At 36.3% G+C, this 57,671-nt stretch carries 47 protein-coding genes (2 of these 47 running past the window's edge); 9 read left to right on the top strand and 38 right to left on the bottom strand.

Going from position 1 to position 57,671, the window contains the following annotated elements; all coding sequences use genetic code 11:
- Window positions 1–308: the 5' portion of an aldo/keto reductase gene (locus tag JHL15_RS12835; protein ID WP_200246281.1), read on the bottom strand. It extends 637 nt beyond the left edge of the window; 308 of the gene's 945 nt are visible here — the first part of the coding sequence; the start codon lies at window positions 306–308; its stop codon lies off the left edge, out of view.
- Between the two features lie 918 nt (window positions 309–1,226).
- Window positions 1,227–3,035, bottom strand: a complete 1,809-nt coding sequence (locus JHL15_RS12830; RefSeq protein ID WP_200246279.1) for a hypothetical protein — start codon at window positions 3,033–3,035, stop codon at window positions 1,227–1,229.
- A gap of 217 nt (window positions 3,036–3,252) precedes the next feature.
- Here JHL15_RS12830 and JHL15_RS12825 point away from each other — a divergent pair, with 217 nt between their 5' ends.
- Complete coding sequence (locus JHL15_RS12825) at window positions 3,253–3,717, top strand: SRPBCC family protein (RefSeq protein WP_200246278.1); 465 nt, start codon at window positions 3,253–3,255, stop codon at window positions 3,715–3,717.
- 45 nt (window positions 3,718–3,762) lie between these two features.
- Here the strand turns inward: JHL15_RS12825 and JHL15_RS12820 are convergent, their stop codons facing one another.
- The 5 genes from JHL15_RS12820 to JHL15_RS12800 form a co-directional block, all read right to left on the bottom strand.
- A complete protein-coding gene (locus JHL15_RS12820; RefSeq protein ID WP_200246276.1) occupies window positions 3,763–5,178 on the bottom strand; it encodes an efflux transporter outer membrane subunit in 1,416 nt (471 codons plus the stop codon).
- Window positions 5,179–5,195: 17 nt separating this feature from the next.
- Entirely contained in the window at window positions 5,196–8,324 is a 3,129-nt protein-coding gene (locus tag JHL15_RS12815) for an efflux RND transporter permease subunit (RefSeq protein WP_200246275.1), read from the bottom strand.
- A gap of 30 nt (window positions 8,325–8,354) precedes the next feature.
- Complete coding sequence (locus JHL15_RS12810) at window positions 8,355–9,482, bottom strand: efflux RND transporter periplasmic adaptor subunit (protein WP_200246273.1); 1,128 nt, start codon at window positions 9,480–9,482, stop codon at window positions 8,355–8,357.
- A 576-nt stretch (window positions 9,483–10,058) separates the two neighbouring features.
- Window positions 10,059–10,823 carry a LytR/AlgR family response regulator transcription factor gene (locus JHL15_RS12805; RefSeq protein WP_200246271.1) on the bottom strand — a complete coding sequence of 255 codons (765 nt, stop codon included), beginning with the start codon at window positions 10,821–10,823 and terminating at the stop codon, window positions 10,059–10,061.
- Complete coding sequence (locus JHL15_RS12800; protein WP_200246270.1) at window positions 10,820–11,923, bottom strand: sensor histidine kinase; 1,104 nt, start codon at window positions 11,921–11,923, stop codon at window positions 10,820–10,822. Before JHL15_RS12800 ends, JHL15_RS12805 begins: the two co-directional genes overlap by 4 nt.
- Window positions 11,924–12,152: 229 nt before the next feature.
- Between JHL15_RS12800 and JHL15_RS12795 the strand changes: the two genes are divergently transcribed.
- Together JHL15_RS12795 and JHL15_RS12790 are read left to right on the top strand one after the other, a co-directional pair.
- Entirely contained in the window at window positions 12,153–13,001 is an 849-nt protein-coding gene (locus JHL15_RS12795; protein WP_200246267.1) for a helix-turn-helix domain-containing protein, read from the top strand.
- A 79-nt stretch (window positions 13,002–13,080) separates the two neighbouring features.
- Entirely contained in the window at window positions 13,081–14,301 is a 1,221-nt protein-coding gene (locus JHL15_RS12790) for an MFS transporter (RefSeq protein WP_200246265.1), read from the top strand.
- Window positions 14,302–14,404: 103 nt separating this feature from the next.
- Here JHL15_RS12790 and JHL15_RS12785 read toward each other — a convergent pair whose 3' ends face one another.
- Window positions 14,405–15,328 (bottom strand): DUF3078 domain-containing protein, encoded by a 924-nt coding sequence (locus tag JHL15_RS12785; RefSeq protein ID WP_200246263.1) that lies wholly within the window; start codon window positions 15,326–15,328, stop codon window positions 14,405–14,407.
- Window positions 15,329–15,635: 307 nt separating this feature from the next.
- On the opposite strand from JHL15_RS12785, the gene JHL15_RS12780 reads away from it, so the two are divergent.
- Together JHL15_RS12780 and JHL15_RS12775 are read left to right on the top strand one after the other, a co-directional pair.
- Window positions 15,636–17,048 carry an aminotransferase-like domain-containing protein gene (locus JHL15_RS12780; protein ID WP_200246261.1) on the top strand — a complete coding sequence of 471 codons (1,413 nt, stop codon included), beginning with the start codon at window positions 15,636–15,638 and terminating at the stop codon, window positions 17,046–17,048.
- A gap of 394 nt (window positions 17,049–17,442) precedes the next feature.
- Entirely contained in the window at window positions 17,443–17,787 is a 345-nt protein-coding gene (locus JHL15_RS12775) for a mannan-binding lectin (protein ID WP_200246259.1), read from the top strand.
- 283 nt (window positions 17,788–18,070) lie between these two features.
- Here JHL15_RS12775 and JHL15_RS12770 read toward each other — a convergent pair whose 3' ends face one another.
- A complete protein-coding gene (locus tag JHL15_RS12770) occupies window positions 18,071–18,928 on the bottom strand; it encodes a helix-turn-helix domain-containing protein (protein WP_200246257.1) in 858 nt (285 codons plus the stop codon).
- A 154-nt stretch (window positions 18,929–19,082) separates the two neighbouring features.
- On the opposite strand from JHL15_RS12770, the gene JHL15_RS12765 reads away from it, so the two are divergent.
- Complete coding sequence (locus JHL15_RS12765; RefSeq protein ID WP_200246255.1) at window positions 19,083–19,616, top strand: carboxymuconolactone decarboxylase family protein; 534 nt, start codon at window positions 19,083–19,085, stop codon at window positions 19,614–19,616.
- A 54-nt stretch (window positions 19,617–19,670) separates the two neighbouring features.
- Here JHL15_RS12765 and JHL15_RS12760 read toward each other — a convergent pair whose 3' ends face one another.
- The gene (locus JHL15_RS12760) at window positions 19,671–20,537 is read right to left on the bottom strand and encodes a LysR family transcriptional regulator (protein WP_200246253.1); all 867 of its coding nucleotides are present in this window, start codon (window positions 20,535–20,537) and stop codon (window positions 19,671–19,673) included.
- Between the two features lie 94 nt (window positions 20,538–20,631).
- Between JHL15_RS12760 and JHL15_RS12755 the strand changes: the two genes are divergently transcribed.
- Window positions 20,632–21,498 carry an alpha/beta fold hydrolase gene (locus tag JHL15_RS12755; RefSeq protein WP_200246251.1) on the top strand — a complete coding sequence of 289 codons (867 nt, stop codon included), beginning with the start codon at window positions 20,632–20,634 and terminating at the stop codon, window positions 21,496–21,498.
- An 88-nt stretch (window positions 21,499–21,586) separates the two neighbouring features.
- On the opposite strand, the gene JHL15_RS12750 is transcribed toward JHL15_RS12755, so the two are convergent.
- The 13 genes from JHL15_RS12750 to JHL15_RS12690 all read right to left on the bottom strand — a co-directional run bounded on the left by JHL15_RS12750 (window position 21,587) and on the right by JHL15_RS12690 (window position 37,115).
- On the bottom strand, window positions 21,587–22,765 hold the full coding sequence (locus tag JHL15_RS12750) for an acetyl-CoA C-acyltransferase (protein ID WP_200246249.1): 1,179 nt from the start codon (window positions 22,763–22,765) through the stop codon (window positions 21,587–21,589).
- 35 nt (window positions 22,766–22,800) lie between these two features.
- Window positions 22,801–24,342: a DHA2 family efflux MFS transporter permease subunit gene (locus JHL15_RS12745; RefSeq protein ID WP_200246247.1), complete on the bottom strand. Its 1,542-nt coding sequence runs from the start codon at window positions 24,340–24,342 to the stop codon at window positions 22,801–22,803.
- Window positions 24,343–24,556: 214 nt separating this feature from the next.
- Window positions 24,557–25,705, bottom strand: a complete 1,149-nt coding sequence (locus JHL15_RS12740) for an efflux RND transporter periplasmic adaptor subunit (protein ID WP_200246245.1) — start codon at window positions 25,703–25,705, stop codon at window positions 24,557–24,559.
- A 7-nt stretch (window positions 25,706–25,712) separates the two neighbouring features.
- On the bottom strand, window positions 25,713–30,050 hold the full coding sequence (locus JHL15_RS12735) for a CusA/CzcA family heavy metal efflux RND transporter (RefSeq protein WP_200246243.1): 4,338 nt from the start codon (window positions 30,048–30,050) through the stop codon (window positions 25,713–25,715).
- A gap of 83 nt (window positions 30,051–30,133) precedes the next feature.
- The gene (locus JHL15_RS12730) at window positions 30,134–30,496 is read right to left on the bottom strand and encodes a hypothetical protein (RefSeq protein WP_200246242.1); all 363 of its coding nucleotides are present in this window, start codon (window positions 30,494–30,496) and stop codon (window positions 30,134–30,136) included.
- A 443-nt stretch (window positions 30,497–30,939) separates the two neighbouring features.
- Window positions 30,940–32,016, bottom strand: a complete 1,077-nt coding sequence (locus tag JHL15_RS12725; RefSeq protein ID WP_200246240.1) for an NAD(P)H-dependent flavin oxidoreductase — start codon at window positions 32,014–32,016, stop codon at window positions 30,940–30,942.
- Between the two features lie 30 nt (window positions 32,017–32,046).
- Window positions 32,047–32,493 (bottom strand): nuclear transport factor 2 family protein, encoded by a 447-nt coding sequence (locus JHL15_RS12720; protein ID WP_200246239.1) that lies wholly within the window; start codon window positions 32,491–32,493, stop codon window positions 32,047–32,049.
- On the bottom strand, window positions 32,490–33,224 hold the full coding sequence (locus JHL15_RS12715; RefSeq protein ID WP_200246237.1) for an SDR family NAD(P)-dependent oxidoreductase: 735 nt from the start codon (window positions 33,222–33,224) through the stop codon (window positions 32,490–32,492). Before JHL15_RS12715 ends, JHL15_RS12720 begins: the two co-directional genes overlap by 4 nt.
- Window positions 33,225–33,228: 4 nt before the next feature.
- Complete coding sequence (locus tag JHL15_RS12710; protein ID WP_200246236.1) at window positions 33,229–33,447, bottom strand: tautomerase family protein; 219 nt, start codon at window positions 33,445–33,447, stop codon at window positions 33,229–33,231.
- Between the two features lie 18 nt (window positions 33,448–33,465).
- Window positions 33,466–34,011: a YceI family protein gene (locus tag JHL15_RS12705; RefSeq protein ID WP_200246234.1), complete on the bottom strand. Its 546-nt coding sequence runs from the start codon at window positions 34,009–34,011 to the stop codon at window positions 33,466–33,468.
- A 104-nt stretch (window positions 34,012–34,115) separates the two neighbouring features.
- Window positions 34,116–34,691, bottom strand: a complete 576-nt coding sequence (locus tag JHL15_RS12700; protein WP_200246233.1) for a Crp/Fnr family transcriptional regulator — start codon at window positions 34,689–34,691, stop codon at window positions 34,116–34,118.
- A 91-nt stretch (window positions 34,692–34,782) separates the two neighbouring features.
- Complete coding sequence (locus tag JHL15_RS12695) at window positions 34,783–35,556, bottom strand: class I SAM-dependent methyltransferase (protein WP_234047767.1); 774 nt, start codon at window positions 35,554–35,556, stop codon at window positions 34,783–34,785.
- A gap of 11 nt (window positions 35,557–35,567) precedes the next feature.
- The gene (locus JHL15_RS12690) at window positions 35,568–37,115 is read right to left on the bottom strand and encodes an MFS transporter (RefSeq protein ID WP_200246231.1); all 1,548 of its coding nucleotides are present in this window, start codon (window positions 37,113–37,115) and stop codon (window positions 35,568–35,570) included.
- Window positions 37,116–37,207: 92 nt separating this feature from the next.
- On the opposite strand from JHL15_RS12690, the gene JHL15_RS12685 reads away from it, so the two are divergent.
- Window positions 37,208–37,549, top strand: a complete 342-nt coding sequence (locus tag JHL15_RS12685; protein WP_200246230.1) for a winged helix-turn-helix transcriptional regulator — start codon at window positions 37,208–37,210, stop codon at window positions 37,547–37,549.
- Between the two features lie 534 nt (window positions 37,550–38,083).
- On the opposite strand, the gene JHL15_RS12680 is transcribed toward JHL15_RS12685, so the two are convergent.
- From JHL15_RS12680 to JHL15_RS12615, 14 genes are all read right to left on the bottom strand, one after another.
- A complete protein-coding gene (locus JHL15_RS12680) occupies window positions 38,084–38,848 on the bottom strand; it encodes a porin family protein (RefSeq protein WP_200246228.1) in 765 nt (254 codons plus the stop codon).
- Window positions 38,849–38,857: 9 nt separating this feature from the next.
- On the bottom strand, window positions 38,858–40,156 hold the full coding sequence (locus tag JHL15_RS12675; RefSeq protein ID WP_200246226.1) for a TolC family protein: 1,299 nt from the start codon (window positions 40,154–40,156) through the stop codon (window positions 38,858–38,860).
- A 1-nt stretch (window position 40,157) separates the two neighbouring features.
- The gene (locus tag JHL15_RS12670) at window positions 40,158–43,256 is read right to left on the bottom strand and encodes an efflux RND transporter permease subunit (RefSeq protein ID WP_200246224.1); all 3,099 of its coding nucleotides are present in this window, start codon (window positions 43,254–43,256) and stop codon (window positions 40,158–40,160) included.
- 8 nt (window positions 43,257–43,264) lie between these two features.
- Window positions 43,265–44,404, bottom strand: coding sequence for an efflux RND transporter periplasmic adaptor subunit (locus JHL15_RS12665; RefSeq protein ID WP_234047766.1), 1,140 nt, complete (start codon window positions 44,402–44,404; stop codon window positions 43,265–43,267).
- 77 nt (window positions 44,405–44,481) lie between these two features.
- Entirely contained in the window at window positions 44,482–47,187 is a 2,706-nt protein-coding gene (gene mgtA / locus JHL15_RS12660; protein WP_234047765.1) for a magnesium-translocating P-type ATPase, read from the bottom strand.
- A 118-nt stretch (window positions 47,188–47,305) separates the two neighbouring features.
- Window positions 47,306–48,004 (bottom strand): MgtC/SapB family protein, encoded by a 699-nt coding sequence (locus JHL15_RS12655; protein WP_200249155.1) that lies wholly within the window; start codon window positions 48,002–48,004, stop codon window positions 47,306–47,308.
- Window positions 48,005–48,103: 99 nt separating this feature from the next.
- On the bottom strand, window positions 48,104–49,471 hold the full coding sequence (locus JHL15_RS12650; RefSeq protein WP_200246222.1) for a HAMP domain-containing sensor histidine kinase: 1,368 nt from the start codon (window positions 49,469–49,471) through the stop codon (window positions 48,104–48,106).
- Complete coding sequence (locus JHL15_RS12645; RefSeq protein ID WP_200246220.1) at window positions 49,471–50,151, bottom strand: response regulator transcription factor; 681 nt, start codon at window positions 50,149–50,151, stop codon at window positions 49,471–49,473. Before JHL15_RS12645 ends, JHL15_RS12650 begins: the two co-directional genes overlap by 1 nt.
- A 42-nt stretch (window positions 50,152–50,193) precedes the next feature.
- Window positions 50,194–52,041: a chloride channel protein gene (locus tag JHL15_RS12640; protein ID WP_200246218.1), complete on the bottom strand. Its 1,848-nt coding sequence runs from the start codon at window positions 52,039–52,041 to the stop codon at window positions 50,194–50,196.
- A 745-nt stretch (window positions 52,042–52,786) separates the two neighbouring features.
- Window positions 52,787–53,542 (bottom strand): SDR family oxidoreductase, encoded by a 756-nt coding sequence (locus tag JHL15_RS12635; RefSeq protein WP_200246216.1) that lies wholly within the window; start codon window positions 53,540–53,542, stop codon window positions 52,787–52,789.
- A gap of 195 nt (window positions 53,543–53,737) precedes the next feature.
- Complete coding sequence (locus JHL15_RS12630; protein WP_200246214.1) at window positions 53,738–54,478, bottom strand: SDR family oxidoreductase; 741 nt, start codon at window positions 54,476–54,478, stop codon at window positions 53,738–53,740.
- A gap of 110 nt (window positions 54,479–54,588) precedes the next feature.
- Window positions 54,589–55,560 (bottom strand): helix-turn-helix domain-containing protein, encoded by a 972-nt coding sequence (locus JHL15_RS12625; protein WP_234047764.1) that lies wholly within the window; start codon window positions 55,558–55,560, stop codon window positions 54,589–54,591.
- Window positions 55,526–56,062 (bottom strand): GNAT family N-acetyltransferase, encoded by a 537-nt coding sequence (locus JHL15_RS12620; RefSeq protein ID WP_200246213.1) that lies wholly within the window; start codon window positions 56,060–56,062, stop codon window positions 55,526–55,528. Before JHL15_RS12620 ends, JHL15_RS12625 begins: the two co-directional genes overlap by 35 nt.
- Before the next feature lie 96 nt (window positions 56,063–56,158).
- Complete coding sequence (locus JHL15_RS12615; RefSeq protein ID WP_200246211.1) at window positions 56,159–56,920, bottom strand: MBL fold metallo-hydrolase; 762 nt, start codon at window positions 56,918–56,920, stop codon at window positions 56,159–56,161.
- Window positions 56,921–57,080: 160 nt separating this feature from the next.
- Here JHL15_RS12615 and JHL15_RS12610 point away from each other — a divergent pair, with 160 nt between their 5' ends.
- Window positions 57,081–57,407 carry a winged helix-turn-helix transcriptional regulator gene (locus JHL15_RS12610; RefSeq protein ID WP_200246209.1) on the top strand — a complete coding sequence of 109 codons (327 nt, stop codon included), beginning with the start codon at window positions 57,081–57,083 and terminating at the stop codon, window positions 57,405–57,407.
- A gap of 148 nt (window positions 57,408–57,555) precedes the next feature.
- Here JHL15_RS12610 and bioA read toward each other — a convergent pair whose 3' ends face one another.
- On the bottom strand, window positions 57,556–57,671 hold the end of the coding sequence (bioA, locus tag JHL15_RS12605; protein ID WP_200246207.1) for an adenosylmethionine--8-amino-7-oxononanoate transaminase. It continues 1,168 nt past the right edge of the window; 116 of the gene's 1,284 nt are visible here — the last part of the coding sequence; its start codon lies beyond the right edge, outside the window — the gene reads right to left on this strand; it ends in the stop codon at window positions 57,556–57,558.

The raw sequence follows: 57,671 nt of genomic DNA, 5'->3' as shown, positions 1-57,671 counted from the left end.
ATATGTTTTTTACTGATATCGAAATCGTGTTCTTTAGTTTCTGATCCCACTTTAGTGGCAATAACTAGATCATTTCTGTTTCCACGACTTTTCATCCATTTTCCTATGATCTTTTCAGATTGTCCTCCTTTTCCGTTTACCCACCATGAATAGGTATCGGCAGTATCAATAAAATTGAATCCTCCTGCTACAAATTGATCCAGTATGTTAAATGATTGTTGTTCATCCAATGTCCATCCAAAAACGTTACCCCCAAAATTGATTGGTGCGATCGACAGATCAGTGTTTTTTATGATTCTTTTTTCCATAAATTAAAAAATTAATTTTTCAGTATTGTTAATTGTTGTAAAGCCCCCTGACTTTACAAATGAAAACCTATAAGATGGTTGATCTATTGTTTTCTGAATTGTTTGAAGATTAAGAATAATCTTCGGTAGCATAAATTTAGAGAAAAATTTTTTGAAAGAGGTAAGAGAATCTAGTCTTTAAGATAATATTAATATAATCGGATTACTTGTATGTCTGTTAGATTTTAGTTAAACGCAAAGGCGCAAAAGTTCTTAATTATAATGTTGTTTTTAAGGCGCAAGAAAATCAAAGATTTTCGGCATCATTCATTTTGAGTACAACGAGTCGTCACTTCGAGTAGGTTTTGAAAAAACCGTATCGAGAAGCTGTCTGAATCTGATATGATTTTTTATCTCGCAGATTGAGCGGATTATGCAGATTTTTTTAATTTTTTATCGGAGATAAAATCCTTGCGCCTTAACAACATGAAGTGTGCAAAAAATAGCGTCTTTGCGTTTAACCAAAAAAAGCTTTTCTGGGATTTTTGGGTATGACTGATCTGATTGTATTCCGTGCTGAAGGTGTAAAAGTGCCTGAGGTTCAGGAATACGCTATGCAGAAATCGATTGATAGTATAATAATAGATTAATTTTAAATATTGGACTAAGAATTTTAGTTAAATGCAAAGGCGCAAAGAGAACTTGATTATAGAGTTTTTTTTAAGGCGCAAGAAAATCAAAGATTTTCGGCATCATTCATTTTACCTACAACGAGTCGTCACTTCGAGTAGGTTTTGGAAAAACCGTATCGAGAAGCTATCTGAATCTGATATGATTTTATTGAACACATTTTTAATTTTTTATCGAAGATAAAACCCTTGCGCCTTAACAACATGAAGTATGCAAAAAGTAGCGTCTTTGCGTTTAACAAAAAAAGCTTTATTTATCCACTTCTGGAATTTCAATTTGTAAAATAACCCCTTTATATTCGTTAAGTTGATGCTTTATATCTTTTGCTTCTTTCCTGAAAAATTTGGAGATAGAGAAAAGATTTTCATAGTAAGCAATACCTTCCAACAGGTTTTTCTTAAAAACGTTCCATTTTTTCGTTTGGGAATGAGTAACCGTGTTTGTGGTTGAATTGATTTCTTTTTTCAGGTGATCCACATACATTTTGAGTTCATTAATGAACATATTCGGACGTCTGCTATCCGGAAGAATATTGCCATTACCATAGATATGCTGCACCATTTCTGATAATGAAACTTCTTTATTGAAATAAGCAAGATTAGGTCCCGGACAAATAACAACACCTTGTTTTTCTCCTTTTATTTCCATCTTTTGTTCCATATAAGCTGCATTGACCAATCCTACACAAAGGCATGCTTTATCAGTGATTTCTTTTCTTCTTGCAATAAACTGTTCTGAGGTTATTATTTCTTTCTCCGATTCAAGTTCTTTAAGCTTCATATCCTGATATTTCTTTGAAGCGGTACAACTTCCTTTGGGTGAATATTCTTTGCTTAAAGCCAGGAGTTTTTTAGGACATGAACTTCCATATTTTCCATGAGCTTCTTTCCTTTGCTTCAGAAGTTCATTGGATGTTCCGCGAACGGTATTAAACGGAACGCCAAGTGGGGAAATGTTACTGAGGTAGAAATCTTCTTCTTTTGATTGTACTAATAACTTCCGGGTAGCAGGATCTACAGAGGTAGCTTCCGGAACCAATAGAAATGGAGATCCCCATCCAACGCTATCAACATTATAATTGTCAAGTAAGAATTCGTGTTCTTCGGCAGTTCCTACTCCACCCTGTACTGTAATTTTCATTTCTAATGGCTGAGTGACAGCGTATCTCCCTTTTTGTTCTAATGCAGTGATCATTAATACATGAGCAGATTGTATCAATTCGTTCTTTTTTTGTTTGAACTCCTCTATAATAGGTCCTAATAATAAACCTTCTGTAGCAAAAGCATGCCCGCCACAATTCAGGCCTGATTCAATTCTGTATTCAGAGATCCATAATCCTTTTTTGGCTAAGAAATTTCCCTGAATCATTGCAGAACGGAAATCACTCACTTTGAGAATAATTTTCTTTTTTAAAGCTCCGTTCTTGTCCGGGAAAAAATCTTCAAATTCTTCAATATAACTGTATAAACGGGGATTCATCCCGGCAGACAGAACCATGGATGATGATAATTTACTTTTTGCAAATCCGCGGAGAGAAGCATGGGCATCATTATGAATCACAGGCAGCTGTTCATTTCTCCTGAAATTATCCTTATCTACCTTGGTCATGATATTCACATCAATGCTTCCTGGTGTCAAATGGGTTTCGATGAACTGTTTGAAACCAGAGCTCAGAAATTCCTTTTGATTTAAAAAACTTTGCAATCCATTTTTAAGATCGGAAGTATTCGGAAGAATTCCTATAAAGCTTTTTAGAGTTTCCTTATTCTTGCTGATTTCCTGTTTGAAAGCTTCAAATTTTTCATTTACAATGTCATCCACCATATCAAGGTAGTCGGTAATTCTCTTAGCACGATAATCTTCTACCTTTGTTGAAATATTGAGGTAATTCAGATTAAATTTTTTATTATAGAAATCTTTCATTTTTTCTATGATCTCATCATCTATAATGGAGATAACAGAGGAAATTCCATATTGGGCTACCCGAATCGGGCTGTCTATTGTATAGGCCAATCCCATCACAGGAATATGGAAATTGTGTAAAGGTTTATTTGTCATTTTTGTCTGATAAAAATTAAGGGAAAAGGTATGCTGAAATCTCCGGTAATTATATACCCTTTTCTACTAAAGTATACGGATATCGTATAAAGGAATGGGTGAATTTTTATATAAAATCTAGCCTCATGATGAAAAATATAAAAAAGAATATGGATTTTAAAAAAGGAATAGTTTATCTTGTTCTAAAAGGATCAAATTATAAAAATTAAAAAATAAAATGAGACATCAGCTTCAACGTGAGCAACAATTATATTGCAATCTGGAAACCGCATGGAAATTTTTTTCTTCAGCAAATAACCTTTCTGAGATTACCCCGAAAGACATGAACTTTATTGTTCTTACAAAGCTGGAGAATGATGAAATATATGAAGGAATGCTCATCGACTATTATGTTTCTCCTCTTTTAGGAATTAAAATGAGCTGGCAGACGGAGATCTTACAGGTTTCTTATCAGAATAGTTTTACCGACTTCCAGAAAAAAGGACCTTATAAATTATGGAACCATTTTCATGAGTTTATTCCTAATGAAAAAGGAGTTCTTATGAAGGATACCATTGACTATGAATTACCAATGGGGTTTTTAGGCGAAATAGCCCATGGGCTTTTTGTTAAAAAGAAACTGTATCATATTTTTGATTATCGCCATAAGGTTTTAGAGAAATTATTTAATAATAAAAAATAGGATAGAGAATTCCCTATCCTATTTTGTAAAATCACATCTTTTATATTAATTAATTCCTCCTCCTAAAGATCGGTAAAGATCTACTTCAGCATTGAGCTTTTCAAGGCTTATATTGATATATTCAAGATCATTTTGAAGTTTATTATTCTGTGCGGTGATGACCTCTAAATAAGTAGCCATACCACTTTTGTATAATTTGAGTGCATCATTGATCCCTTTATCCAAAATACCGGTTCTTTGTTCCAGTAACGTTAACCTTTCTGAGGTTCCTTTAGATTTTGCCATCGCATCTGACACCTCACTTACGGCTGTCATCATCGTTTGTCTGAAAGTGATCACAGCTTTCTCCTGATCGATAAGTGCTGTCTGATAAGCTGTTTTTAGTTGTCTTTTTTGCAAAAGTGGCAATGCTAAGTTACCAGCTATTGTCTTAGCAAGTGATCCGGGTAGATCAAACCATGAGCTTATCTGTGTGGAATTTACTCCTATTTGTGGAGTAATGCTAATGCTTGGATACATGGCTGCTTTGGATAAACCTGTTTTCGCATTAAAACTTATTACCGAAAGTTCTGCAGCTTTAAGATCCGGGCGACGGCTTAAAAGTTGTGCAGGAACTCCTTCCAATAATGTATTTTCGGGAATCATATTTTTCATGGTATTCCCTCTTGCGATCTTACCGGGATATTCACCACATAAAATACTTAATGCATTTTCCTGCACTGAAATATTCTGATTGGCCAATGGGATCAGCAGTTCAGCAGTTTTTTTCTGAGCTTCTGATTGTTGTATAGCAAGCGAATTGATTTGTCCTGCAGTATATTGAAGTTTCATCATTTTCAGCGTGTTATCACTTAATTCAATATTCTTTTCTGCGATCTTCAATTGTTCATCCAAACTGATAAGATTGTAGTAGGCTTGTGCAACCTGTACGATAATACGGGTCTTAAGAGCATTGATGTTTTCTTTTTGTGCCAAATAATCAGCTGCAGCAGATTCTTTCTGCATCTTTGTTTTACCCCAGATATCAACTTCCCATGACAATCTTAAGGTCGCATTAAAATCATCAATATATTTAGTTCCTACAAATTGCTCATTAAGTGAACCGTTAAGGCTGTTTTTTGAAGCCCATGTCCTGTTTGCCCCTGCATTAAAATCTACAGTTGGCATAATGTTATTCTTTGCCTGCTTATAAGCGAGATCCAGCTGTTCCATATTTTTTAGAGCTGTATGGATTTCATTATTCTTCAGGAGAGCTTTTTCTATAAGACTGATAAGCTGCGGATCTTTAAAGAATGTCTTCCAGGGTAATATTACGGTGTCTCCGGTTACCTTTGAAGCTGCTTTATAATTTTCCGGAATATCCAGTGCTGGTCGGGTGTATTTTTTTCCTACAGCACAGGATAGCAGAAATGATGCTATGACGCCTGTTATAAGGAAGTTTTTTATATAGAATGTGTTCATTTTTTCTATTTTAATGATTAGACATTAGCGTTCTTTGATGAAATTTTTTCATCGATATACTGAAAGAACATATACAGTACAGGAATCACAAAGACCCCAAGGACAACACCGCTTAGCATTCCCATTGCTGCACTCATACTGATGGACTTATTTCCTGAAGCCATTCCTCCGGAGGATAACATTAAAGGGATCATTCCCACAATAAATGCCAGGGAAGTCATAATAATAGGACGTAATCTGGATTTAGCACCTTCAAGAGCTGATTCCAGAAGGGGCATTCCTGCTTTTCTCCGTTGAATGGCAAACTCAACAATCAGAATGGCATTCTTCGCGAGAAGACCAATAAGCATGATCAGTCCCACCTGTACATAGATGTTGTTATCTAGACCGATTGCTTTTATTCCTAAAAATGCTCCTAAAATACCAGTAGGAATCGAAAGCATTACTGCTAATGGAAGAATATAGCTTTCATATTGAGCAGCAAGAAGAAGGTAAACAAATAATAAACAAAGTCCGAAGATGGCAATGGTTTGATTTCCTGAAGATTTTTCCTCTAAACTTAAACCTGTCCATTCATAGCTATAATCTGAGGGAAGTTTATCCAATGTTTTTTCCAGCGTTGACATTAATGCTCCGTTGCTTACTCCTGGTTTTGGAGTTACATTGATGTTCAGTGAATTGTAAAGGTTGTATCGTCCCACGGATTCCGGGCCATACACTTTCTTTAAAGTGATGAGGGTATTCGCGGGAACCATTTCTCCTTTATTGTTCTTCACAAAAATATCATTGAAAGCTTCTGCATCCATTCTGAAAACTCCATCAGCTTTTATGTTGACTCTGTAGAATTTTCCAAATCTTGAAAAGTTCTGAGATTGGTCTCCTGAGAAATACGTTTGAATATTTCCTAAAAGATTTGAAATGCTAACACCTAATTGTTTGGCCTTATCTTCATCTACTTCCAGCTCCATTTGTGGGTAATCTGCACGGAACATAGTATATGCAAAAGCAACATCCGGATTTTGCATAAGCTTTCCTATAAGTTCATCAGCCTTAGCTTTTAAAACCTGAGGATCACGTCCCATACGGTCCTGGAGAACTATTTCCGCATCATTGGTCATTCCATATCCTTCTACCGGTGGCATCCTGAAAGTCATTACACTTCCCTCTCTGATACTGGAAAACTTTTCATTAACAATTGCCATAATTTCATCAATATCCTGCATAGCCCCTCTTTCCTTTTTAGGTTTTAATTTTACAAATCCCATGGCATATGCAGGTCCAGAACTATTACTTAGCAAGTTATAGCCTGTAATTGAAGTGTTTTCCTGAACGGCATCCAGCTTTTTCAGGATGGCATTCATTTTATTGGATACTTCTGTTGTTTTCGTTAATCCTGTTCCCGGAGGCATACTTAATGTGTACATAAATAATCCGTCATCTTCCATCGGAACGAAACTTTTAGAAGTAGTCGTCATTAGCCATGCCGCTGCGGCTATAATTCCTATCACAAGACCTCCTGCTATCCATTTTTTATTGATCAGGAACCTTACGCCTTTTACATATCGGTTGGTTAGGTTATTAAAACTTGCATTAAATGCTGTAGAAAATCTTTTTCCAAATCCGTTTTTCTTACCATGTTCATCATGAGCATGATTATTTTTAAGAAAAACAGCACATAAAGCTGGTGTCAAAGTCAAAGCATTGACAGCCGAAATAATAATAGCAATTGCTAATGTATAAGCAAACTGTTTATAAAATAACCCTGCTGAACCAGACATAAATCCAATCGGGATAAATACAGCAGACATTACCAGTGTGATAGAGATTACCGCTCCTGTAATTTCGTTCATCGCCTTGTGCGTTGCTTCTTTACCTGTAAGGTTCGTTCCTTCCATATTGCTATGCACTGCTTCCACGACGACAATAGCATCATCTACTACAATTCCGATGGCTAAAACCAATGCGAAAAGCGTTAGGACATTAATCGTGAACCCTAATACCAAAAGGAAAAAGAAGGTTCCAATAATCGCTACCGGAACCGCAATAGCAGGAATAATAGTAGATCTGAAATCCTGTAAGAATAGAAATACAACAATAAAAACAAGGATAAAAGCTTCTATTAAAGTAGATTTTACCTGGCCTGTTGCTTCATCCAGTCTTTCCTTGGTACTGATTACTTTAGCATATTTAATACCGGGAGGGAATGATTTTGAAAGTTGCTCAATAGATTTATTAATACCTATTTCAATTTCATTGGCATTGGACCCTGTGGTTTGCATGATTGCAACCGTTACTGCACTTTTACCATTGGAAAGGTTATCTCCACTGTAAGAAATGGCCCCGAATTCTATTCTGGCTACATCTTTCAGACGGATCAGTTTGGTACCGTCATTTTTAACCACAATGTTTTCAAATTGTTCAGGTTTATTTTTTTTTCCTTTGTATCGGATTACATATTCCAATGAAGCATTAGATTCTTCACCCAATTTTCCGGGAGCAGATTCTAAACTGTGATCAGCGATAGCAGTTGATACATCAGAAGGTTCAAGTCCGTAAGATGACATTTTCTGAGGATTGAGCCAGACTCTCATCGAATAATCTTTGATACCAAAAACCTGTGCCTGACCAACTCCTTTTACTCTTTTTACCTGTGGAATAAGATTAATATTGGCATAGTTCTGCAGGAAAGTCTCATCATATTTTTTATTATCATCAGTATATATGTTAAACAGCATGATCATACTGTTTTGCTGTTTGGAGGTCGTAAGTCCCATTCTTACCACTTCCTGTGGTAAAATAGGGGTTGCCTGTTGTACCCTATTCTGCACATTTACTGCTGCCTGATCAGGGTTAACTCCCTGTTTGAATATGATTGAAATGGAAAAAGTACCGTCATTACTTGCGTTAGACTTCATATACTGCATATCTTCAACGCCATTGATCTGCTCTTCCAAAGGTGTTACCACAGAACGGATAACGGTCTCACTATTTCCTCCGGGATATGATCCTGACACCATAATCGTAGGTGGAGAAATATCTGGAAATCTCGTTACGGCAAGTTTACTAAGGCCTATAATTCCCAATATCACAATGATAAGAGAAATTACGGTTGCCAATACCGGACGATCTATTATTTTTTTTAGCATGTCTTAATTTCTTTGAATGAATACATTTTATTAGTTCTGTTTCGAATGGGTAATTTGAGGCAATACAAGTGCTCCGTCAGTAAGGACATCAATTCTGTTGATTGCAATTTTATCTCCTGCTTTTACCCCTGATGAAACAAAATAATCACTGATCGTTCCTCCTGAAATTTCAATGGGTGACATGACTACTTTATTCTGAGGATTTAGTTTATAGACAAAAAACTTATCCTGAATATCTTTTACAGCTGTTTTTGGAAGTTTAATAACATCCTCTACAGATTGATGAATTTTTACCCTTGCTGTTCCGCCTGCACGTAATAATTTATCAGGATTTTGAAATATGGCTTTCAGCTGCATACTTCCTGTCATCCTGTCGAAATTCCCACTGGCATTTTCTAGCTTTCCCTTATATGCATAAGTAGAACCATCCGGAAGAATCAGTTCGACATTTCCGGTTTGATCTTCAGAAGCCATTTTAGCTTTGGTATAACGAAGGAAATCCGCTTCGTTCATCGCAAAATAGACGTTTACTGTATTGATATCGGAAAGTGTAGTAAGCGGAGTGGCATCGGAAGGAGTAATTAAATTTCCAGTTCTGTTGACGATCCTGCCAATATATCCTGATACGGGAGCTTTTATATAGGCAAAGCCAGCATTGATCTTTGAAGAACCTAATGCGGATTTAGCCTGCGCCACTTGTGCTGTAGTTGCTGCATAGCTTGCCTGAGCAGTTTTTAGTTGCATTTCGGAAACTACATTTCCTTCAACCAAGGGTTTTAGTTTTTCTACCTCAAGTTTGGCGCTCGCCTGGTTGGCCAGTGCTATTTTTAATGCAGCATCACTATTATTTACCTGTTCATTATAGACTGAAGGATTGATCCTGAAAAGAGTCTGCCCTTTTTGTACATATTGCCCTTCCTTTACATATACGGTCTCCAGATAGCCTGTAACCTGGGCTTTGATATCCACATTATCCTGTCCTTCAATACTTCCCGGATAACCGGATGAAATATCAGCATTTCCTGATTGTAACTGGATGAAATCTGTAGGTAATGCAGACATTTGATTGTCCCCATCCTGTCCTTTTCCGGAGTTGCAGGATTGTAAAAAAACAGCTGCTGTCAATAGCAGTACTAAATAACCTTTTTTATAATTCATGAGATGCGATTTACTATTTGTTGACTACAAAATAATCGCAAAAACAGGCTCTTTATAGAGATAATTTAAGTGAAACGGAATTATTTAGGGATGAAACGTTTGATATTTAAAATGAAAAGAAAACGATCTTTTAAGATGAGATTGGTCGGGTAAGATCTTTGATTTAAGATTGAAGAATAGGCTGTATTTTAAGCACTGTCATTGACTACATCGAATCTTCGATTTCAGAACGAAACAAAGTGGAGTGAAGAATCTCAGTATTATTTCTAGAGAGTTATTAATCCAATAGATTTCTCCTACCGTCGAAATGACATGACGCATATTTTACAATATTTGTCATTGACCATGTCGAATCTTCGATTTCAGAACAAAACGGAGTGAAGTGAAGAATCTCAATATTATTTTTAGAGAGTTATTAATCCAATAGATTTCTCCTACCGTCGAAATGACATGACGCATATTTTACAATATTTGTCATTCAGAACGAAACAAAGTGGAGTGAAGAATCTCAGTATTATTTCTAGAGAGTTATTAATCCAATAGATTTCTCCTACCGTCGAAATGACAGGATGGAATTTAATAATCCATCCAAGCCTTCAATGCTGAAGCTTTCTCTCTGCTTACAATGACTTCAATATCCGGATGCTTAATAAGTTCCAATTTTAATTTTCCATTAAAATAATTGGAAATTTGTAGTACAGAATCTATGTTGATAATAAATTGTCTGTTGGCTCTGAAAAACATTTTGGGATCCAGCTGTTTTTCGAGTTCTTCAAGGGTTTGAGGGACAATTTCGGTATTTCCGTTTTTTAATACTGCTCTGCTCACGCCAAGTTCTGTAAAGAAATAGAGAACATCTTCTGACAATAATGTTTTGTAGCCATCTCTATGGGCAAGAAGAAAGCGTTTTCTATAATCTTTGGGTTGGATATAGTTGAGCAATCCTTCAATGGCAGTTCCTACGTAAGGAATAGTTTCCATAAAGGTTTCATAATGTTTGAGAGCTGTTTCTAGTTCTTCTTCTTCTACGGGTTTTAAAAGATAGTCAATACTATTGTATTTAAATGCTTTTACAGCGTATTCATCATAAGCAGTAATGAATATCACAGGACATTTAATTTCTGTCTGGTTAAAAATTTCAAAGCTCAACCCATCAGCAAGTCGGATATCCATCATGATAATATCGGGAGATGTGTTTTCCTCAAGCCATTTTACAGAAGATGCTACAGAATCTTCTACGGACAGGATTTCTACATGAGGCCTTAACTTTAAAAGCAATCTCTTTAAACGGTCTGCATTGGGCTTTTCATCCTCAATGATCAGGATCTTATTGAGTTTCATAATAATGGTATTTTTGCAATGAAATCTTTTTCTGTTTTCAGGATCAGAGGTTTTCTATCCCCTAATAACTCAAATCTATTCATAATATTTTTAACTCCTACCCTTGCAGATTCTGCTTTATTGACCAAAGGGGATAATGTATTATAAACCACTAAATTTTTACTTGGTATGGTATAGATCTTTATCTCTAAAGGATTGGATTTTAAAGTTTGATTATGTTTAATTGCATTTTCTACTAAAAACTGGAGGGTCATTGGGGGAATCAGCATGTTTCGATATTCATCATTAATAGAGATATTAAAGATCACACCTTCTCCTATCCTTTTCTTGATCAGGAAAATATAAGAATCCAAAAATTTAAGCTCTTCATCTAAAGCAATACTGTCCTTTTTTGAATTGATGAGAAGATAGCGGTATACTTTGGAAAAATTTTCAGCATATTCATAACCAAGCTGTTGGTTTTCTAAGATGAGTTCTGACAGAACGCTGAGATTATTAAAAATAAAATGAGGGTCAATCTGCAGTTTTAAAGCCTGCAGTTCCGCTGACATCGCCGCCTGTCTGTGTTTTGAGGCTCTTAATTTATGCTGGCTTACTTCAAGGGCAGATTTTTTCCAGTTTTCCAATAGAAAATCTCCTGTATTTATAGCGCTGATAATAAGTGAAATAATAATGTTAGTAGCTACCCACTGTCCTAATAAGGTTACTTCTTTACGATAATCCATTTTGGGAATATTATCTGAAGTGTCGGAGAAGATATAATTGACAATAATCACAAGAAGGATACTTCCGATGATCTGAAGAAATCCTTGTAAAAAAAGCCGGTTTACACTACGGTCACTCCATGGGAGCAGTTTATTGAGCTGATAATCGATAAATATGCTGATTTCGGAAATAATAATTGAAAAAAGTAAAGCCCAGGGAAAATCAGTGATCAGAAACTTCAATGGTTCATGAATGTATTCCTGCCATACAGGGTCAAAAGGATCCATGAGATAAGAAAATATATAAAATGTAAATAAGGCCACTGTCCAGATGAGTAGTCTTTTCTTTGTTGTGGAGAGGAATATTTTTTTTCTTATCTTATTTTTTCTTTTCATAGAGATATGTGCTTGTACTCGTAATAATTTTGTAAATATAAATATTGATTCTTTAAAAATGCTTTTGATTTTTATGTCAAGCAGGAAAAAATTAAGGTGAAATGTTGAATGAGTGGTTTAAAACGAATCATCTGTTTTTAGAGGAAAGTCTTATAGATGGATGTTAGTTTTATTATAATTATTGGCATTTTGATTACATTTACATCCGCAAACATATATTATTTATGTAATGGCAAAATCTACGATTCCACTTCATAAAAACGAACTTCCATCTGTTGGTATTGAAATTTGTCCCATTGGTGAGCTTGATGAAATATTACAGGTTCCACACCGGGATGAGCATTTTATGTTTGTTCTTCAACAGGAAGGGTATTCTTTGTGGGAATTGGATTTCCGGGAAATAGCATTATCCGGAAGTTCGATCCTGTATGTGGCTCCTGGTCAGGTTCACCGGTATTTAAAAAACAAAAATTCTAAAGGTTGGTTTGCATTTGTAGATACGGGACTAATTCCTAAAACATACCTTGAAATTTTCAATACTTATCTCAATTCCAATCAGGAAGTATCAATAACAAAGGAGCATGATTTATTTTCATTAATTCCGGTTTTCGATTCTATATTGCAAAACTCAGAAGCTCCTTTTCAAAGTAATCTCATAAGCTCCTTTACTGATGGTCTGACAGGACTTGTCATCAGGAGCCTTGTGGAAAACCGACATTCTGAAAAGTTACTTGGTGGGCAGAAATACAAAACTGTAATGAACTTTAAACAATTGGTTCAGGCTCATTTTAAACAACTCAAGCAGGTAAAAGAATATGCCTCAGAGCTTAACATTACTCCTCTTTATCTGAATGAGGTAGTAAAAGAAATTACAGGTTTTGCCGCAAGCCACTGGATACAGCAGGAAATTATTCTTGAATCCCAACGACTTTTGTATTATACGAACCTGGATATAAAACAAATTGCTTTTGAACTGGGGTATGAAGATCATGCCTATTTTTCCCGCTTTTTTAAGAATCATGCGGGATGTACAGCATCACAATTTCGGAATAAGAAACCATTATTTGTCCAATTATAGCCATTGAATAGCTATCGTTAAACCTTCCCTCCTGGCCTACTTTTGTACTCGTAAAATAACTAAAAAAAAACGATGCAATATGGCCGTTAAAAGTACAAAATTAGTCGCGTCCAATACTGGGGATGCAGCTATACATCAACAAAAAATACCATTAACAAAAGTCTTAGCTCCTATAGTAATTTCTGTATTTGCGGTGTACCTTACTATTGGTATTACATTAGGCGCTTTGCCTACACTTATTAAAAATGAATTAAAATTTGACACCTTTACCGTGGGAATTGTCATCGGATTACAGTTCCTGGCTACTTTACTGACCCGGGCTTATGCCGGAAAAATAACAGATACGCTTGGCGCCAAAACCAGCAATCATCGGGGGATCTTTATGGTTTTCATTGCCGGGATCATATATATCACAGGAAGTTCTTTAGGACAGTTTCCAATTGTAGCACTGGGCTTGCTGATCTTTGCAAGAATAATACATGGTATTTCAGAAAGTATGATGGTGACCGGAGCTTTGACATGGGGAATTGGTTTGGTAGGTCCACATAAATCAGGTAAAGTAATGACCTGGAATGGGATTTCTATGTATGCGGGAATAGCTATAGGTGCACCTCTAAGTATGTGGTTGGGTAATCAATTTGGATCATCCGTTCCATTTGTACTGATATTGATACTATCTGTTATCAGCTGGTTGTCTACTGCCAAACTACCCACTTTAACTGTAGATCCTACTCACGTCAGAACTCCATTTTACAAGGTAATCGGAAAAGTTTCAGCTCAGGGATTGGCATTGGCTTTTTCTTCGTTGGGATTCGCCTGTATTGCTTCTTTTATAGCTTTGCTCTTTGCAGAGAAAAATTGGGGTGATGCTTCTTTAGGATTTATCTGTTTTGGAGGCTTTTATGTTCTTACACGACTTTTATTTTCTTCATTTCCTGACAAATATGGAGGGTACAAAGTGGCATTGGTTTCATTTGCGATTGAGATTATCGGACAACTATGTATTGGTTTTTCTTATTCAGGTTGGATGGCTATTGTGGGCTGTGCGCTTACAGGAATAGGATTTTCCCTTGTATTTCCTTCTTTGGGAGTTCTGGCTATCAAAAAAGTTACTCCTCAGATGAGAGGAACTGCTTTAGGAGCTTATTCCGCTTTTTTCGATCTCTCATTAGGATTAGCGGGTCCAATAGCTGGAATTATTGCCGGATGGTTTAGTTATCAGTCTATTTATATATTTGGTGCTGCTGGTGGCTTACTTGCCATACTGATTTTAGTAATGAAAAAAGATAGTCACCAATAAAGTAGGTTGGATATCTTCTGATGAATTATTACTGGCTGTGTAGCTTACAAAAAAAAGACTAACCTTTCCGGTTAGTCTTTTTTATATTGTATAATGAATGAATTTATTTTTTCATCCAAGACTGATTGTCTTTTTTATCAGAACGCTTTTTACCGTTATCGATATTATAGGCAAAACCAACTCCTAAGGTTTGTTTTAGCTGTGTTCTTCTGATCTGGTTGTGATCATATAAAAGATCTAAAGTAATGTTGGTAGAAATGAATTTGTTGATCTTCATATTTAAAATACCACTATAAGAAAGAACTAATCTTTCCGGGTGATCCAGATAGTTTGAAAACACAGACCCAGTATTCGTCAGGTTGATGTTTTCCATGATTTTTATTTTATAAATGGCCGTTCCCAGGAAACCAAACTGGAATAATGAAGAGTCTCCATCATTTTTTAATCCATACGTTCCGGCATATTGAAGATCTTTATCCAGTACAAATGTTACTCTTGCATTCGCAGGTCTTAAAGTCATGGTGAAATTATCATTAGGTCTGTACGTAAAACCAGCACCTACATTTAAATAGCCCGGAGCCATAAAGTTAGATATTTTTTTAGCATCAGGATTATTTCCATCTTCATATCCTGGTGCAAACTGAGTTTGTAAACTTACTCCTCCAGATACGTACCAGCTTTTTGCAATCTCTCTACCATAATTACTTGAAAGATTGATCACATCCTGCGTTTTTCTGGTTCCAACACCCTGTGTGTTATTTTGTCCATATCCAAGGATAATAATGTTTTCCCAAAGGTCTTTTCCTTTTTCATAAGTAAGGTTGTAATTCACTCCGGCAAGCCAACCGACGTTGTTAGCTCCACCACCTACCCAGTTGGAAAATGCAGCCTGGTTCAGCATTAAAGTGTTTTGACCTTGGATACTCCATGCTTTTGTGGTATCTACAGCTGGAGCCTCAGTTTTTGCTTCTTGTGCAGTGGCAAAAATCCCCAAAGAAAGGGTGAGGGTTAATAAAATTTTTCTCATAATTTAAAGATTTGGTTGCAAAAATAGAAATATAAATTTTGTTAAAAATTATTAAAAAAGCCTAAGTTTACTTAAAATTAAGATTTTTTATTTTATAATTTGATAAAGTTGTAGAACAATATTTCATAAATCATTCACTTTTGTATGAAATATATCGTATTGATCAGGATTTGTGATAGAAATCATTTTGTTGGATGCATGAATACATTATGGTGAATAGGTTTCTACATTTAATTCTACGATAATATCATACGGTCATAGCGCTAAAAATTCTTACTTTTGAAAGACACAAAAAATGACTGATTGAATGAAAAAAGAGATCCTGTATCTAAAAATTGCAGGGATTATCGAGAAACAAATTCTCAATGGTACCCTACGGCTTGGTGATAAAATACCTTCAATACGAACAGTACAGAAAGTTTATAATGTTAGCATCAATACGGTGAGACAGGCATTCTTAGAACTGGAAAGTAAGTCGCTGATAGAACCTGTTCCCAAATCCGGCTATTATGTAAGTAAAGCTTCACAAAGAAAATTTTCACTTCCCTCTGTAATTATCTTAGATTCGTTACAAAAAGAAAAACACCCTGAAGATCTTTTCCATAAAACATTTGCTTCATCAGAAAATGAAAATATTACCCATTTTTCTTTAGGTTTACCGGAAAAGAAACTTTTACCGATAACTCAGCTTAACAAGAGTGTGACTACTGTTATGAGAAGTTTAGCCAATGGCGGAGTCACCTATGAGTCCATTCAAGGGAATGTTAATTTTAGAAGAACAATTGCGAGGTGGGCATTTATGCTTGAAGGTAAAATCACAGAGGACGATGTGATTGCAACATCCGGAGCAATGAACGGAATGTTTACCTGCCTGATGGCTGTTACGAAGCCTGGAGACAAAGTCGCTATTGAAAGTCCTGCTTACTTCGGGATTCTTAAGATGCTTAATGCCATGGGGCTGGAAGCGGTAGAGATTCCATCCGATCCTTCTACAGGATTAGACCTGGACGCATTGAAAAAGGTTCTGCCAACGATCAGTGCCTGCTGCTTTGTAGTAAATTTCAATAATCCATTAGGCACTTTAATGCCGGATGATCATAAGAGAGAACTAGTGAAAATGCTTACAGAACGAGATATTCCGTTAGTAGAAAACGATATGTTCAGAACCGTGTATTATGGAGCGGAAAGACCTAAGCCTTGTAAGGCATTTGATGAAGCTGGTATTGTAATGTTGGTTAATTCTGTATCTAAAACATTAGCGCCCGGCTATCGGGTGGGTTGGATTATTCCCGGAAAATATAAAGATAAAATTATCCAACAAAAATTAATACAAACACTTTCTACGCCTGCTATTTATCAGGAAGCCATTTCTCATTTTTTAGAGAATGGAAGATATGATCATCACTTGCGTACCTTCCGGAAAACCATACAGTCCAATTGCTTACAGCTTTTGAAGGGAATAGAAGATTATTTTCCGGACAATACAAAAGTTTCTCAGCCTGAAGGAGGCTTTATGCTGTGGGTAGAACTTGATAAAAAAATTGATACCGTTAAACTTTTTGACATTGCCATCAGGCAGAATATAAGTTTCGCTCCCGGGAGAATGTTCACTCAATATAATCAATACAACAATTGTATGAGGCTTAACTTCGCTATGGAATGGAATGAGAAGATCAGTTCAGATCTGAAGATGCTTGGTAAAATTATTACAGAATGGTAATCTGTGCCCTAATAAAAAACAACAACTGTATCTGTACCTGTGATACAGATTGGTCTAAATTTGTAAACAACAAAACCAAATGATTGAAAAAAAGTTGATGAGGCTATGAATAGTATTTATAGCTTCATCCTTTTTTTATATCCTATCCTATTTTCTTTATTAAAAATTCTCTGCTTTTTCATTCCTTATTGATGCTCATTTTTTGAAAATAAACAGGCTTATATCTATTTAATGAGAAATATTTTATCTTGTTTTATTCTTTATTAATCGTGGAAACAAAGTGATAGTGGATGAGCTAGGTATAATTACTGAGCAAAAAAAATGGTGCTTTCTACTCTACTATTTGTTTTTTTATAATCGCAACTTTGACTTGTTAACCATAAAAACAAATACCATGTCAAAATTCAAAATTAACATCATTGCAGGTCCGCTTTGGAGCAATGATCAGGCTCAAAAAATAGGTGGTCGTATTGCTGCTGCCCATTTAGGAAAATTTACCGGACAATGGAGCACCATTGTTGAGGGAGAAATGAGTGTAATCGAAGTTGAGTATGATACTGCTCCATCAGGAAGTACAGAATATACAATGGATGTTCTTGCTGGTCCTATCTGGAGCAATGATGATGCTAAAGAAATATGTCCTTCCATCTGCGCTTCTTATGGAGGTACATGGAATGGGCAATGGACCACAGTTATAGAAGGCAAAATGAGCGTTTGCGGCTGTGTATTTAAATTCTAAAAATTAAAAAGTTCAAAGAACCCTTGGGATTTCCTGAGGGTTTTTTAATTGTTTGGTCTTGCATTTCTAATGGTAATACAGCAATATTTGCATTAAAGAATAAAAGTGTATATTTGAAAATATTTTAATTATATGCATGCATAATATTAATATGTTGTTGATAAATAAATTAAAATATTAATAAAATTGCAATGTGTTACATAATATATTTATTATATTTGCACTTCGAAATAATTTTTTTTCATCATTTGTGTTTTTTAAGGCCTCCCTCGGGAGGCTTTTTTTATAAGGTAGAAATGTCAGATGATTGCTTTTTAAACAAGACAGGAGAAGCACCGGTGGATCTTTTGAAAAAGCTGCTAAAATAAGCCACCTCTTCAAATCCTAATTCATAGGCAATTTCTTTTGCTGACTTATTGGTATACAACAATAGTCTTTTGGCTTCAAGTATAATTCGCTGCTGGATGATTTCAGAAGGCGTTCCATTGTTGTACAGGTTAAAAAAATTAGAAAGTGTTTTAGGAGATTTGTTAAGCTGGTCAGCGTAAAACTTTACAGAATGCTCAGATTTATAGTTTTTTTCAACGAGAAGATTGAATTGTCGGATGATATTCAGTTTTTGTTCAGGCAACTGATCTGCAACAAATTGCTTTTTTGCTGATCTGGTGATCAGAATAATCAATCGTTTTAAAAGCATTCGAAGCATATCTTCTTGTATATCATCTATATCCTGGAATTCTTCAATAAAGATGCGAAGAAGTAAAGTCAGCTTGTCACGAACTTTATCTTCCACAGACACAAACATACTCTGGGATAAACCATAAAAAAGAAATCCTACACACCCTACTTCTGAATCATGGCTTTCAATACAATAAAAATCTTTATTAAACTGCCATACAATAATGTCCGAATTCTCAGGAAACTCGAAAGACTGGTTAACCATCAAACAAAGTATAGTGCCAGATTTAAAGACGTAAGAAATTTTGTCTATCGTAATCAGGATATCTGAACCCTGATTCCATGCCAGTGTGAGAAATTTATCTTTACGGTCTTTTCCGTAAAATACTCTGTCAAATTTTTCTTCATTGACGAGGAGTCTGCAGGCTGCTTCTGTCTGCTTATTATAGAAATTATAGATCATCTTCTATCTCACTTAATTTTTTAATAAAAATCTTATAAAAACAAATGTATAATATGCAAAGGGAAAAAAGCATAAACCTTCGGGAAATTGTTCTATTTTTTTGAAATCCGGGATGGTGCAACTTTGTACTATTAATTTTAAACAATAATTAAAAATGAAAAATTTTCAGATTCCTCAAAAAGAACAACTTTCAGAAGCCAATCAAAATATTTTTAATCAACTGGAAAAAGGAGTTGGATTTGTCCCAAATCTTTATGCTACTTTCGCGCATTCCGAGAATGGTCTTAGTACTTATTTAGGGTTGCAAAATGCGAAGTCTTCCCTGAAAGCAAAAGAAAAAGAGGTAGTAAATCTTGTGGTAAGTCAGTATAATAATTGTCTTTACTGTTTAAGTGCTCATACTGCCATTGCGAAACTTAATGGATTCAATGATGAACAAATCTTGGAAATCAGAAAAGCAAAAATTTCTTTTGATTCCAAATTAGATTCTCTAGCCAATCTTGTTCAGGAGGCTGTAAGTAAAAAAGGAGAAATTTCTGATGAAACAAAGGAACGTTTTTTTAATAATGGATATACAGAGGGAAATCTGGTGGATGTGATTATTGCTATTGGTGATAAAGTAATAACCAATTATCTATATGCGGCTACTAAAATTCCGGTAGACTGGCCTGTAGCTGCGGATTTATAATCATTTGAAACCAGTAGAAAAGGCTGTTCAGGTATGATACAGCCTTTTTTATACTTAATTTTCAGTTGCATACATATGTATAAAAGATTCCAGAGCCTGAGATTTTGGAATGTTCTTCAGATAGATCAATGAGGTAGATATCATACTGATTTCCTTGCTGAGTTTAAAAGTCTTCAGTTTTCGGCCTCCATAATATTGTTCAACAAGTTCCAAAGGAAGGATGGTAACCCCAAGTCCAGCTTCTACAAAATTGATAATACCTTCTATAGAATTCAATACCATACTTTTATATTGAATAACCCCTCTGGAATTCAACATGGTTTCCAGTCTGGATCTGTAAACACATCCCTGTTCAAAAACTACAATACTGAGATTATCTTTTTTTAGAAGATGATTAATCGATTTTTCTTCAAGCGAAGTCACAATCACCAATTCATCCTGTTTAATATGGATCTGCTCCAGTTGGGATGAATGAATAGGAGAAGAAACAAATGCGGCATCCAGCTTATAATTTAATACATCATCAATCAGCTTGTCGCGGGTATCAGATTTAAATTCCAATGCTACATGAGGATATACTTTCATAAAATCAGAGAGGATTCCGGGAGCTTTAAACACTAAAGTAGTTTCTATACATCCTATGCATAAGTTCCCTCCGATCTGATCCGATTTTTTGATCTCTTTTTTCGCTTCATCTATAATATGCGTGATCTTTCGGGCATATTGAATAAAAGCATGTCCAGATGTCGTTAAAGAAACTTTCCTGGAAGTACGTGTGAAAAGCTGAGCTTCTAATTCTTCTTCCAAGGTCTTTATTCTTGCAGTAACGTTAGATTGTACAGTAAACATGACTTCGGCAGCTTTTGTAAAACTTCCGTGAACCGCAACTGCCTCAAATATTTTTAAATCATTTAAATTCATATATCATTTTTTATGATGGTACTAATCATAATTAATCGTTTTATGTAATCAAATATATGACGTAATTTTGAAATAACAAAAAATAAAAACAATTATGAATCCAACCATTTATTACAAAAATGCAGATGTTAATGGCCTGAATATTTTCTATCGCGAGTCGGGACCAAAAGATGCTCCTATCCTATTGCTTCTTCACGGATTTCCTACTTCTTCACATATGTTTCGTAACCTGATCCCTAAGCTGAATGATCAATACCACATCATTGCACCTGATCTGCCTGGTTTCGGATTTAGTGATGCCCCGGACTCTTCTCAGTTTAGCTATACATTTGATAATCTTGCTAAAACAATGCAAGGCTTTATAGACGCGCTTGAACTTAAAAGATTTGCTTTGTATATATTTGATTATGGTGCTCCAACAGGTCTTAGGCTGGCTTTGGCTAACCCGGAAAAAATTACAGGAATTATTTCTCAAAATGGAAATGCATATGAAGAGGGGCTTAGTGACAACTGGAATCCAATAAGAAAATACTGGGAAGATCCTACTCCTGAAAACCGTAGACTTCTAAGTGATTTTACTTCTGAAAAGATGACCCAATTCCAATATCTGGAAGGAGTTAAAGATCGTTCGCTTATCGCCCCGGAATCTTATGCATTGGATCAGTATTTTCTGGATCGTCCGGGAATGAATGATATTCAGATTGATCTGATGCTGGATTATCGTACCAACGTAGCATTATACCCTAAATTTCAGGAGTATTTTAGAAAATATCAGCCTCAGTTTCTGGCAGCATGGGGAAAATATGACCCTTTCTTTTTACCTCCTGGAGCGGAAGCTTACAAAAAAGATATACCTAATGCTACCGTAAAATTCTATGAAACCGGACATTTCGCACTGGAAACTCACGCAGAAGAAATAAGTAATGATATCAAAGCGTTTTTAAAAGACCTTCCTTTATAGTCTCTGGTGTTTGTATTTCATAAAAAATGTCTGACCATTTGATCTGGTCAGACATTTTTTTAATTTGAAACTCAAGAGAATACTTAAATTATAGATTCAGGTTTTCAATAACCATAGCAGAAGCTCCACCACCACCATTACAAATAGCAGCTACTCCATATTTCCCTTTTTCCTGTTGCAGTACATTAAGCAAGGTCACCAGAATTCGGGCTCCTGAAGCTCCTATCGGATGGCCAATCGCTACTGCTCCACCGTATACATTCACTTTTTCAGGATCAAAGCCTAAGATTTTCTGATTGGAAAGTACAACAGAAGCATACGCTTCATTAATTTCAAAATAATCTATTGCTGAAAGGTCGAGATTAGCATGCATAAGAGCTTTTGGAATAGCTAATGCCGGTGATGTTGTGAACCATTCAGGTGCTTGTGCAGCATCTGCATAGCCGATAATTTTGGCCATTGGTTTTAATTGGTACTTTTCTACAGCTTCTGCCGAAGCCAGGATCAAAGCAGCAGCTCCATCATTCAAATTACTGGAGTTGGCAGCAGTGAGTAGTCCATCTGTTTCAAAAACAGGTTTCAGCTGGGCCATTTTTTCAGGGATAAGTTTATAAATGTCTTCATCTTTATCAATCGTAATGGTTTCTTTCCCTTTGGTTACTTCAACAGGTACAATTTCATTTTTAAATTTTCCCTGAGCTGTTGCATTTTGTGATTTTTGATAAGAAGACAATGCATAATCGTCCAATTCTTGTCTTGTATGTCCATACTTTTTTATACCCAACTCTGCAGCGCTTCCCATATGAAAATTATGATAAACATCCCATAATCCGTCTTTGGTCATTCCATCGGTAAGAGTAAGGTCTCCCAGTTTTTTTCCATTTCGTATAAAAGCATAATGAGGGGTATTGCTCATGCTTTCCATCCCTCCTGTTACAATAAGGTGTTCGAGACCCAGCTGGATCTGTTGTGCGCCTAATGATGTTGCCTTCATTCCCGAAGCACATACTTTATTGATGGTAGTAGCATCTTTATCATACGGAATATCAGCAAAAATAGCTGATTGTCTTGCCGGAGCCTGTCCTACACCTGCACTTAATACATTTCCCATATAAACACTGTCCAATAATTCAGGCTCTAACGAAATGCTTTTATAAGCTTCACGAATAGCCAAAGCTCCCAGTTGGGTTGCTGTAAAAGTGGATAAGTTCCCAAGTAACCCTCCGACGGGAGTTCGTTTTGCTGATACGATGAATACTTCTTTCATGATGTTGATTTTATTAAATTTTATATGATTTATTTTTAATGGTCTGCTGAAACGATCACTATTTTTTTATTCTTATTTCTCTTCAGAAAAAATAATAATAAAGGTAAGACAAATATAAATGCCAGACCAATAACCATATACGCATCGATATAACTTAAAAAGAAAGACTGTTTCACTACAATTTTTTCCATTAATGCTATTGCTTTTTGTTGCGCTTCGGGAAGACCGGATCCTTTACTCTGAAAAACCGAGGTGTAAGCTTGTAGCCTGTCCATTACTGATCTGTTGTCGGGAGTAAGGTTCGAAATAAGATCAGTACGATGAAGTGCAACCCTTCTTGCGATATAGGTATTGATGATAGATATCCCAAATGATCCTCCCAATTGTCGCATCATATTGTTAATGGCAGTTCCCTGAGGCATATCTTCAGGTTTTAAAGAAGATACTGCCAGTGATGCTAATGGAACCGTCAGTAAAGCCATTCCCAATGCCCTGAATATTAAATTAATGGAAATAGTGGCAAATGATACATCCAGGTTTACCTGTGCCATGGACCAGTTAAAATAGATGAAACAACAGAACCCAAGTAATACAACCAAAGCTGGAGGTACTCCTTTTTGAAGAGCTTTACCGGTAATGATCAATGCAAATACAGCGATGATCGATCCTGGCAATAATAAAAGTCCAGCCTGTGCAGGATTAAAGCCTAAAAAACGTTGTGCTAATACCGGTGTAAGATAAATGGAGGTAAACATTCCAATTCCGGTTATGAATGTAAGGATAGCTGAAATACTTAAAGAAGGATGTTTAAGCACGGATAGTTTTACGACAGGATGTGGTATGGTTAGTTCCCTATGAACAAACAAAACAAGAGATAAAACAGCAGCAACAGTGAGAAAGATAATATACCGTGTTGCGAACCAATCTTCAGTTTCACCACGTTCCAAAACCGTTTGTAATGATCCAATTCCTATAATTAGCAGGATAATTCCTAGCCAATCAATCTTTTTGACCTTTTGCCTTGTCGGGGATTCTGGTAATAATTTAAAACATAAAATAGCAGCCAGAATACCCAAAGGAATATTGATATAAAAGATCCATCTCCACGAAAAATTATCCGTAATGAATCCACCCAGTGTCGGGCCAATAGTTGGACCTATAAAGACTCCGATTCCAAATAAAGCACTGGCTATATTTTGTTTTTCTTTTGGAAAGCATTCATACACAACCATTGCTGATACAGAAAGTAAGGCACCACCTCCAATCCCCTGAAGAAACCGAAACATGACCAATTCCCAGAGATTGGTTGAATTCCCACACATAAAGGAACAGAAGGTAAATAGTATAATTGATCCAATGTAATAATTTCTCCTGCCCAGATTATTTACAAGGAAGCTTGTCATTGGAATGATGATTACGTTGGCGATCCCGTAAGCTGTGACTACCCAGGAAATATCTTCTAAGGTTGCTCCTAAATTTCCACTCATGTAATTAAGAGCCACATTGACAATGGAAGTATCTATCAGTTCCATGATAGCTGCGGAGATTACCGTTATAATCAGAATGATTCTTTTCATTTTATTAATCTTTATTAACTTTAATAAAATATACCGATTGGTATATTTTAAATCAAAAAAAATGTAACCAATTCATAGCACGTCCTTTCGATTGCTTATAGGCATACTAAATTTTGAGACAACAAAGATATAAAATTAATATACCAATCGGTATATTAATTTGAAGAAATATAAAAAAACCGCTCACCCAGTGGAGCGGTTTTTTAGATTATCTTTATTCAGCTTTATTTTTAAGGATCATTAAAAGATCATAAGCTCCTTTCTGGACAATTTTTTTGTCCTTTATGAAATCTGCTTTCAATACTTCTGTAAACTGATCATCTGAAATGCCTGTGATAATCGGAATCATTTTATAATGATGGTTTCCCACATCTTCAAATATATAATTCTTATTTTCAAAAGATACAACAGATTCATTAGGGAGTCCCAACGTATTTCTTCCGCTGATGCTTACCTCTGAATTAATATACATTCCTCTGATAAACTCAGGATTAGAGCCAGATAGTTTAGCGACAGCAATAGAAGATCCACCACTTTCTATATTAGGAACCATACTTACGATTTTGGCAGGGTATTTTTGATCTGGATTCTGATTGTTATATACACGGATCTCCTGCCCTATTTTTACATCGTTCACATCATTTTCAAATACTTTTAATTCTAACAATAAGCCTGCAGGATCGATCAGCTCAAATAAAGTGTCTGAAGGATTAATGTACTGCCCGTTATTGACAGAAATTTTACTGACAAAGCCGCTGAAAGGAGCATGGATACTGATTCTGCTTCTTATGTTTCCTGAATTTAGATTCTTTGTATTGATTCCAATGATTCTTAATTTCTCTTCCAATCCTTTTAAAGTAGCATTCAACGTAGAATAATCAGCTTGTGCTGTTTGCAATGTTTTGTCACTGCTTGCTTTACTGGTATTAAGATCTTTCTGACGGTTGAGATTCAGTCTTGCGGATTCCAGCTGGGCTTTCGTAACAAGATAATCCTGTTGAAGCTGTATGAACTGAGGGTCTTCTACCACTGCTAATACCTGTCCTTTATTAAAATGGCTTCCATTGATGATATTAATAGATTTAATATGCCCACCCATAATGCTGGAAAGGGAACTGATGTGCGATGGAGCTATTTCTACTTTACCATTGAGCCTTACTGTTTTCTCCATTGTTTTATTTTGGATCATAGTGGTGGTAAGTCCGGTAGTTTTGATCTGCTGATCGGTTAATTGAACTGAGTTTTGATCTTTTGCCGCCAGCTTTTTATTTTCATAAACAGTAGGCTCTTCTTTTTTTCCGGAACATGAAGATAAAAGAAGTGTTGTGGCAAAGAAATATAGGGATGCTTTTTTAAAGTACATGGTGTCGTTATTTTGAAATTAAGAAATTGAGCTCTGCTCCTATTTGGTTAAGTCTTTCTATATTTTCTATATAATCGACTTTTATTTTTACAGCCTGGTTGGTCAGGATGACCCAATTCAGGTAATCAATCTCTCCTACTTCCATTTGTTTTTGAGCTGTTTTAAGAATTGTTTCAGATTTAGGTAATTGCTTTTGCTCGTAATTTTTTATAATGGTTAGCTGATTGGCATAGGTATCAGCCAACTGTCCATATCTGTTTTTGAATTCAATTTCCTTTCTCTGGTATTCATTTTCAGCAATGGCTACTTTAGCTTTAGATGCTTTGGCCAGTGCCCGTTGCCCTTTGGTAAATAAAGGGATTCCAACACCAATTTGTACCGAATTAAAACGATTATTATTGATGTTTTTCATACTCTGGTTGGTATATCCCACAAGGAGATCTGGCAGAAGCTTGCTTTTTTCCAGCTGAGCCTCTGCTTCATTAACTTTAATCTGCTGATTCAAGTACTGTAGCTGAGGATGATGTTTAATAATATCTTCTGAGATCTGAAGATTAACATTGAGAATAGGCTGATCGGTAACCGGCTGATAAAGTTTATCAGACTGGAGTAATACCTGTAACTGAAGTTGCGAAATATTCAGATCATTTTCAAGTATATTCAGTTGTACCTGAGCTTGTTCTCTCTGGATCTCAGCGGTTGATTCTTCCAGGATATTAGCCTCTCCTTTTTTTAACCGCAAGCTTGCTTTATCTGCAAAACTGCTGTATAGCTGGCTGATGTATTCGAGTATCTGTTTCTTTTTCTGAAGGATTATAATACGATAAAAGACTTCCGATACTTCTTTGGTAAGTTGCGTTTTGGTAAGTTGCTGATTGATCACGCTTGATGACCATTCTGCTTCCAGCATTTGTTTTCTTTTGGAGTAAACGGTCGGAAAACTGAATCGCTGAGATACAGATATTGAATTATCAGTTTCCTCCCCCTGGATCTGGCCAAATCCTCCGGCAACTTCTAACTGAGGGATATCCAGATAGCTGGATTTTAACTTTTCCTGATAATCGGAAATCAATTTTGAATTTTTAAAAGTTCCATTTTGTTGGAAAGCTATTTCTAATGCCTGATCAAGTGTAATGCTTTCCTGAGCATGAAGGCTTCCAAAGGAAATGAATAGTAATAATATGGTTAACTTTTTAAAGTTTCTTTTTTTAGAAAATTTCATTTTATTTTTATTGATTCGTTCAAATAAGACATACAAAATAGGTAAGACAAATAAGGTTAAAAGAGTGGCCAGCATAAGACCTCCGATCACAACGGTAGCCAAAGGCCTTTGTACTTCCGCACCGGCTCCGCTGCTTAATGCCATGGGTAAAAACCCTAAAGAAGCTACAAAAGCGGTCATTAAAACAGGACGGAGTCTTATCCGTGTTCCCATTAAAACAATTCTGCTGGTATTGGTGATGCCATTCTTTTTCAATCGGTTAAACTCTGATATCAAAACAATTCCGTTAAGTACAGCTACCCCGAATAAAGCGATAAATCCAACGCCTGCGCTGATGCTGAAAGGCATTCCTCTCAATGCTAAAAAGTAGATCCCTCCAATGGCTGATAATGGAATGGCTGTGTAGATCAGTAAACTATGTTTTACAGAGCCAAAAGCAAAGAAAAGCAATAAGAAGATCATGACTAATGAAATAGGAACGGCAACCCCTAATCTTGCTTTAGCTTCATTTAAATTCTCAAAGGCTCCGCCATAAGAAATTGTATAGCCTGACGATAATTTTAATTCTTTATCTGCCTTTTTTTGAAGTTCTTCTACAATACTTTGAACATCCCTTCCACGAACATTGAAACCTACCACAATTCTTCTTTTGGTGTCTTCTCTCTGGATTTGATTGGGGCTGCTTTTCAAATCTATTTTTGCCAATTGATGCAATGGAATCTGTTCCCCGGTAGCCGTCGGAACTAAAAGGTTTCGGATGCTTGTAATATCTTTTTTATGTTCATTATCCATTCTAACCACGACATCAAATTTTCGTTCTCCTTCATACAAAACACCTGCAGTCTGTCCTGCAAAAGCCATATTAATAACCTGGTTGATTTCTTTCACGGAAATATTATAACGCGAAAGCTCAGCGCGATTATAATCGATTACGACCTGTGGGGCTCCAACAACAGGTTCTAGATACAGATCCTGAGCTCCTTTTACGGTATTGATGATTCCACCCAATTTTTTAGCATATACTGCCAGGCTATCCAGGTTTTCACCATAAATTTTACAGACCACATCCTGTCTTGCCCCGGTCATTAATTCATTAAAACGCATTTGTACCGGAAATTGGAATCCGGTAGTTAATCCGGGAATCACTTTCAATGCTTTGCTCATTTTCGCTGAAAGTTCAGGGAATGAGTGCGCTGATGTCCATTCTTTTTTGGGCTTCAGAACAATGATCATATCTCCGGCATCCATTGGCATAGGCTCTGTCGGGATCTCAGCACTTCCGATTTTAGTAACTACTTTTTGTACCTCCGGGAATTGTGTTAAAAGAATATGGGCAGCTTGTGTGGTTGCTTTTTTAGTTTCATTGATATTACTTCCCTGAAGGATACGCATTTCAACAGCGAAGTCGCCCTCTTCTAATGATGGAATAAATTCGCCACCCATTCTGGAAAGAGTAAAAACCGCTCCGGCAAAAAGAACAAGTACCGTGAGTATAATTGTTCTTCTATACTTAAGCGCCTTCATTAATAATTTTTGATGACCAATTTCTACTCTGGTCATTACTTTATCAGAAATATTATCTTTAACCTTTTTCTTTCTGCTGAGTACCAGTGAGCTCATCATAGGAATGTAGGTAAGCGAAAGTAAAAAGGCTCCTATTAAGGCAAATGCCACTGTCTGAGCCATGGGCTTAAACATTTTCCCTTCAATACCTTGTAGTGTGAAAATAGGAAGGTAAACGATCAGGATAATGATCTGCCCAAAAACCGCACTGTTCACCATTTTTGTTGCAGAATCTGAAACCTGGCCATCCATTTCTTTTTGGCTCAGCATATTATCTTTTCCGAAATGTTTTTTATGAGCGAGCTGATGCAATACGGCCTCTACAATAATAACGGCACCATCCACAATTAATCCAAAATCCAGGGCTCCAAGGCTCATCAGATTTCCTCCCACTCCGAAAAGATTCATCATAATTATAGCAAAAAGCATTGCCAAAGGAATAACGGAAGCTACCAGTAAACCAGCCCGGAAATTTCCTAAAAAGAGAACAAGAATGAAAACAACAATCAGGGCTCCTTCCATCAGGTTGGTTTTTACAGTACTGATGGTGTTATTAACCATTTTAGCCCGATCGAGAAAAGGTTCAAGAACTACCCCTTCCGGCAATGTTTCCTGAATTTTTTCAAGACGCTGTTTAATATTTCCGATAACTTCATTGGCATTTTCACCTTTTAGCATTAATACAATAGCTCCTGATACTTCTCCTGTATCATTATAGGTCATAGCACCGTATCTGGTAGCATATCCAATTTTAACATTGGCAACATCCTTAATGTGAACAGGAATATCTTCTTTTGTATTTGAAACCTGAATATTTCCAATGTCTTCTGCGTTTCCTAAAAGCCCTTCGCTTCTAATAAACAGTACCGTCTCTTTCTTTTCAATATAAGCGCCACCCGTATTTTGATTGTTCTTTTCCAGGGCATCAAAAACATCGTTGATATTGATATCAAATGCCTGTAGCTGATTGGGGTTGATGGCGATTTCATACTGTTTTAATTTTCCCCCAAAACTACTTACATCAGCCACTCCTTTGGTTCCCAATAGCTGACGGCGAATCACCCAGTCCTGAATGGTTCTGAGTTCTGTCTCATCGTAGATATTTTCATACCCTTTCTTTGCCCTTACCACATATTGAAAGATTTCTCCCAATCCACTTGAAATAGGACCCAATTCGGGTTTGCCAATCCCTTCAGGGATGTTTTCCTGAACGATCTGCAGTCGTTCCTGTACTTGCTGGCGTGCCCAATACACATTTGTATCATCATTAAAAACTACCGTTACAAGTGATAAACCGAAACGTGAAAAACTACGAAGCTCAGTAATGCCACTGATATTACTGGTAGCCTGCTCAATAGGAAACGTTACCAGACGCTCAATATCAGCAGCTCCATAGGATGGCGCAACAGTAATTACCTGAACCTGATTATTGGTAATATCCGGCTGGGCATCAATAGGAAGTTTTGTGGTCTCATAGATTCCAAGGAGGATCAGCCCTAGGGTAAAAAGGGCGATAATGAGTTTATTCTTTACAGAAAACTCAATAATTTTATTTAACATGAAATAATTGATTAATAGATAAACAACAAGATTGGATTGCTTTAAATAGAATTTTAAAGCATAAGTATTTTATGTAAAATCAATTATGAAAGTCGTGGAGGCTGAAAAATACGGGAAAGATAAAGTCCGGAAAAGTCTTTTTCCTTATAAATGGTGTTCTTTTGTGGAATCGAAAACTCTTTTATTTTTTCAATGTGAAAAATAGTTTCCGGAAGCTGTGCGTAGACCATAAGCACAATAGGCGGATTGATAAAAGGTAACTTTTGATCGGTATCCCAATCCTGGTCTTTTTTATGATTGTCATAATGTTCCACCAGAAATTCTACACAGTTGCCTTCATACTCCATAAGGTGTTCTATAAAGACCGGAGCCTTCAGTACTTCAGCCATATTGGTTGTCGCAAGTACGTACGTTATAGAACAAAATATAGAAATCCACTTCAGCATAGAGTACAAAGATAAGGCTTTTTGCTCTTTTTTATGTGAATCAATTGTTAAAAAATACTGTATTCATAGATGTTTTACTCTTTTTACTGAGTTTTGATTAATACTGTAACAATGAGAGTTAGAGTTTTATAAGCTTGAGGATTAGTTGTATTTATTCGTACTTGTGAATTGAGAAGATGGAGCAGATATTCTTTTTTATCGTAAAGATCTATCAGCCATAATGTATTATTTTAGTTGCAAAAATTAGCTTCACCGATGAAGCTCACAGAATATAAAAATCTTTGATTTTTTAAAACTTATGTGTTCTTATGAAGCAGTAGGTATAAAACTTAAAATAGCTTAAGTGTTAAAAAACTTTTGTGACTTTTGACTACGTCGAACCTTTGGTTTGTGGTTAAAATTATCTCACACAGGTTTCACTCATTTTATAACCCATCTGTCATTCATTCCTTAAATGTTTTCGATGTTTCAGTAATCAAATTTTCCATCAGAACCGATGCATTTTTATGTTTTAAAATAGGGGCAATCTGCCCGCTCCAGAAAAATACCATTTCATTTTTCCCTTGTTCTATAGCAGCTTTCCGTAAGGGTGACATAAAAGTAGTATGCAATGGAAAAGGTAAGTGGGGAATTGTTTTTTCAGAAAGATCTTTTAAAATTTCTGTAGTAATTCCTCTGCCTAATCTTCCGGTATAAGCTCTTGACAGCCTTGTACTTTTGGATGCCTCAGAAAAAAGGGCTTCTCTATGAATATCCAAAGCTCCGGATTCTTCACAAGCCAGAAAAGCAGTTCCGATCTGCGCTGCTTCCGCACCTAATGTAAGTGCAGCAGCAATTCCATTTCCTGTCGCAATTCCACCCGCTGCAATGACAGGTATTTTTACTTTATCTTTAATAAGTTGGATTAAAACGAAAGTTCCCGTAGTTGAAAACTCAGCTTTGTCCAGAAAAGAAGGCCGGTGGCCACCACTTTCAAACCCTGAGGCCACAATAAAATCTACGCCAATGTTTTCTAAAGCAATAGCTTCATCTAATGTTGTGGCATTCCCCGCAAGTAAAATTCCTCTTTTATGACATTGTTCTACAATATCATCGTCCAGTACCCCAAACATAAAACTAAAAACTTTGGGTTTGATATCCAGAACAGCCTGCAACTGGTTCTGAAACCTGGATTTAAAAGAAGGTGGAAGATCCGGAATTTCAATATTCAGTCTATCAAAATATGGTTTGAATATTTCTGATGCTTTTTTATATCGTCTTTCGGTATCTTCCTGACTTATATAGTCTGTATCAGAAACCCAAAGATTAAGATTATAGGGATTGGCAGTCTTAGACCTGATCTTCTGGTCGGTATCATAGATCTCTTGTGGACTCAATGTATAGGCTCCAAAACCACCTAATCCACCCATATTACTAACGGCAGACGTCAATTCTACAGTAGATAAACCACCACCAAAAGGACCTTGCCATATTGGATATTCTATACCCAAAATATCTGTTATTCTGTTTTTATTCCACATAAATAAGTCTTGTTAATTGGGTTAAAATAGTTATTCTACATCCGTTAATGTCTTATTAACGATCAGCCATTTGCCATTTATTTTATGAAAAGTAATAAAATTATAGTAATTAAAATCGTACATCTTTACATTTAATTTTACAGCAGCAATGGAGTTGATCACATCGATGGAAATAATCTCCGGATGAAAAGGAGCTTTTGCTTTTTCAGGACTCAAACGACTGCCTACACCTTCTATGTATTGTTCTGCTGTTTTATAATAAGGAACTCCTTTTATGTCACCAAAGAGAAGAGCATCTTTAAAAAAAACTTCTCTCAAAAGTGCTGTATTTCCTTCAAAAATACCTTTGAAGTAGTATTGCTCAAGCGCTGTTCTTATAGCGGTTTCTTCTGTACCATTTTTCATAGTGTCTATTTTTTGAGCATGACCGTTTAGTGGAAAACTAAACAGCCATGCAATTATTAATACAATTTTCATGATAGATAATGGCCGGCTCCCATACCGCCATCCACGTTTATTATAGCTCCGGTTATCAGTTTGTTACCCGCAATACTGTAAACCATTTGTGCCACTTCTTCTGGTTCACCGATACGGTTCAGCAAATGAACTCCTGCAGCCTGATCAATATTTTTGTCATGCATAGGTGTTCTGATGAGTCCTGCGGCAACCGTATTTACCCGGATATTGTCTTTTCCAAACTCAGCCGCTAGCTGGTGCGTTAAAGCATGTACTGCACCTTTACTTGATATCGGAGCCGTAGAGGGTGATCCTGCCATTGCATGATATACCAGAGGAGAACCAATATTAATGATCACACCACCTTTTTGTTTCTGCATTTGAGGAATAACCGACTGTGTGGTAAAGAATGTCCCTTTAAGGTTTGTTCTTAAAAACCGATCCAGATGATCTTCAGTCACTTCTAAAAATGGTTTATTTTCATAGATCCCGGCATTATTGACCAAAACATCTACAGAGCCAAATCGGTCAAGGGCTGTTTTTACTAACAGCTCACCTACAGATTTATCGGCAACATCACCGGCAACCATAGCTAAATGATCTCCACCTCCCAATTCATTGAAAACCTGTTCCAGTTTTGAATCTGTTCTTGAATTGATTACTATATTGCTTCCTCTTTCCAGAAAATATCTCGCTATTTCCAATCCAATTCCTGATGATGCCCCTGTTACGATAACGGTTTGCTTTTCCATTTCTTTATTTTTTCTCAGTTGAAAATCCTTGTTCTTTCAATACCGATACCTGCTCTCCGGCATATCCCCAGTTATCATCTTCTTTTTCATCGATCACAACATGCGTAAGATGTGGATCTTTATTCAATACCGATGTTACTAATTCTGTTACTCCTTTTATCAAAAGTTGTTTTTGCTCTCTTGTAACACCATCACGTAGAACTTCTATTTTTATGTAAGGCATGATTGTTAATTTTTAGGATTATAAACTGTTGTTATTGATGTCTGCAACCAAATTAATGGTAAGGTCAAAATTGTTGTATATCAAGGTATCACCAAGGTCAGTGAAGAAATTACCTGATCTGAATTTCATATTGTACTTGGTTCGGTCAAGAACAATTTTACTTTGTAGGGTAGCAGAACCTTGATTGGTCTCAATTTTCAATACAGCATCAATAGGATGGGTGATTCCCTTAATGGTAAGGTCTCCGTTTACGTAATACAGATTGTTATCTCCAGGTTCTGCATGCATGATTTCAAATATAGATTCAGGGTATTGATCTGAATTAAAGAAATCATCGGAAGCTAAGTGACCGGCAAACTGAGCATTGGTTTCAGCATCTTCGATATCAAGGATTTTTATAGAACGGGTATCGATAACAAATGTTCCTGAGGAAAGTTGGTTGTCTTTAAAAGTAAATGAACCTTCTTTGATTCCAATAGTTCCGTTGTGAGCACCGGTTATTTTTCTTCCGATCCATTCTACAATGCTTTTATCATTGTTTACTTTAAAATTTTGTGTATTCATTTTTTCTATGTTTAAATGTTGACACAAAGTTCAGTAGATACCGTTAAGAAGTTACGTGACCTGGGTCACAATTTATTAAGTTAAAGAAAACTGCTTGAAATCATTTAAGGCTGATATAATCTGCTAAGGGTTTCTCTGGAAACCCCAAGGTAAGCGGCAATCAAATGTTTCGGAACCAGATTATACAGTTGTGGATACATAGATAGAAGCTCTTCATACCTGAATTTCACATCGTTATTCATAAAAGAAAGGAGCCTTTTCTGTACGGCAACATAACCTTTGTTGGTTCTCCATCTGAAAAAATGCTCTACCTCATGAATCTCGTTGCATATTTTCTCCCGGTTTTCATTGGTTATAGTCAGTACCGTTGCATTGGTTATACAGTCAATATTTACTGTAGCCTTTTGATGACTGTACAGTGCATTATAATCTGAAACCCACCAATTAGGCATTGCAAACTGAAGGATAAACATTTTCATCATATCATTCAGATAAAAAGCCTTCAAACATCCATCCAGTACAAAATACTCCTCGTTTACAAGATCTCCTTCAGACAGGAGCATCTGACCTTTTTTCAAAGAAACCAATGTAAAATGTGAAAATACATATTCCAACTGTTCTTCTGTAAGAGAAACAAATTGTGATAAATGCTGTCTTAATATCTCTTTAGGATCGGTCATTATTTTTTATATAGTATTACAAATATACAATGTAAACCATTCTAATAAAATGCTTTTATGCCTACTCTTTTTATATTGTTCACGGAAAAATCTAATGGGTATAAGAAAGCATTTTATTAAAGACAGCAGAAAGATAATTGGGCGTACAATCGCTTTCACTTTTAATAGATTCATTTTTACATTCTTTTCTACAGATGACCATCAAAAATTTAAATGTAGCTTGTTTTGTTATCGCGTTGGTTTGCTCGTCAATTTCAAAATAATCCAGTAATCCATACTCTTTAAACTCTTCCTGTATCGCATCTATATCATAGAAAAAAAGTTGGCCTCCTTTACCAATCTCAAAAGTATCTTTTCCAATCTCTTTACCTTTTCCATAATTCGGAGAATTCTTAGAAATGACAGAAAAAATCATCCATCCTCCTTCCTGCAATTGATTATAACAGTCATTGATCATTTTCTTTCTTTGCTCATTATTTAATAAATAAAGAAGTCCATAACAGAAAATTCCATCATATAAATGGCTGTCAAAAGGCATTTCCGTAACTGATCCCTGAAAAACAGGCATTTTATTTCCGTAATGTTCTTTTGCTAATGCAATAGCTGTTTCAGAAATCTCTATTCCCGTTACCCTGATATCATTTTCTATAAAAATCTGAGCATTTCTACCATATCCAATTCCCGGAATCAGAATATCTTTTATTTCTCTATCTACAAAAAGATCTTTAGCTAATACCGCAGAATGAGAAGGTTCAAAACCCCACATTGTTTTATATTTATTAAAGCTATCGTTCCAGAATTCTTTCATATCCTCTGCTTCATTTGTAGCAGCAGCCATTTTATCTGATATCTTTTTATTGTTCATTGGACTTATTTTTAATTTAAAATATCTTTCTTTTTAATCGTTTTTGGTCCATACACAAGGACATAGAAAAACAAAACAAGCATTACTAAAGTGCCTACCCACATCGCCTGCTTCCAACCATATACAAAAGACTCACGGGCAATATGAATCAGTTTAGCGGATTGAGGGTCAGTTTTTGGAGCTATTGCAAGAGCATTTGAAATTCCTTCACGGAATTGAGAGGCTGTGTAAGTAGAAATTCCTTGTAATTTTTCATCAATCCTGTTTTGATAACCAGCACTCACCAAAGACCCTAGCAAAGCAACACCCAGAGCGGTCCCAAGTTCACGCGTAATATCGTTAAGAGCAGAAGCAATACCCTGACGATCTGCAGGCAACGCGGAAGTAATCGCTTCAGTAGATGGGGTCATGCTTAGTCCCATACCAAATCCCATAGCAAGCATTCCAGGAAGAACTGAAAGATATCCACCCTCCACTGATACCAGTAATGCCATCACAGCAGAACCTAAACCTGCTAATAAAATTCCCAATGCCATTGTAAAGCGCCTTCCAATGCGTTTTGCGACCTGAGGAGCTAAACCTGAAGCAATCATCATTAATATAGCCATCGGCATCATCGCAAGCGTAGAACGAAGGCCCGACCAGCCCAATACACTTTGAAAATAGGGAAAGAGTACTACAAATATTCCCGCCTGAACTCCAAAAATGGCTAATAGTGATAAAGATCCACTGGATAAACCACGCTTTAGGAAAAGAGATACATCGAGGAGTGGTGCCTTTTGACGCAGTTCCCAAAGAACAAATAAAATGGCTGATACAATTCCCATAATCAGACTTCCTAAAGTCAATGCTTTCATCCAACCATTAACCGGAGCTTCATGGAGTGTATACACGATTCCCATTACTGAAATTATTGATAGGAGGGAACCTATTATGTCAAACCGATGTTCTATTTTTTCCTTAGAGTCAGTAATAAACCGAACCGTTAAAACAATCGCAGCTAACGCAAGTACTACCGGAAGGGCAAAAAGTAGACGCCACGTGGCAACATCCACCAATACAGCAGAAAGATACATCCCCAAAATACCTCCACCTCCCGCAACAGCGGTCCAAATACCAATCGCTTTTGAACGCTCTTCATCGGGAAACGTAGAGGTAATGACAGCCAGCGTAACCGGCATTATCATTGCAGCACCTACACCACATAAAAAGCGGGCTACAATCATCATCAAAGACGAAGTAGCCCAACCAGACATCATACTTGCAATTCCGAAAATAAACAGACCGATGAGCAGCATTTTCTTACGTCCAATACGATCTCCAAGAGCACCCAGAGGTAATAATAAGGCTGCTAAACTTATTGTATAAGTATTGATCATCCATAAAATATGAGTTTGTGATGCATGGAAGTCTATTGCTAATTTCAGCTGTGCTACATTGAGTCCGCTTACTGAAGCAATTACAGCCATTAATGCAATGCAAACTGTTATAAGAATGATGCGTCTTTGATTCTTACCAGCATCAAAAATTTCCTGTTTTGTTATATCCTTTTCTTTCATGTTACAAAATTAACTACATTAGCTATCCAAATGATATTACTTCCCCTTTGGATAGCACTATCCTAAAAGGAAGTTAGTTTAATATTGCAACTATGATAATACCTGAAAATGATTGTTCAAAAGCCATGCTATCTATAAAAGACGCATTGGATGCCGTAGAAGGCAGATGGAAACTACTGATCCTCTATTCTTTATGCAGCGGACCTAAACGTTTTAAAGAGATTTCAAGAGAAGTCCCTGGAATAACAGATAAAACCTTGTCAAAAGAATTAAAAAATTTACAGGCTAATAAACTGATCAATAGGGAAGTATTCGATACATCTCCACCAATGGTAGAATATACGATGACTGCTCACGGAATGTCATTAAAGAGTGTATTGTTTGAGCTTTGGAACTGGGGACTGATCCATCGAAACGAAGTAATTGGAAAATAAGCTGATGAAGAAAATCAATCTTTATGTAAAAAATCAGCTAAATCCACGAGAGAATAAAACAATAAATAGAAATGGGCTTTAGCCCGTTTAAAAAATATAAGCCATTCAAAATGTCTTTAGCTAAAATAACCACAAATCGAAGATTCGACGTAGTCAAAAGGCATAAAAGTTTTTTAACACTTTGTCATTGCGAACGAATGTGAAGCAATCTCAAATTACAATTATTAATTACAGAAAATTTTAAAACACGTAAGCTGTTTTTAAGTTTAATATTCAATGCAATACATCATGATAGTAGATCTCTGCGATAAAGAAGAAAAATCTGCTCAATCTGCAAAATCTGCGAGAGAAAAAACAATCAATAGGAACGGGCTTTAGTCCGTTTGAAAAAAGAAGAACCATTCGAAAGGCTTTAGCCGAAATCTAAAATAATATAAGTTTCGGCTAAAGCCAATGCATTTTGTAAATAAATAAGCCGGGTTAAAACCCGGCTCTATTGATTTGAAAATTATCTTTGATTGTCTTCCAAATAGATCATTCATTTGAAGAGTTATGCGACGTCAGATCATAGGCTAACGAAAGCATCAATCCCCTGTTATATATTTTAATTTTATCCTTTTTGGCATTTCCATTCGCAGAACTATTGGCATTCTGGAATAAATCTGTAAAACCGTGCGAATATCTGAGCCCAACAGACCATCTATCTTTCAATTGATAATCTACCCCGACATTGAATCCGAAATCAAATTTCTGAAGATAATAGGTTTTACTTTCATCGTTGGCGGAATCTCCAAAAATGCTTTTATCCCGGAACAGGTTGCCATTTTCGTCTTTCCGTTTTGTATTGGCGGCTACCAAAACACTTACATAAGGCCCCGCATAGAATTTTACATTTGATAGGCGATAATTGATATTAGCAGGAATAATATCAATATATGAGCTGTTAATCACTGAACTATAGGCATTTTCAACAGCATCCTTATACGTAATACCTACCCTTCTTTGATTAAAAATCAATTCATGAGTAAGGCTGATGTTTTTGCTGATTTGGGTGTTGACAAAGATTCCGGCAAAAAATCCTGGTTTGAATTTTGTGTCTGAATTGGCAAAAATAAAATTTCTCTCTTTTCCGTAGAAATTGTAGTAATTAAGCCCAGCTTTTACACCCCAACTAATGCGATTGGTATTCAGATCCTGGATATCCATTTCTGAAGAGGAATTATCATGCTCTACGGTGTTTTGAGCATAAGAAACTTGTTTTCCCAATAGGATGATAAGTATGAACAGTATTTTTTTCATTGCTTTAAATTAAAAGTTAATATCCCATATTCCGGCAGCTCTTTCCAGTTCTACCAATGCAACGGCATAGTTGTAAAGTGTTCCGTAATAATCGTGCTGTACATCATTATAAGTACGTTGAGCATTCAATACTTCCAGTAAAGAAGACTGTCCTCTTTTGTAACTATATATTTTACCTTCCAGGATTGCTTTTGCTTCTGTAAGTAGCCCGGATTTAAACTGGTTGACTTGCTTTTGAGCAGCGATATAGGTAAAATAAGCCTGACTCACTTCAGTCTGAATCTGAAGCTCTGTCTGTTTGTAGGTCGTTTCAGCCTGGAGAGTACCATATTGTGCAGCACGCAGATCTCCTGACCGGTTATTGGAAAATTTTAAAGGAACACTTATTCCTGCATTTACAGTGGTCATTGCTGGTGTTGGAGCAATCGTATTCCTTACATACGCTGCATTATTGACTCCAAATGATAATCCAAGATCAATAGCTCTGTCGGCTTTGGCTTGTTTCAATAAACTTTGGGAAACCGTTTTACTTTGTAAGGCTGCTTTTAGATCTGCCCTGTTATTTTGCGCTTCAATAACAAGATCCTGTAAAGAAAACTGACGTTCGAAACCAGAGAAATCACCTTGTGGATATAATAAGGAATCACTTTTTGTTTTTCCTGTTAATAAAGACAGATTGGCCAATGAACTTTTCCACTCCGCTTCAGCAGAGAAGACATCATTTAGCATGGTTCCTGCCTCCAGTTTGGATTGTCGGGCATCTACCTGTGTGATCACTCCCAATTTAAAACGAATGCTATCGGATTCTGCCAGTTTTTTCATCTGGAGATAAGAATCAGATTCCACATCCAGGACTATCCGGTTCTGGATCGCTAATAAATAGGCCAATGTAGCATCAGCACGGAGATTATTATAATAATTATCGAGGAGAAGACGGCTTAATTGTGCCTGATTTCGGGCGACTTCTATTCGGGCTTTTCTTTTTCCTCCCATTTCCAGAGTCCAGCTTACCTCAGAATTGAAGCCATAACCTAATTTCATTCTTTTCTGTCCATTGTCAAACCATCCAAATCCTAATTGTGGGTCTGGAAATATTCTGGCAGTTTGTATCGCTACATCAGCAATATTAATGTTAAATTTTTCTGCGGCATAAGAAAGGTTACTCTTCCCTACAAGATTGATATACGTCATATAATCAATCGGTTTTTTAATGAATGCTGTATCTGCTTTCTGAGCTTGTATCATCAGGGATATGTTCATGAAAATCAATCCCAGAAGGAGCTTTGAATATTTTTTTATCGTAGTCATTTTAATTTTCTTTTGCTGCGTTAAAATTTTTCCCCCATTTGTTTTCGATTAAATAGTAAAGAGCAGGCAGAGCAAATAAGGTAATGATGGTTGAAAACAAGAGCCCGTATACAATAACTGTGGCTAAAGGTCTTTGCACATCAGAGCCTATACCGGTTGCTAATGAAGCAGGAAATAATCCCAGTATAGCTACCGTTGCGGTCATTAGAACCGGACGGAAACGATGAGATGCTCCTTCAATTACGGCCTTCCTTAAATCATATCCTTTTTTTCGCAGATCATTGATATGCGAAATCATAATCACTCCATTTTGTATAGCAACTCCAAACAAGGCTATAAAGCCTACCGCGGAAGAAATATTCAAAGTCATTCCACGAAGATTAAGGGCAAGCATTCCTCCAAAAAGAGCGAGTGGAACGATGCTAATTAAAAGTCCTGCCTGACGGAATGATTGGAAAGCTCCATAAAGCAGTATAAACATGATTGAAAGTGCCAGCGGGACAATTACTGAAAGTCTGCCATAGGCACGATTTTGATTTTCAAACTGTCCGCCCCATTTTATGTTATACTTTTCATGATCATATTTTACATTCTTTTCGATTGCATTTTCAGCTTGTGATAAAAAGGAAGTAAGATCTGTACCCCGAAGGTTAAGACGTACAGTCAGATGACGTTTATTCATCTCACGTGCGATCATACTTTCTCCGGTGTTCATTTGTATATCGGCAACCTGGGAAAGCGGTATTTTTGCTCCGGATTCATTGGTAAGCATCAGACTTCCTATCTTTTCCGGAGTGTTTCTGCTCATTTCGTTGTAGCGTGTGATAATGTCATACACCTTAATTCCCTGATATATTTTTGAAACTGCTTTTCCTCCGATAGCAACTTCAATAAGATCTGAAACATCAGAAACATTCAATCCATATTGGGCAATCTTGGCTCGATCAACTTTAATCTGTAATTGTGGCAATGGTGGTTCCTGATCTATGGCAAGATCTACAGCACCTTTTACTTTTTTTAGAGCAGCCATTACTTCTTCGGCTATTCTTCTGGTTTCTTTGAAATCATTCCCATATACCTTCACCACAAGTTCACTGTGTGCACCTGAAATTTTGTCCATTACTCCATCGATCATGGGTTGGGTAAAGGCAATGTTATAGCCTGGCATGGTAGCATATTCTGCTTCCAATTCTTTGATTAGATCTGCTTTACTTCTGCCCCATTTCCATTCGCTGTAAGGCTTTAGACCAACACTGACTTCAAAGTGAGAAGGAGTCCACGCATCGGTTCCATCATCATTTCTCCCTGCCTGTACCATTACATAAGTAACTTCTTTGTGTTTTAAAGTACGTGCTCGAAGGGTATCACTCATTTCTCTGGATTTTTCAACTGTAATACCTGGTGGAAGAGAAACCTGTAGCCAAATAGATCCTTCATCTAATGGAGGTAAAAAGTCTTTCCCTACAAGTGCAGTTAATATACCGGTAGTTAACAGAATACCAATTAAAGGAATGAATATGCGCTTAGGTCGGTTCATAATCTTTTGAACTCTGCTATGATATGCAGCTCCGATTTTTTCTAGCCAACGATTATGATAAATCTTACGTGGTTTTTTATAAATCACAAAAGCCAGTCCAGGGATAAGAAATAGAGCCACAGCCAATGCTCCGAGGAGTGCGTATCCTACAGTAAAAGCCATTGGAGTAAATAACTTCTTTTCTACTCTTTCAAAAGCAAACAATGGTAAATAGGCCGTGATAATAATAATCGTAGCAAAAAATACAGGCTTGGCAACTTCTTTTACTTTCTGAGTAATTGTTTTTTCATCAAGTTCCTGATCGGGATGATCTTCCCTTTTCTTTAAAATCGTTTCGAGCATTACGATGGCACCATCTACAATAATTCCGAAATCAATAGCTCCAAGGGATAACAGGTTCGCTGGAATATTGGTAAAATGCATTAATATAAAAGCAATTAACAACGATAAAGGAATTGTAATTGCGACTAATAAAGCTCCGCGCCAGCTTCCCAGAAATACAATCAATACAATAATTACCAATGTCATACCTTCAAGTAAAGTTTTTGAAACCGTATGTAAAGTATTATCAACAAGGTTTGTGCGATCCAAAACAATATGAATCTGAATACCCTTTGGAAGTATATTTTTGTTAAGATCACTGACAGCATCATTTACTCCCTGTAATACAACAGAAGGATTCTCTCCTTTAAGCAGTAATACAATCCCTTCTATATTATCGGAATAGTTGACACCACGTTGGTCGGAATAACCCAACGCCCCTTTACGTTCAAGGTTTCCATATTTTATTTTACCGATATCGTTCATGTAAACGGGAGTACCATTGACCGATTTTACAACCACTCTTCCCATATCCTCTAAAGATTTTACCAAACCGATACCGCGGATCACATAGGACTGATCTCCCCTGTTCATGACACTTCCTCCAGAATTGGCATTGTTGGCTTCGAGTTTATCAGCTACTTCTTTAAGGGAAATATTGTATTGCTCAAGTTTTACTGGATCCAGTTCTACCTGAAACTGTGTGGTAATTCCACCAAAATTGGTCACATCTGCGACTCCCGAAACCTGTTTTATTTTAGGAATAATTACAAAATTCTGAAGATCGGTAAGCTCACGAAGGTCATGGCTTTTACTTTCGATGATATAACGGTATATCTCTCCGGTAGGTGATGTCAGGGGATCAAGTCCCGGAGTCACACCATATGGAAGTTCGAGATCTCCCAATCTTTCTTTAATTCTCGTTCTTGCCCAATAGTCATCTACTCCATCATTAAAGACAATTGTTACCATGGATAATCCAAAAGTACTTTTACTTCTCATTACATGCATTCCTGGAAGACCATTGATAGCCTGTTCGATAGGAATAGTAATTTGTTGTTCGATTTCTTCTGCAGCTAAACCGGGAACCTGAGTTACCACCTGAGAAGTGACATCGCCAATGTCCGGATACGCTTCAATAGAGAGCTGTTTCCATGAATAATATCCAAATAAAGCAAGTAATGCAAACAATGCCAATATCAGCCATCGTTTAGCAATTATATTGTTCAGTATGTTTTTCATGATGTCTGTTATTTAGCATCCAGGAGATAAAAAGCACCATCACTGATAATGGTTTCACCTGGCTTTAATCCGCTTAGAATCTGAATTCTGTTATTTTCTGTTACACCTGTCTGTACATATTTCTTTACATATTCGTTTTTTGAAGTTTGTACCAGGACATAATTTTTATCGTTAAACTGAAGAACAGCTTTAGCCGGAACGAATATTTTCTTTTCAGATGTGTTGCTAAACTTTACATTCACAAACATTCCCGGCTTTAAAAGGCGGTCATTGTTCTCACATTCCACAAGCACCTCTACACTTCGTGTTGCTTCATTTACAATTTCATTGACATGGTATATTTTCCCTGTAATTTTCCTGTCAGGAAAGGCGCTTACATTCACTTCCACTCCAGTAAGGTTCTGAAGGAAATGAAGATCATTTTCTTTAACCTGACCGGCGATCCACACTTTTGATAATTCTGCGATTACAACCATAGGCAGAGCATCTTCTTTTAAGTACTGCCCCATAACTATATCATTCGTTACGACCTCTCCTTTTATCGGGGATACTACTACCAAAGGTGTGTTCATAGACATTTTGTCGCCGTTCTTATAGATTTTCAAGGCTGCTGAAGCATTAGCCAGTGCTGTTTTTTTAATTTGAAATTCTGTAGCAGCTTCTTCGGTTTCACGTTGTATTCCTACTCCATGTTGTAGCAGATCCTGCTGGCGCTTCATATTCAGTTCCGATTGACGGTATTCCTGTTGAGCATCACGATAGTCTTTTTGTGCTGCGAAATAATCTTTAGAACTTACTGAAAATAAAGGAGATCCAGGTGCTACTTTCTGCCCTAGTTTAACATATGATTTTAAAATTCTCCCGGCAAATGGAGAAGCTATTTCGGCATAAGTGTTGGGAATAGCTTTTACGGTTCCTACAGTCATAAGATTAGGGCTATATTCTTCTTCTTTTACATTATAAACAGCCAGTTTAGAAATAATAGGTGAGTTTTTTTGTAAAATAATGGTATCTCCTTTAGTGAGATATGGGACTGTATTTTCAGAATGTTCTTTTTTACCGTTGCAGGAATAAAGGATAATTGAGGCTGTACTAAGCCATAGCAATATGGGCATACTGCCTCTCAATCGTGTTGTTTTGATAGTCATTACGTTTAATATTTTTAATTGTTTTTATAAGGTTAATCATGTTGCCCGCTCAAAGGCATTAGATTATTTCGAATGGATTATAACCAGGTATTGAATTTTTTGATAAACCAGTTTTTCACCCATTGCGTAAGCAGACAATAGCAAGTGAGTATCCCTAATAACCACGGGAAATAGCTTAGCGGTAATGGCTGCATTTTTAAAGCTGTTGCAAAAGGTGAAAATGGCAAAAAGATTCCTATGATCATAATCAATGACGTTAAAGCGACCACCGGGGTTGTTGCCCAACTTTGTATAAAAGGAATTTTTCTGGTTCTGATCATATGTATAATTAGTGTTTGTGAAAGCAATCCTTCAACAAACCATCCACTTTGGAATAAAGTCTGATGCTCAACGGTATTGGCTTTAAATATAAAGTACATCACTGCAAACGTGGCAAAATCAAATATGGAGCTAATAGGTCCTATGAAGAACATAAACTTGGCAACTCCTCCTGCATCCCACTTTTTTGGTGTTTCTAAGAAATCTTCATCCATTCTGTCCCAGGGAATAGAAATTTGCGAAATGTCATATAGAAGATTCTGAATCAGCAAATGCACAGGAAGCATTGGGAGAAATGGCAAAAATGCACTGGCTCCAAGCATACTGAACATATTTCCAAAGTTACTGCTTGCGGTCATTTTAATATACTTAATGATATTCCCAAAGGTTCTTCTGCCATAGATTACTCCTTTTCTGAGAACCATAAGATCCTTTTCAAGAAGGATGATATCGGCACTTTCTTTAGCTACATCTACTGCAGTATCTACGCTGATGCCTACATCTGATTCTTTGAGTGCTGCAGCATCATTAATTCCATCACCCATAAAACCTACGGTGTGACCCTGGCTGCGCAGAATTTTCACTACTCTTACTTTTTGTAATGGATTGAGTTTAGCAAATACAGAAACAGAACCCATACGTTCTGCTAAAACATCATCAGGTATTTCATCAAGGTCTTTTCCATTAATGATATGATGAACTGGGATTCCTACATCTTTACAGATCTTACGGGTAACAATTTCATTGTCTCCTGTAAGCACTTTTACGCTTACTCCCAATTTATGTAAAGCTTCTATCGCAGGCTGAGCAGATGGTTTTGCAGGATCAAGGAAACCAATAAAGCCAGTTAGAGTCAAGTCTTTTTCACTTTCTAATGTGTAGGTAAGAGGATGTGAAGCATCAAACTCTCTGATGGCAACCAGAATCACCCGTAGCCCTTCCTCATTCATTTTTTTTGACGTTCTCAGTACGATCTTACGCATGGCATCATCCATGGGAACGGCTTTATCATTTTCAATGTGAATATTTCTGTTGTCTCCCGGATCAAAAGTTTTGCTGCATAATTCCAGCATTTCTTCCACTGCTCCTTTACAGATAAGCAGATGATTTCCATTTCGCATTTTGAGAATAACAGACATTCTGCGGCGCTGAAAATCAAAAGGGATCTCATCTATTTTAAGGTACTGCTCTTCTACTTTAAGATAATCATGAAGTTCAACATGCTCAAGAACGGCTTTGTCTAAGAGATTTTTTAATCCTGTCTGATGGTAGCTGTTCAGATAAGCCCATTTCAATACCTCGTCGTCCTCTATTCCATGTACATTCAGGTGTTTTTCCAGAACTATCTTATCGAGTGTAAGGGTTCCTGTTTTATCGGTACAAAGAATATCCATTGCTCCGATATTCTGGATGGAATTGAGTCTTTTTACAATTACTTTACGCTTGCTCATATTCACTGCCCCTTTCGCCAGGTTAGCAGTAACGATCATGGGTAGCATTTCGGGAGTTAATCCGACTGCCACTGCAATGGCAAATAATAGAGCTTCCAGCCAGTTTCCTTTGATAAGACCGTTTACTAAAAATATCACAGGAACCATCACCAGCATAAAACGGATCAATAAAAAACTAACTTTATTAATTCCTTTATCAAAACTGGTTTCTGGGCGTTCTCCGGTAATTGATTTACTGATGCTTCCAAAGTAAGTATACCCTCCGGTAACAACAATGACCGCAGTAGCAGAACCACTAACGACATTGGTTCCCATAAAGCAAAGGTTATTCAGCTCGATGACCTGTTTGCCTTCTGCATTACGTATGGGAAGATGATTTTTTTCTACAGGTAACGCTTCACCCGTAAGCATGCTCTCACTTACAAAAAGATCTTTACTCATCGTAATTCTACAATCTGCGGGAATCATATCCCCTGCAGACAGATAAATAATATCTCCGGGAACAAGTTCGCTGATGGGAACTTCCTGTTTACCATCGAATTTTCTAAGAACAGTAGCGGTAGTTTTTACCATACTTTTTAGCTTCTCGGCGGCGTTATTACTTCTATATTCCTGTATGAAACGCAATAATGTACTGATCAGGATCATAATTGAAACAACAATAACTGTTTTGAAATCACGATCTGATGCAGGGGGAAGCCACACATCGATGATAAATGAAACTGAGGCAATTGCCAGTAGTATATAGATGAAAGGATTGGCAAATGCTTTCAGCAATTGTATATACCATTTGGGAGCTTTCTGATTTTGGATTTCATTATGGCCAAACCTTGTTCTACGTTCGTCAGCCATTATTTTTGTAATACCTTCATCACTGGTTTCGAGCATAGCATACACAAATTTATCATCCTGGCTGGATGCATTCTGCAGCTTGGTGATGGTTCCTACATTCATTCCATCGGAATTAATGATTGAATGGAACGGGTTTTTGATTTTTTCTTTTAGCTTAATCATGACACCGTTTTTTGTTTATTGTTGTAAAGGATCAGAATAACCTGCATCATGGAAGCTGATGCGTTATTTTAATTGATAGAAATCTCTTGGTAGATTCTGAATATTGTATTTTCGAAGATTATAGCTCTGATTGAGTACCAATAATCTCCCAACTGACCTTATGGACCTTTTCTTCGATCGTAAGGCGACTGGCAGTTCTTTCTATGAGACTGTCCTGAGGTGTTGCGGTTACAATAACTGCTGTGATAATAACCTTGTCTTCAATATCATCACTGGATAAAGATTTTAACAATAGTTTTTCATCATTTCCCAACATCTGCATTAGAAGAACACGGATATGATTTTCCACATCAGCAGTACATTTGATGGTAAAGAGATAGTCGGTTTGTACATTCCCGGATTTTACGAAAGTGAATCTGTTTAAACGGATACCAATAGGACGAAGAATAATATGAGTAAACATTACTGTAATGGTCACTACCGTGGCTTCCATTTGAAGACCCATTCCGCTTAAAGCTCCTACTGCGGCTGAGCACCATATTGTAGCAGCGGTATTGAGTCCCTGTACATTGAGTCCATCTTTCATGATCACTCCGGCACCGAGAAAACCTATACCGCTCACAATATAGGAAGCAATTCTTCCGGTAGCATCACCACCGATTTTGATAGAAAGAAGAATAAAGGCTGTCGCTCCAAGTGAAACTAAGGTATTGGTACGCAACCCCGCACTTTTCTGACGCCAATGTCTTTCGATACCGATGGCGGAACCTAATAGCATTCCGCTTAAAAGTCTGATTGTAAATTCCAATAGTCCCATGATTCCTCTTCTTTTATTTGATGGCACAAAGGTCTTTACAATCGGCCATAAACACGGTTAGAGAACCAGTAGAAAAAAATTAGAATTTTATTAGAAAAATTATAAATGAGGTAATTCCACAGTGAAAGTAGTTCCTGCGTTTTTTTGTGAAGATACATTGATCGTTCCTTTATGAAGATCAACAATTTTTTTGGTTAGAGGAAGTCCTATCCCATTACCATCTGCAAATTCTTTATTTTCACCCCGATGAAAAGGAGCAAAAATAAAATTCATATCCTTTTCCGAAATCCCAATTCCAAGATCGGAAAATACAAGAATCACATTATCATTGCTGAAAAGTATAGAAACGGTACTTTTATGATCATCTGAAAATTTGCATCCATTTTCAAGTAGATTTACAAATGCTACTTTTAAAAGATATTCGTTACCATTGACGGAAATTTGGTTTTCATCATCAATATCGGTTTTGAAATTAAGATCAATTTTATAATCATAATTGTAATTTTGAACCTGTTGACGAGCGTCCAGTAATATTTCATCAATCCGTACTGGTTTGAATGATATTTCAGTGGGGTCATAACTGGCTTTAGCAAAATCCAGTAAACTGTTGGATAAACGAACAAGCTTTTTGGAATCGTCCAGAACATTATTGATCACAACTTTGTATTCATCGTTGCTTCTGTCTTTATTAATGGAGAGCTCAAGTTCGGTAATTATAGCTGCCAAGGGTGTCCTCAATTCATGGGAAATATTGGAAACGAAACTTTTCTGAGCATCAAAAGAACTTTCGAGACGATCCAGCATATTGTTGAATGTAATAGCCAGCTGTGATAATTCATCTTTATTTCCACCTGTTTCCAGACGAAGATCCAGATTGGTTGCTGTAATATTTCTTGCTTTTTCAGTCATTTCATTGACTGGCTGAAAGGCTTTTCTTGAGAATATTCTTCCAGCGATAAATATGATGATAACCGAAATGATAAATACAATAACAATAGTTTTCAGTAGGTTATTGATCTTGCTATATCCATACTGATCATACGCTGCTGCTGTAACAAGATATTTTTGACCCTGATACGGATACACCACTCCTATTACCTGCCAGTCATCCTGATAGAAATTTATATTGCTTTTAGAATTAATATCATTAAGCATTTTAGGAGTTTCTTTAACGAAATCAATATCTACGGCATCATGATATAAAAGTTGATGATCTGTATTGTAAATTGCTACTTCTACTTCATTTAAAGTCTTGCGGTTGTTATGATAGATTTCCTGTAGGGTACGTTTATCTACTTTTGCATTTAGAAATAGATTGGCTTTTGTATAAGCTTCTTTTTTTAAGAGCGCATAAAACTCCGTTTCACGGCTTTTGGTAGCAGAAAAATAAATCACAAATGCAAAAACCAACAAAATAGTTGCTGTAATGATTGTGAATAATATGGTAAGCCGTGTTTTGATTTGCATTACTCCAATTTAAGGATAAATCCCATACCAGACTTGGTATGAATGAGTTTTTGATCAAAATCTTTGTCTATCTTCTTTCGGAGGTAGTTGATATAGACATCTATAAAGTTGGTTCCCGTATCGAAATGGGTATCCCAGACTTTTTCTGCAATTTCTACACGAGATAAAACCCTGTCTGGATTTTGCATCATATATTCAAGCAGTTTAAACTCTTTCGGAGTGAGGTTAATATCTTTTGTATCCCTTTTTACAATCTTGGTATGAAGATTCATTTCCAAATCTGCATATCGTAAAATGAATCCCATATTTTGAGTTGCCTTACTGTTTCTTTTTAATAAAGCCCTGATGCGTACCAACAATTCTCTCATTTCAAATGGCTTTACAAGGTAATCGTCCGCACCTGCATCAAAACCTTCTACTTTGTCATCCGTTGTTCCCAAAGCGGTAAGCATAATGATGGCTAAGTCAGGTTTGATCTGGCGAACTTCTCTGCAAAGGTCAATACCATCCATTTTAGGAAGGACTATATCCGTAATGACCAGGTCATATTCATTTTGTAGTGCCAATTTCTTTCCGGAAAGCCCGTCATAAGCCAACGTTACTATAAAACCCTGCTCCTCTAACCCTCTTTGGGTAAGCTGAGCTACTCTTAGGTCGTCTTCTATGATTAGGATGTTCATAATTGCAAGATGTCAAATAGGATTTTGGTAAATGAAAATATTTTAGTCAGAATACTCTTTTAGAAGTTCTCTGTAGCTCATTAAAACAGTAGATTTTGAGATAAACCCGATAAACCGGTTATGTACATCTACAACAGGCAAATTCCATACACCGGTTTCATCAAATATCTGAATGATCTTTAATGGCTCATCTTCAGGGTGAATAACGGCAGGCGGAGCTTTCATCAGCTGTTGAATAGTTAATGATGCATCTTTATCTCTGTTAAAAAGTAATGGGCGGATATCGTCTAAGGTCAAAATTCCACTCAACATTTTTTCATCGTTTACAATTGCAAATATATTCTTATTGCCATTTTTTATCAATTCATACAGATCATTGATAGGAGCATCATACTTAATAGTTTGAGATTCCCAGTCAATCAACTCTTTTGTCCGAAGAGAAGACACCAGGTTTTTGTCATGCTCATGTGTAAATATTTTCCCTTCATCGGCCATGTTTTTTAATTCAGGAGATATAGGAGAAAACCATTTTGCCATTAAATAAGACATCACGGAAACGATCATTAGCGGAATAAATAAATCATATCCGAAACTCGATTCAGCAATAAGGAAAATAGCCGTAAGAGGTGCATACAATACTCCACTCATCGCTCCAGCCATGCCTACCAATACCAGATTAGTCACCGGTACATCTTCAAATCCGATCTGTTGACAAATCATGGCAAAAAGAAAACCTACCGTACCACCAGCAAATAATGAAGGGGCAAAGTTTCCTCCATTTCCGCCACTAAAAATTGTAATAGACGTAGCAAAAGCTTTTAACAGACATATCAGAACCAGAAAAATAATAACAGTCCAGTTCCCTATTTCAAAGTATCTGAAAAGGCTGTTTTCGATAATAAAATGGGTATTGCCATTGGTGAAGTCTTTTACGGTTTCATATCCTTCTCCAAATAATGGTGGAAATAATACACAAAGTAAAGACAGCGCAGCTCCTCCGATCATTGCTTTACGCATTCGGGAGACTTTAAGCTCTTTGATAAAATGTTCTACTTTTTGAGAAATAACTACAAAATATCGGGCATATAAACCCGTTACAATTCCTAATATCAGATAATAGGGAACGTTATGATAATTAAAAGATTCTCTGGCATGAAACCTGAAAAGAATATCTTCCTGAAGTAGTATTCGTGATAAAAGACTGCCGCAAACTGCCGCAACGACTAAAGGAATAAAGTCTGAGAAAACAACTCCAGTCAATAATATTTCAAAGGCAAACATGACTCCTGCGATCGGAGCATTAAAGGCAGATGCAATACCAGCAGTGGCACCAGCTGCCAAAAGCAAGGTCCTTTCTTTATATCCTAATCTATATGTCTGGGCATAATTGGATCCAATGGCAGCACCTGTAACGGCTATCGGGCTTTCCAGTCCGGCTGATCCTCCAAGTCCGACAGTAATGGCACTTTGAACAATCTGTGAGTACATTTTTACCGAAGATACAATACTTGAGTTTTGGGCAATTTCATACAGAATAGCGCCAATTCCTTTTCTGTCCTGACCTTTAAATATAGTCAACACAATGCTGGTCGTCAGTACAATTCCCAGAAAAGGAAAAACAATATAGAAAAGCATCTGGTATTCAAAATGAACTTTATTGACAATAAAATAATGGATGGTATGAACCAATGTTTTAAGGATCACCCCTGCAAGTCCGGCTGTACATCCTACCAGGATACCCGAGAGAATAAGAAATTGACTACGGCTCAACCTGTTGCTCAGCCAATGAAGAATAAGTTCATAGCTTCGCACTTTTTCGAGACCATATTTTTGAAAATCTCTTTTAAATTTAAGAAAACTGAGATATTTTCTTTTATTGTGAATATTCACGGGTGCTGGGTTATTTGATTATTTTTTACAAATATCCTTCCATTATTTTATACAGATAAACCATATAAAAAAGGAAACTAATGTTATAAAAAGGATTAATGATTAACGAATTTTTCACAGCTTTTTAAAAACTGATCCAAAGAATAACCAAATATAAGGAAAAAAGAACACTTATTTTTTTGTCATCTCTGATTTTCAAATCATATGAAGCGTAAAATAGTGTTCATTTAGTTCAGAATAAAGAGTTTAAAGCATTCTTAAGGATTATTTCTTATGCTTTTTGTTAATTGGGAAGGAGCTAAGTTTTATGAAGGATTCTTTTTTTTAGCTGTAAGAAGTCTGGGATTTTTATTTCCCACAGATTTCACTGATTACGCGGATGTTCGTGTTATAAAAATTTGTGTAAACTGCTTGATATGAGAGAGAAAAATTCTTTAATACAAGGAATTAACGTTTTAAAGAATAAAGAATCAGAGATTTTTTATTTCCTACAGACCTCACTGATTACGCAGATGTTCGTGTTATAAAAATCTGCGTAATCTGCTCGATCTGCGAGAGAAAAATTCTTTAATGCAAGGAATAATGTTTTAAAGAATAAAGAATCAGAGATTTTTTATTCCCCACAGATCTCATCGATTAAGCAGATGTGTGTGTATTAAATCTGTGTAATCTGTGCGATCTGTGAGAGATAATTTTTTTAAACAAAGTTTTCTAGAATGACATCGTTCTAAGATCAATACGAAAACTATTGGGTTGCACCACCGTTTATTAATAAATGCTGTCCATTAATAAAGGATGATAGATCGCTTGCAAAAAATTCTGCTGCATTGGCAACATCCTCCACTTCTGCCAGCCTTCCCATCGGGCAACTGTCTATCAATGATTTTCTCAATTCCGGATAGCTGTTTTCTTCAGCAAAAATACCGGAGTGATCTACCGCAAAAGGAATAATAGAATTAACCGTTACTCCTCGGTGTCCAATTTCTTTTGAAAGGACATCTACCATGTACCGAGGTGTTGTTTTACTTCCTCCATACACTGCCATTCCGGGAACCGGAAAAGATGTAGTACTGGAAGCAATATAAATGATACGGCCATTATCTTCTACATTTTTTGCGGCCTGCTGCATTGTAAAATAAGCTCCTTTGGTATTGATACTGAATAGTCTGTCAAACTGCTCTTCAGTAAACGCGGTCACTGGTGTTTCCACCATTTCTATTCCTGCATTGGCAACAACTATATCTATCTTTCCAAAAGCATTTTTAGCTTCATTAAAAAGTCTTTCTATATCAGCCACTTTACTTACGTCTGCCTGTACTGCGATTACGCCTACGTTCATGGCTTTAATATTGGAGACCACTTCATCTGCTGAAGATTTGTCTTTAGAATAATTGATAATAATATTTGCTCCCAGAGCAGCATAACGCTCTGCAATAGCTTTACCTAATCCTCGGGCAGAGCCTGTTATTAAGGCTGTTTTGCCATGTAAATTGTTGTTCATTTTATTTTTTTTATGTATTAATGTAAAAAGTATTCATGTATTTATGAGAAATTGAAAGTGGAAAGTTGAAAATGGAGAGATTAGAAGTTATGTATCAGTAGACTTATTAACTCTAAGACCCTAAAACTCTGATACCCTCAAACTCGCATCGCGCATCCCGAAACTTTCAACTCTCAACTTTCCACTTTCAATTAACTAAGCCATTCCCCCATTCACCCCAATATTCTGTGCATTGATCCATTTGGCTTCATTGCTGGCAAGAAATACCACAACATTTGCAATATCATCTGTTTCTGCAATTCTTCCAAAAGGGTTTAATGATGCCAGCCTGTCAATTACTTCCTTAGGTTTTCCGTTAAGGAAAAGTGCAGTTGCTGTAGGTCCGGGAGAAACTGAATTGACATTAATTCCTCTGTTTCCAACTTCTCTTGAGAAAACCCTGGTTAACTGTTCTACGGCAGATTTTGTTGCCACATAGGTCGCATATCCTGGTAACATTAAACGGTTGACAGAAGTGGAGAAATTGATAATAGTTCCATTATCGTCTAATCTGGTAGCAGCTTCTCTAAGTGTATTGAATACGCCTTTTACATTGATATTAAACTGGCGGTCAAACTCTTCGTCTGTAGTTTCCTGGATCGTTTTTGTAATCATGATTCCGGCATTGTTTACCAATACATCTATTCTTCCAAAATGTGCAATAGCCTGGTCGAAAAGTGATTGTACATCTGCTGTTTTACTGACGTCTGCCTGTACAGCGATAGCTTCTCCTCCTTTTTCTTTAATTGAGCTTACCACATCATCTGCTTCAGCCTTACTTCCTGCATAGTTTACAATGACTTTGGCATTAGCTTCTCCTAATTTTTTTGCTACTTCAGCTCCTATTCCTTTTGAAGCTCCTGTAACTAATACTACTTTTTCTGATAAATTGTTCATGTCTTTTTGGATGTTTTAATTTTATAAGACAAAGGTAGAATGACGACAAGAGGTATTGGTTGCAAATAATAAAGCATTATTTGCAAATTTCAAATGTGGCGAAAAAGATGTTATATGTTTTTTTTCAACTCCCTTCTGTATTGAACAGGTGTAGTATGGGTATGCTTCTTAAAGTAATTACTGAAGTGTGCTGTTTCGGAAAAACCTAGTTTATAAGTGATTTCCTTAATGGAGATGGAGGAATTTTTTAATAGGGATTTGGCTTCAGAAATTGTCTTTTCTGCAATCCATGTGGCAATAGGTTTTCCTGTTTTAGTTTTGATGACAGAACTTAAGTAGTTGGGATGAAGATTTTGTGCATTGGCATAATCCTGCACCCTGAAGACTGTTTCTATTTTATTAGAACTTAAATCCCGGTAGTGTTTTTCCAAAAGTTGTTTAAAAGATTTTACGATTTGTGAACTTCGGTTCCCTTCATATATAGGATCATAATCCTGCCAGAAATATTCTTTGATTTTATAAAACAAAACGGCCAGCAGATGACCAATAATTTTATATTTTTCAGGAGAATTACTTGTATATTCGGATTGGATCTGAAGATAAATATATTCTGCCTTGTGATAGAACTCATCAGTCACCATTTTAGGCTTAATCTTCTCTGTTAATAGAAAAGGAAAGTCATCAAAAATTTCTTTACTGATGTATTTCTTTAAAAAAGTTTCATCAAATGTTATGAGGTAGATTTCTTCAATTTTGTCCCAACCAAAGGTTCTGTAGTTACTGGGGTTGGTAAAATAAACAGAATGTGGTTTTACTTCAAATGTATGCTCATCAATGGTATAATGTCCTATTCCATCTTTAATAAAAAGGAAAGAAAAGAAATTGGGGCGGTAAGAAGTTGACTGATAAGGAAGTTTAAAACCAATATCTTTTAAATTAAAAATGGAAAACCCTTCAGCAGCGTCAATAAGATTTACTGAAAGGTTAAGGTGATTGTATAATTCCAATAATGAATTGGATTCAAAATTGAGATCTTCCATTGCAAATTTATCTAGTAGTCCACTCTTCTTGTAATAATGCATAAATTACATCATCTACCCAGATTCCATTAAGGTATAAACTTTTAATAAAATGTCCCTCTTTTCTAAAGCCGATACGCTCCATTAGCATCATTGAACTAGCATTATCAGGATCGATAGATGCAGTTATTCTATGTTTTTTCAGTTCTTTAAACATCAGTTCAATTAAACCTGTCAATGCCTCTGATGCATATCCTTTATGATGGTGTTTTTTGTTCAAAGTAATTCCAAATTCTACCTGTTTACTTGCACTGTCAATGAAATGGACACCAATATCTCCAATAACTTCTTCTGTCATTTTATCGGTGATTAACAATTGATACCAGCTTTCGGGTTGATTGAACTCTTTGGAGTTATTAAGAATAAAAGTTTCAACTTCTTCTAATGTTTTTGGAATCCAGCTTTGAAATTGATTGGTTTCAGCATCTGAGCGGTATTCGAAAATTGCTTCTTTGTCATTCACGTCAAGATCCCGAAGTACTAACCTTTCTGTTTCAAGAGTCATTGTAATAATTTTTATAGAGGCTAATTTAAGTGTTTAATGGAGGAAAATCAATATCCATGAGAAAAAATTGAAAGTCTAAATTTCGAATACGCAGAATCAAATATTTACTTCTTCTCCATCATTGAGGATGAAACATTGATCCTGCAAATTGTTTTCTTTTATTTTTTTTCGGGTAAATTTTCTATCTTCCTTACAATGACTTACCGTCTCAAGGTGGGTTATCCAGACAGAAGCTTTCGGAGCATAACGACAGGTGTTGATAATATCTTTCGTATTCATAATGATTGGATCACCAACGTTGAAAGTGGCAGCACCTCCTGCAACGATAATATTTTGGGGTTGGTATGTATTAATCGCTTCTGCAACTTCAGAACACCAGATGCTGTCGCCCACAATGTAAGTTGTCTTATCTGCAGATTTAAATATAAAACCATTAACAAGCCCCATCTTTTCGCCAATTTCACCTGTTCCATGACGTCCTTTGGTCAATGAAATATCAATGGCATTCCAGGTGATTTTTTCCTCAATGGGTATAGTATTTTTAAATCCATATTGAGAAATCTGTTCTGCTATAACCGATGAACAAAAAACAGGTATATTTTTATCTAATAATTCGATTGCCTTCACATCCCAATGATCAGGGTGAAGATGTGATACAGCAACAGCATCTACTTTTTTTAATTTTTCCAATAGTGTTTGATTGTCAAATGGAAGGTCAACCAACGGATTTAACAATTCATTGTCTGTCATTGGAAAAATTCCAAGGGAGCCTTTTTCGCCAAGCATAGGATCAACCAGTATACGAGTATTATTCACAATAAGTACAAGTGTTGCATTACGCCAGAATTCTATTTTCATTGTTTTGAAATTTTACTTTACAAAGCTATGGGACACAGGTGCTTTAATAATGGATGGTTACAAAAAGGTAATCTTATTTTATAGAAATTGAGGAGTGAAATGCTTTTTTGAATTTATTTTTTATTAATTCACGACATTTGTTTCACCATAAAAAGTGTTTATGAATTTTGAGGAGTTTAAAAACTGCGGTTTAAGAAGAAGTTTAGATATGATTTCCGGGAAGTGGAAACCATTAATTTTATTTTATCTTTTTCAGAAAAAAGAAGTCCGGTTTGCAGAGCTTTGGCGGATCATTCCGAGGGTTTCAAAAAAAGTGCTGTCCGAGCAATTGAAACAGCTTGAAGAAGATCACATTATTCAACGGGTTGAAGTATATAATTTCCCACCGGAGGTTTATTATCATCTTACAGATAACGCTTTGAAATTAGGCCCCATTCTTGAAGCTTTGGATGCGTGGGGAAATAATTCCAGATCGTTGGTGTCTTAAACAACTATAAAATTGAACTTTTGCTAAGAAAATAATTCTATCCAATCTGTGATAAAAAAAATATACTCTCGCTAATTAAACCAATTCAGTAGATTGTATTTTGTGTTTTTTGTTCTGCTTTATTTTTCGTTAATAGCGAGAGTATGGACTATTCCTGTTGTAGAAATAGGTTGATAACTTCAATGATATTTTTATAAATAAAATCAAGCTCTTCAGAAGTAATGCAATAAGGAGGAACCAGATACATCACATTTCCCAATGGAC

Source organism: Chryseobacterium paridis (assembly GCF_016595215.1).
GTDB lineage: Bacteria > Bacteroidota > Bacteroidia > Flavobacteriales > Weeksellaceae > Chryseobacterium > Chryseobacterium paridis.
The sequence above is the reverse complement of the archived record's forward strand: the minus strand, read 5'-3'. Positions and strand labels throughout refer to the sequence as shown.

Bases quoted from the DNA above. Each gene is read 5' to 3' on its own strand.
- JHL15_RS12775 (WP_200246259.1), top strand. From the start codon at position 17,443: ATGTCAAAATTCAAAATTAACATCATTGCAGGTCCGCTTTGGAGCAAT.
- JHL15_RS12650 (WP_200246222.1), bottom strand. From the start codon at position 49,471: ATGCAAATCAAAACACGGCTTACCATATTATTCACAATCATTACAGCA.
- JHL15_RS12645 (WP_200246220.1), bottom strand. From the start codon at position 50,151: ATGAACATCCTAATCATAGAAGACGACCTAAGAGTAGCTCAGCTTACC.
- mgtA (WP_234047765.1), bottom strand. From the start codon at position 47,187: ATGATTAAGCTAAAAGAAAAAATCAAAAACCCGTTCCATTCAATCATT.
- JHL15_RS12730 (WP_200246242.1), bottom strand. From the start codon at position 30,496: ATGCTGAAGTGGATTTCTATATTTTGTTCTATAACGTACGTACTTGCG.
- JHL15_RS12830 (WP_200246279.1), bottom strand. From the start codon at position 3,035: ATGACAAATAAACCTTTACACAATTTCCATATTCCTGTGATGGGATTG.
- JHL15_RS12680 (WP_200246228.1), bottom strand. From the start codon at position 38,848: ATGAAAAAAATACTGTTCATACTTATCATCCTATTGGGAAAACAAGTT.
- JHL15_RS12620 (WP_200246213.1), bottom strand. From the start codon at position 56,062: ATGACTCTTGAAACAGAAAGGTTAGTACTTCGGGATCTTGACGTGAAT.
- JHL15_RS12725 (WP_200246240.1), bottom strand. From the start codon at position 32,016: ATGTGGAATAAAAACAGAATAACAGATATTTTGGGTATAGAATATCCA.
- JHL15_RS12710 (WP_200246236.1), bottom strand. From the start codon at position 33,447: ATGCCTTACATAAAAATAGAAGTTCTACGTGATGGTGTTACAAGAGAG.
- JHL15_RS12675 (WP_200246226.1), bottom strand. From the start codon at position 40,156: ATGACTACGATAAAAAAATATTCAAAGCTCCTTCTGGGATTGATTTTC.
- JHL15_RS12785 (WP_200246263.1), bottom strand. From the start codon at position 15,328: ATGAGAAAAATTTTATTAACCCTCACCCTTTCTTTGGGGATTTTTGCC.
- JHL15_RS12735 (WP_200246243.1), bottom strand. From the start codon at position 30,050: ATGTTAAATAAAATTATTGAGTTTTCTGTAAAGAATAAACTCATTATC.
- JHL15_RS12815 (WP_200246275.1), bottom strand. From the start codon at position 8,324: ATGCTAAAAAAAATAATAGATCGTCCGGTATTGGCAACCGTAATTTCT.
- JHL15_RS12715 (WP_200246237.1), bottom strand. From the start codon at position 33,224: ATGGAAAAGCAAACCGTTATCGTAACAGGGGCATCATCAGGAATTGGA.
- JHL15_RS12810 (WP_200246273.1), bottom strand. From the start codon at position 9,482: ATGAATTATAAAAAAGGTTATTTAGTACTGCTATTGACAGCAGCTGTT.
- JHL15_RS12800 (WP_200246270.1), bottom strand. From the start codon at position 11,923: ATGAAAAGAAAAAATAAGATAAGAAAAAAAATATTCCTCTCCACAACA.
- JHL15_RS12615 (WP_200246211.1), bottom strand. From the start codon at position 56,920: ATGAAAATAGAATTCTGGCGTAATGCAACACTTGTACTTATTGTGAAT.
- JHL15_RS12780 (WP_200246261.1), top strand. From the start codon at position 15,636: ATGAAAAAAGAGATCCTGTATCTAAAAATTGCAGGGATTATCGAGAAA.
- JHL15_RS12625 (WP_234047764.1), bottom strand. From the start codon at position 55,560: ATGCATTATTACAAGAAGAGTGGACTACTAGATAAATTTGCAATGGAA.
- JHL15_RS12765 (WP_200246255.1), top strand. From the start codon at position 19,083: ATGAAAAATTTTCAGATTCCTCAAAAAGAACAACTTTCAGAAGCCAAT.
- JHL15_RS12695 (WP_234047767.1), bottom strand. From the start codon at position 35,556: ATGAACAATAAAAAGATATCAGATAAAATGGCTGCTGCTACAAATGAA.
- JHL15_RS12700 (WP_200246233.1), bottom strand. From the start codon at position 34,691: ATGACCGATCCTAAAGAGATATTAAGACAGCATTTATCACAATTTGTT.
- JHL15_RS12750 (WP_200246249.1), bottom strand. From the start codon at position 22,765: ATGAAAGAAGTATTCATCGTATCAGCAAAACGAACTCCCGTCGGAGGG.
- JHL15_RS12705 (WP_200246234.1), bottom strand. From the start codon at position 34,011: ATGAATACACAAAATTTTAAAGTAAACAATGATAAAAGCATTGTAGAA.
- JHL15_RS12630 (WP_200246214.1), bottom strand. From the start codon at position 54,478: ATGAACAATTTATCAGAAAAAGTAGTATTAGTTACAGGAGCTTCAAAA.
- JHL15_RS12825 (WP_200246278.1), top strand. From the start codon at position 3,253: ATGAGACATCAGCTTCAACGTGAGCAACAATTATATTGCAATCTGGAA.
- JHL15_RS12685 (WP_200246230.1), top strand. From the start codon at position 37,208: ATGATAATACCTGAAAATGATTGTTCAAAAGCCATGCTATCTATAAAA.
- JHL15_RS12635 (WP_200246216.1), bottom strand. From the start codon at position 53,542: ATGAACAACAATTTACATGGCAAAACAGCCTTAATAACAGGCTCTGCC.
- JHL15_RS12720 (WP_200246239.1), bottom strand. From the start codon at position 32,493: ATGAAAATTGTATTAATAATTGCATGGCTGTTTAGTTTTCCACTAAAC.
- JHL15_RS12690 (WP_200246231.1), bottom strand. From the start codon at position 37,115: ATGAAAGAAAAGGATATAACAAAACAGGAAATTTTTGATGCTGGTAAG.
- JHL15_RS12795 (WP_200246267.1), top strand. From the start codon at position 12,153: ATGGCAAAATCTACGATTCCACTTCATAAAAACGAACTTCCATCTGTT.
- JHL15_RS12760 (WP_200246253.1), bottom strand. From the start codon at position 20,537: ATGAATTTAAATGATTTAAAAATATTTGAGGCAGTTGCGGTTCACGGA.
- JHL15_RS12610 (WP_200246209.1), top strand. From the start codon at position 57,081: ATGAATTTTGAGGAGTTTAAAAACTGCGGTTTAAGAAGAAGTTTAGAT.
- JHL15_RS12820 (WP_200246276.1), bottom strand. From the start codon at position 5,178: ATGAACACATTCTATATAAAAAACTTCCTTATAACAGGCGTCATAGCA.
- JHL15_RS12665 (WP_234047766.1), bottom strand. From the start codon at position 44,404: ATGACTATCAAAACAACACGATTGAGAGGCAGTATGCCCATATTGCTA.
- JHL15_RS12655 (WP_200249155.1), bottom strand. From the start codon at position 48,004: ATGGGACTATTGGAATTTACAATCAGACTTTTAAGCGGAATGCTATTA.
- JHL15_RS12805 (WP_200246271.1), bottom strand. From the start codon at position 10,823: ATGAAACTCAATAAGATCCTGATCATTGAGGATGAAAAGCCCAATGCA.
- JHL15_RS12770 (WP_200246257.1), bottom strand. From the start codon at position 18,928: ATGATCTATAATTTCTATAATAAGCAGACAGAAGCAGCCTGCAGACTC.
- JHL15_RS12790 (WP_200246265.1), top strand. From the start codon at position 13,081: ATGGCCGTTAAAAGTACAAAATTAGTCGCGTCCAATACTGGGGATGCA.
- JHL15_RS12745 (WP_200246247.1), bottom strand. From the start codon at position 24,342: ATGAAAAGAATCATTCTGATTATAACGGTAATCTCCGCAGCTATCATG.
- JHL15_RS12755 (WP_200246251.1), top strand. From the start codon at position 20,632: ATGAATCCAACCATTTATTACAAAAATGCAGATGTTAATGGCCTGAAT.
- JHL15_RS12740 (WP_200246245.1), bottom strand. From the start codon at position 25,705: ATGTACTTTAAAAAAGCATCCCTATATTTCTTTGCCACAACACTTCTT.
- JHL15_RS12670 (WP_200246224.1), bottom strand. From the start codon at position 43,256: ATGAAAAACATACTGAACAATATAATTGCTAAACGATGGCTGATATTG.